Source organism: Nostoc sp., from assembly GCF_036919675.1.
Taxonomy (GTDB): domain Bacteria; phylum Cyanobacteriota; class Cyanobacteriia; order Cyanobacteriales; family Nostocaceae; genus Nostoc.
On record NZ_JBALCP010000123.1, the window covers coordinates 1 to 56,099 of the forward strand.

General features: G+C 42.5%; 50 protein-coding genes, 1 other RNA gene and 2 pseudogenes. 25 read left to right on the forward strand and 28 right to left on the reverse strand.

What is annotated here, in order from left to right; genetic code table 11:
• Positions 1-193: 193 nt before the first annotated feature.
• The 4 genes from rnpB to groL all read right to left on the reverse strand — a co-directional run bounded on the left by rnpB (position 194) and on the right by groL (position 4,433).
• Positions 194-617: RNase P RNA component class A (gene rnpB / locus V7K49_RS27210), an RNA gene on the reverse strand.
• 49 nt (positions 618-666) lie between these two features.
• Positions 667-1,362, reverse strand: coding sequence for a hypothetical protein (locus V7K49_RS27215; RefSeq protein ID WP_335208413.1), 696 nt, complete (start codon positions 1,360-1,362; stop codon positions 667-669).
• 65 nt (positions 1,363-1,427) lie between these two features.
• Positions 1,428-2,570, reverse strand: a complete 1,143-nt coding sequence (gene corA, locus V7K49_RS27220; protein ID WP_335208414.1) for a magnesium/cobalt transporter CorA — start codon at positions 2,568-2,570, stop codon at positions 1,428-1,430.
• A 177-nt stretch (positions 2,571-2,747) separates the two neighbouring features.
• A complete protein-coding gene (gene groL, locus V7K49_RS27225) occupies positions 2,748-4,433 on the reverse strand; it encodes a chaperonin GroEL (RefSeq protein WP_335071229.1) in 1,686 nt (561 codons plus the stop codon).
• Between the two features lie 158 nt (positions 4,434-4,591).
• On the opposite strand from groL, the gene V7K49_RS27230 reads away from it, so the two are divergent.
• Positions 4,592-5,674: an MraY family glycosyltransferase gene (locus V7K49_RS27230; RefSeq protein ID WP_273769685.1), complete on the forward strand. Its 1,083-nt coding sequence runs from the start codon at positions 4,592-4,594 to the stop codon at positions 5,672-5,674.
• A 713-nt stretch (positions 5,675-6,387) separates the two neighbouring features.
• Here V7K49_RS27230 and fabG read toward each other — a convergent pair.
• A complete protein-coding gene (gene fabG / locus V7K49_RS27235) occupies positions 6,388-7,134 on the reverse strand; it encodes a 3-oxoacyl-[acyl-carrier-protein] reductase (protein WP_335208415.1) in 747 nt (248 codons plus the stop codon).
• 854 nt (positions 7,135-7,988) lie between these two features.
• Here fabG and trxA point away from each other — a divergent pair.
• The gene (gene trxA, locus V7K49_RS27240; RefSeq protein ID WP_298912205.1) at positions 7,989-8,306 is read left to right on the forward strand and encodes a thioredoxin; all 318 of its coding nucleotides are present in this window, start codon (positions 7,989-7,991) and stop codon (positions 8,304-8,306) included.
• A gap of 250 nt (positions 8,307-8,556) precedes the next feature.
• A complete protein-coding gene (locus V7K49_RS27245) occupies positions 8,557-8,721 on the forward strand; it encodes a hypothetical protein (RefSeq protein ID WP_334865279.1) in 165 nt (54 codons plus the stop codon).
• A gap of 329 nt (positions 8,722-9,050) precedes the next feature.
• Here the strand turns inward: V7K49_RS27245 and V7K49_RS27250 are convergent.
• Positions 9,051-9,296: pseudogene (locus V7K49_RS27250) on the reverse strand (undecaprenyl diphosphate synthase family protein); the annotation flags it as partial.
• 26 nt (positions 9,297-9,322) lie between these two features.
• Here V7K49_RS27250 and V7K49_RS27255 point away from each other — a divergent pair.
• A complete protein-coding gene (locus tag V7K49_RS27255; RefSeq protein ID WP_335208416.1) occupies positions 9,323-10,195 on the forward strand; it encodes a GNAT family N-acetyltransferase in 873 nt (290 codons plus the stop codon).
• A 30-nt stretch (positions 10,196-10,225) separates the two neighbouring features.
• On the opposite strand, the gene V7K49_RS27260 is transcribed toward V7K49_RS27255, so the two are convergent.
• Both V7K49_RS27260 and V7K49_RS27265 read right to left on the reverse strand, forming a co-directional pair.
• Positions 10,226-10,459: a hypothetical protein gene (locus V7K49_RS27260; protein ID WP_442948699.1), complete on the reverse strand. Its 234-nt coding sequence runs from the start codon at positions 10,457-10,459 to the stop codon at positions 10,226-10,228.
• Between the two features lie 212 nt (positions 10,460-10,671).
• Positions 10,672-11,706 (reverse strand): DUF1350 family protein, encoded by a 1,035-nt coding sequence (locus tag V7K49_RS27265; protein ID WP_335208417.1) that lies wholly within the window; start codon positions 11,704-11,706, stop codon positions 10,672-10,674.
• A 1,017-nt stretch (positions 11,707-12,723) separates the two neighbouring features.
• Between V7K49_RS27265 and V7K49_RS27270 the strand changes: the two genes are divergently transcribed.
• A complete protein-coding gene (locus V7K49_RS27270; RefSeq protein ID WP_334865271.1) occupies positions 12,724-13,365 on the forward strand; it encodes a hypothetical protein in 642 nt (213 codons plus the stop codon).
• 10 nt (positions 13,366-13,375) lie between these two features.
• Positions 13,376-14,197: a pentapeptide repeat-containing protein gene (locus tag V7K49_RS27275; RefSeq protein ID WP_335208419.1), complete on the forward strand. Its 822-nt coding sequence runs from the start codon at positions 13,376-13,378 to the stop codon at positions 14,195-14,197.
• Here the strand turns inward: V7K49_RS27275 and V7K49_RS27280 are convergent.
• The 7 genes from V7K49_RS27280 to V7K49_RS27310 all read right to left on the reverse strand — a co-directional run bounded on the left by V7K49_RS27280 (position 14,179) and on the right by V7K49_RS27310 (position 22,534).
• Entirely contained in the window at positions 14,179-14,433 is a 255-nt protein-coding gene (locus tag V7K49_RS27280; RefSeq protein ID WP_335208420.1) for a hypothetical protein, read from the reverse strand. The two genes, V7K49_RS27275 and V7K49_RS27280, sit on opposite strands and share 19 nt — an antisense overlap.
• A 368-nt stretch (positions 14,434-14,801) precedes the next feature.
• The gene (locus tag V7K49_RS27285; protein WP_335208421.1) at positions 14,802-15,260 is read right to left on the reverse strand and encodes a cupin domain-containing protein; all 459 of its coding nucleotides are present in this window, start codon (positions 15,258-15,260) and stop codon (positions 14,802-14,804) included.
• A gap of 101 nt (positions 15,261-15,361) precedes the next feature.
• Positions 15,362-15,979: a DUF4232 domain-containing protein gene (locus V7K49_RS27290; protein ID WP_335208422.1), complete on the reverse strand. Its 618-nt coding sequence runs from the start codon at positions 15,977-15,979 to the stop codon at positions 15,362-15,364.
• Positions 15,980-16,087: 108 nt separating this feature from the next.
• Entirely contained in the window at positions 16,088-18,484 is a 2,397-nt protein-coding gene (locus tag V7K49_RS27295; RefSeq protein ID WP_335208423.1) for a glycoside hydrolase family 15 protein, read from the reverse strand.
• Between the two features lie 58 nt (positions 18,485-18,542).
• Positions 18,543-19,481 carry a cation diffusion facilitator family transporter gene (locus V7K49_RS27300; RefSeq protein ID WP_335208425.1) on the reverse strand — a complete coding sequence of 313 codons (939 nt, stop codon included), beginning with the start codon at positions 19,479-19,481 and terminating at the stop codon, positions 18,543-18,545.
• A gap of 579 nt (positions 19,482-20,060) precedes the next feature.
• Positions 20,061-20,336 carry a hypothetical protein gene (locus V7K49_RS27305; RefSeq protein ID WP_335208427.1) on the reverse strand — a complete coding sequence of 92 codons (276 nt, stop codon included), beginning with the start codon at positions 20,334-20,336 and terminating at the stop codon, positions 20,061-20,063.
• 68 nt (positions 20,337-20,404) lie between these two features.
• The gene (locus V7K49_RS27310) at positions 20,405-22,534 is read right to left on the reverse strand and encodes an amylo-alpha-1,6-glucosidase (RefSeq protein ID WP_335208428.1); all 2,130 of its coding nucleotides are present in this window, start codon (positions 22,532-22,534) and stop codon (positions 20,405-20,407) included.
• A 41-nt stretch (positions 22,535-22,575) separates the two neighbouring features.
• Between V7K49_RS27310 and V7K49_RS27315 the strand changes: the two genes are divergently transcribed.
• Complete coding sequence (locus V7K49_RS27315) at positions 22,576-22,728, forward strand: hypothetical protein (protein WP_335208430.1); 153 nt, start codon at positions 22,576-22,578, stop codon at positions 22,726-22,728.
• A gap of 183 nt (positions 22,729-22,911) precedes the next feature.
• On the opposite strand, the gene V7K49_RS27320 is transcribed toward V7K49_RS27315, so the two are convergent.
• Positions 22,912-23,724 carry an SDR family oxidoreductase gene (locus tag V7K49_RS27320; protein WP_334865251.1) on the reverse strand — a complete coding sequence of 271 codons (813 nt, stop codon included), beginning with the start codon at positions 23,722-23,724 and terminating at the stop codon, positions 22,912-22,914.
• Between the two features lie 961 nt (positions 23,725-24,685).
• Here V7K49_RS27320 and V7K49_RS27325 point away from each other — a divergent pair.
• The 11 genes from V7K49_RS27325 (at position 24,686) to V7K49_RS27375 (ending at position 36,410) form a co-directional block, all read left to right on the forward strand.
• A complete protein-coding gene (locus tag V7K49_RS27325) occupies positions 24,686-25,180 on the forward strand; it encodes a DUF2231 domain-containing protein (protein ID WP_334865249.1) in 495 nt (164 codons plus the stop codon).
• Positions 25,177-25,770, forward strand: coding sequence for a DUF2231 domain-containing protein (locus V7K49_RS27330; RefSeq protein ID WP_335208431.1), 594 nt, complete (start codon positions 25,177-25,179; stop codon positions 25,768-25,770). The genes V7K49_RS27325 and V7K49_RS27330 overlap by 4 nt, the downstream gene beginning before the upstream one ends.
• A 24-nt stretch (positions 25,771-25,794) precedes the next feature.
• The gene (locus V7K49_RS27335) at positions 25,795-26,715 is read left to right on the forward strand and encodes a cytochrome c oxidase subunit II (protein ID WP_335208433.1); all 921 of its coding nucleotides are present in this window, start codon (positions 25,795-25,797) and stop codon (positions 26,713-26,715) included.
• The gene (locus tag V7K49_RS27340) at positions 26,705-28,381 is read left to right on the forward strand and encodes a cytochrome c oxidase subunit I (protein WP_335208435.1); all 1,677 of its coding nucleotides are present in this window, start codon (positions 26,705-26,707) and stop codon (positions 28,379-28,381) included. Before V7K49_RS27335 ends, V7K49_RS27340 begins: the two co-directional genes overlap by 11 nt.
• A gap of 227 nt (positions 28,382-28,608) precedes the next feature.
• On the forward strand, positions 28,609-29,274 hold the full coding sequence (locus V7K49_RS27345; RefSeq protein ID WP_335208437.1) for a cytochrome c oxidase subunit 3: 666 nt from the start codon (positions 28,609-28,611) through the stop codon (positions 29,272-29,274).
• A 39-nt stretch (positions 29,275-29,313) separates the two neighbouring features.
• Positions 29,314-29,559: a hypothetical protein gene (locus V7K49_RS27350; RefSeq protein WP_334865239.1), complete on the forward strand. Its 246-nt coding sequence runs from the start codon at positions 29,314-29,316 to the stop codon at positions 29,557-29,559.
• 54 nt (positions 29,560-29,613) lie between these two features.
• On the forward strand, positions 29,614-30,981 hold the full coding sequence (locus V7K49_RS27355) for an NAD(P)/FAD-dependent oxidoreductase (protein WP_334865237.1): 1,368 nt from the start codon (positions 29,614-29,616) through the stop codon (positions 30,979-30,981).
• Between the two features lie 238 nt (positions 30,982-31,219).
• On the forward strand, positions 31,220-32,179 hold the full coding sequence (locus tag V7K49_RS27360; protein WP_335208438.1) for a VOC family protein: 960 nt from the start codon (positions 31,220-31,222) through the stop codon (positions 32,177-32,179).
• Between the two features lie 610 nt (positions 32,180-32,789).
• Positions 32,790-33,212 (forward strand): peptidoglycan-binding domain-containing protein, encoded by a 423-nt coding sequence (locus V7K49_RS27365; RefSeq protein ID WP_334865233.1) that lies wholly within the window; start codon positions 32,790-32,792, stop codon positions 33,210-33,212.
• Between the two features lie 243 nt (positions 33,213-33,455).
• Positions 33,456-35,522, forward strand: coding sequence for an NACHT domain-containing protein (locus tag V7K49_RS27370; protein ID WP_335208439.1), 2,067 nt, complete (start codon positions 33,456-33,458; stop codon positions 35,520-35,522).
• Between the two features lie 198 nt (positions 35,523-35,720).
• A complete protein-coding gene (locus tag V7K49_RS27375; protein WP_335208440.1) occupies positions 35,721-36,410 on the forward strand; it encodes a transposase in 690 nt (229 codons plus the stop codon).
• 118 nt (positions 36,411-36,528) lie between these two features.
• Here the strand turns inward: V7K49_RS27375 and V7K49_RS27380 are convergent, their stop codons facing one another.
• The 3 genes from V7K49_RS27380 to V7K49_RS27390 form a co-directional block, all read right to left on the reverse strand.
• Positions 36,529-38,814, reverse strand: a complete 2,286-nt coding sequence (locus V7K49_RS27380; protein ID WP_335208441.1) for an FUSC family protein — start codon at positions 38,812-38,814, stop codon at positions 36,529-36,531.
• A gap of 323 nt (positions 38,815-39,137) precedes the next feature.
• Entirely contained in the window at positions 39,138-39,680 is a 543-nt protein-coding gene (locus V7K49_RS27385) for a DoxX family protein (protein ID WP_335208442.1), read from the reverse strand.
• A complete protein-coding gene (locus V7K49_RS27390; protein ID WP_335208443.1) occupies positions 39,677-40,582 on the reverse strand; it encodes an SMP-30/gluconolactonase/LRE family protein in 906 nt (301 codons plus the stop codon). Before V7K49_RS27390 ends, V7K49_RS27385 begins: the two co-directional genes overlap by 4 nt.
• A 618-nt stretch (positions 40,583-41,200) precedes the next feature.
• Between V7K49_RS27390 and V7K49_RS27395 the strand changes: the two genes are divergently transcribed.
• Genes V7K49_RS27395 through V7K49_RS27405 form a run of 3 tightly spaced genes read left to right on the forward strand, consistent with a single transcriptional unit; the run spans position 41,201 to position 44,805 of the window.
• On the forward strand, positions 41,201-42,799 hold the full coding sequence (locus V7K49_RS27395; RefSeq protein ID WP_335208444.1) for an FAD-dependent oxidoreductase: 1,599 nt from the start codon (positions 41,201-41,203) through the stop codon (positions 42,797-42,799).
• Between the two features lie 36 nt (positions 42,800-42,835).
• Entirely contained in the window at positions 42,836-44,425 is a 1,590-nt protein-coding gene (locus V7K49_RS27400) for a GMC family oxidoreductase (RefSeq protein WP_335208445.1), read from the forward strand.
• On the forward strand, positions 44,422-44,805 hold the full coding sequence (locus tag V7K49_RS27405; RefSeq protein ID WP_335208446.1) for a hypothetical protein: 384 nt from the start codon (positions 44,422-44,424) through the stop codon (positions 44,803-44,805). Before V7K49_RS27400 ends, V7K49_RS27405 begins: the two co-directional genes overlap by 4 nt.
• Positions 44,806-44,907: 102 nt before the next feature.
• On the opposite strand, the gene V7K49_RS27410 is transcribed toward V7K49_RS27405, so the two are convergent.
• Positions 44,908-45,090: a hypothetical protein gene (locus tag V7K49_RS27410; RefSeq protein ID WP_334864540.1), complete on the reverse strand. Its 183-nt coding sequence runs from the start codon at positions 45,088-45,090 to the stop codon at positions 44,908-44,910.
• Between the two features lie 173 nt (positions 45,091-45,263).
• Entirely contained in the window at positions 45,264-47,390 is a 2,127-nt protein-coding gene (gene glgX, locus V7K49_RS27415) for a glycogen debranching protein GlgX (protein ID WP_335208447.1), read from the reverse strand.
• Positions 47,391-48,031: 641 nt separating this feature from the next.
• Here glgX and V7K49_RS27420 point away from each other — a divergent pair.
• Together V7K49_RS27420 and V7K49_RS27425 are read left to right on the forward strand one after the other, a co-directional pair.
• Positions 48,032-49,372, forward strand: a complete 1,341-nt coding sequence (locus V7K49_RS27420; RefSeq protein WP_335208448.1) for a hemolysin family protein — start codon at positions 48,032-48,034, stop codon at positions 49,370-49,372.
• 131 nt (positions 49,373-49,503) lie between these two features.
• Complete coding sequence (locus V7K49_RS27425; RefSeq protein WP_334864546.1) at positions 49,504-49,656, forward strand: lmo0937 family membrane protein; 153 nt, start codon at positions 49,504-49,506, stop codon at positions 49,654-49,656.
• A 34-nt stretch (positions 49,657-49,690) separates the two neighbouring features.
• Here the strand turns inward: V7K49_RS27425 and V7K49_RS27430 are convergent, their stop codons facing one another.
• Positions 49,691-49,852, reverse strand: a complete 162-nt coding sequence (locus V7K49_RS27430; protein WP_334864548.1) for a hypothetical protein — start codon at positions 49,850-49,852, stop codon at positions 49,691-49,693.
• A gap of 33 nt (positions 49,853-49,885) precedes the next feature.
• On the opposite strand from V7K49_RS27430, the gene V7K49_RS27435 reads away from it, so the two are divergent.
• Positions 49,886-50,095: a hypothetical protein gene (locus V7K49_RS27435; protein WP_335208449.1), complete on the forward strand. Its 210-nt coding sequence runs from the start codon at positions 49,886-49,888 to the stop codon at positions 50,093-50,095.
• Between the two features lie 10 nt (positions 50,096-50,105).
• Positions 50,106-50,342, forward strand: a pseudogene (locus V7K49_RS34805) (GNAT family N-acetyltransferase); the annotation flags it as partial.
• Positions 50,343-50,352: 10 nt separating this feature from the next.
• Here the strand turns inward: V7K49_RS34805 and V7K49_RS27440 are convergent.
• The 6 genes from V7K49_RS27440 to V7K49_RS27465 all read right to left on the reverse strand — a co-directional run bounded on the left by V7K49_RS27440 (position 50,353) and on the right by V7K49_RS27465 (position 55,938).
• Positions 50,353-50,577, reverse strand: coding sequence for a hypothetical protein (locus tag V7K49_RS27440; protein WP_335208451.1), 225 nt, complete (start codon positions 50,575-50,577; stop codon positions 50,353-50,355).
• Positions 50,578-50,679: 102 nt separating this feature from the next.
• Positions 50,680-51,273, reverse strand: a complete 594-nt coding sequence (locus V7K49_RS27445) for an HD domain-containing protein (protein ID WP_335208452.1) — start codon at positions 51,271-51,273, stop codon at positions 50,680-50,682.
• Positions 51,274-51,642: 369 nt separating this feature from the next.
• Positions 51,643-52,284 carry an HAD family hydrolase gene (locus V7K49_RS27450; protein ID WP_335208453.1) on the reverse strand — a complete coding sequence of 214 codons (642 nt, stop codon included), beginning with the start codon at positions 52,282-52,284 and terminating at the stop codon, positions 51,643-51,645.
• A 394-nt stretch (positions 52,285-52,678) separates the two neighbouring features.
• Positions 52,679-53,689, reverse strand: a complete 1,011-nt coding sequence (locus V7K49_RS27455) for an aldo/keto reductase (RefSeq protein WP_335208454.1) — start codon at positions 53,687-53,689, stop codon at positions 52,679-52,681.
• Entirely contained in the window at positions 53,686-55,083 is a 1,398-nt protein-coding gene (locus V7K49_RS27460; protein WP_335208455.1) for a tetratricopeptide repeat protein, read from the reverse strand. Before V7K49_RS27460 ends, V7K49_RS27455 begins: the two co-directional genes overlap by 4 nt.
• Positions 55,084-55,299: 216 nt before the next feature.
• Positions 55,300-55,938 (reverse strand): c-type cytochrome, encoded by a 639-nt coding sequence (locus tag V7K49_RS27465; RefSeq protein WP_335208456.1) that lies wholly within the window; start codon positions 55,936-55,938, stop codon positions 55,300-55,302.
• Positions 55,939-56,099: the final 161 nt, after the last annotated feature.

The following is a 56,099-nucleotide window of genomic DNA, read 5'->3' on the forward strand; positions in this document are numbered from 1 at the left end:
AGGTGAGGAATGATCTTAATCCGAGTCCGAGGCATCACTGTACACCAATTTTACTTCCATTAAATAATACTATCTATTGCAACTTGGTATTAGAGATACTGGGAATGCTCTAAATGATGAATTAAACATCGCACAAAATCCGTACAAAAAATAATAGAGTACAAACCGTGAAAGGTTCATACTCCATTGCAGAGGAGAGAGCAGGACATAAGCCGGGTTCTGTTCTCTTGCGAGGGCAGTTATCTATCTGGGACGCTTGTTACCAAACGCCTCTAGCGGCTCTCATTGAGCGGAACTGGTAAAAGACCAACCGTAGTTCCTATCGCCTTGCTCCCAACCGGGGTTTACCGAGCCAGCACCTCTCGATACTGCTGGTGCGCTCTTACCGCACCTTTGCACCCTTACCAGATCAATTAAAAATGTAAAATTAAAAATTAAAAATTACTCATTTTACATTTTTAATTTTTAATTTTTAATTGTCCTGGCGGTATCTTTCTGTGGCACTATCCTCACGATCGCTCGCACTGGACGTTATCCAGCAAGTTTGGTCTTTCGGGAGTCCGGACTTTCCTCAAACCAGTGACTATGACTGATCTGCAACCGCCTGCGCCTACTCTCTCCCTAGATCCAGTGTAATCTTGGATGGCATAGTGTGTCTGGTTAGTATTACTTCTTTTTATTCCAAGGTAGAGCGTAAGTCCAAGGTAGTTTTCTGACTGTGAAAGGACAATTGATAATACTAATGGCAGGAAAATCACGACCTGGGGCTAGACCTAAACGCACCTCAGATATCCGTAGCACCAGTTGTAGGGAAAAATCCAACTCTTTTCTTCCGTTAATAAAGTCGTTGTACAATTTTTTTTGCCCTTTTTGCAGCCCGTTAATATCAATTAGTGGTTTTTTTGCTGAATAAGTTCCAGCTACTTGGTCGCGCTCAAAAACATCTTCTGCTGTCACCGTTTCAGAAAGTGTTTTTTTGGGGGCAATCAGGCTAGGACTTTGAGGCACAGCTAAGTCACGGGTTAAGTCTGGTGATTTCCGAATCACACGGCGCGATTGCTTACTATGTTCAACTACCAAAGAACTATTGTCCCAGTCAACGTATACGGCAACATTATCAGATTTATTTTCAATGCTAATTCCTAAATCTTTTAGTTCATCAATTGGGTATGAGGATTTGAGTTTAAAGGAAATCCCAATTTTATCGTCGAGATTGTGTTCTTTGAGTTGCTCCTCAACGGTTCCTTTCTTAAACTCAAATTTAACTTGGTCGTCGATGGATTCAACCATGCGGTTAAAAACATAGGAAACACCGATAATATAAATCGTCAAAACTACTAAATTTTGGTCGTTACTCCTCATAACTCAAAAATCTCAACTCTCGGTGCTAATAAATGTATATTTGACTCATCGTCCATCTGCAATTATTAATTACGCTTCATTGTTACAGAATTTTGCAGCCAACCCCGTTGCCAAAAAAAGAATAGCAAACCTAGTGCGATCGCAGCCATTACTCCCAAGCAAAGTGGATAGCCCCAATACCAATTCAATTCAGGCATATTATATGGCGATTTTTCAGTACTGAAATTCATCCCATATACTCCGGCAATAAAAGTCAGTGGAATAAAAATTGTTGAAACTATCGTTAGTACCTTCATGATTTCATTCATTTTATTACTCACTGCCGAAAGGTACACATCCATTAATCCAGATGCTAGTTCTCGGTAAGTTTCCACCATGTCCATCACTTGCACTGTATGGTCATAACAGTCTCGCAAGTAGATTCGCACTTCCTCACCAATCAAATCACTGCCATCTCGAATCAAAGAATTAATTGCATCTCGCTGGGGCCAGATAGCACGACGCAGTTGCAATAATTCTCGCCTAATTTGATAAATATGTTGTAGTGTTTGTGGGGTAGGTCTGACTATCACCTCCTCTTCTAACTCTTCGATTCGCTCACCATAAAGCTCTAGCACTGGGAAAAAACCATCAATAATCGCATCTAACACGGCGTAAGTTAAATAATCGGCTCCCTGTTTGCGGATGGTACCTTTGTTTTTTTCAATTCGCGATCGCACTCCTTCAAAACAATCATGTTCTGGTTCTTCTTGTACTGTCAGCAAATAATTTTTCCCTAATATCAAACTCACTTGCTCGCTGTAAAAACCACATGTTTTTTCCTTTGCTACTACCATGCGGGAAATAAATAGTAATTGGTCTTCATAATCCTCTGTTTTCGGACGCTCCGGTACATTAACTATATCTTCTAAAACTAGAGGAGGTAACTCAAAAACCTTACCCAATCGTTGTAATATATCTTGACTGCCTAAACCTTGTACGTCTACCCAAGAAATAGATTCCATCTCTAAATATGGCACACACTCCTCTGGGGTTGCTATTTGCTCACGGATGAAATTGGTTTGGTTATAGTCAATCAAGAAAATTATTGGTGGCGGAGCATCCGCATCAATAAAAATAGTTCCAGGTAGAGTCCCTGGTTCATGATAGAACTCATCTTCATATCGTCTATTTACTATTTTGGGAGGGCGGCGCAGTTTTCGTGCCATTAGATATTACCTAATAGTTATTAGTCATTTGTCAGTCGTAAAAACAACGTTTATTTACGTTCAGCGACTTCCCAGCAATACAGATAACATATCGCCTCTAAATCAGCAATGCTATAAAAAACAGTTTGCCTTAATAAGACAAACTGCTTAAAAAATATTTATCTGAGTGAGCAGAAGTTAGAACATGCCGCCCATGCCGCCCATGCCACCCATGCCGCCCATGCCGCCCATGCCACCCATGCCGCCCATGCCGCCCATATCAGGGGCAGGACCAGCGGATTTCTTCTCCGGCTTTTCAACAACGATCGCTTCGGTAGTTAAGACCAAACCAGCAATGGAACCAGCGTTTTGCAAAGCTGAACGCACGACTTTGGCAGGGTCGATAATACCAGCAGCAATCAAGTCTTCAAATTCGCCGGTAGCAGCGTTGTAGCCAATGTTGAAGTCGCTATCTCGGACTTTAGAGACGATCACAGAACCTTCAGCACCAGCGTTCTCTGCTATTTGGCGCAAAGGAGCTTCTAGCGCTCGACCAACTATATCAGCCCCAATCTTTTCTTCTTCATCTTGCAGGCTGTTTTTAATCGCTTCTACCGTCTTAGCTAAGTGAATTAGGGTCGTTCCACCACCAGGAACAATACCTTCTTCCACGGCGGCTTTAGTAGCGTTCAGCGCGTCTTCAATCCGCAGTTTACGGTCTTTGAGTTCGGTTTCGGTTGCCGCACCCACTTTAATCACTGCCACACCGCCAGCGAGTTTGGCGATCCGTTCTTGCAGTTTTTCTTGATCGTAGTCAGAATCGGTTTCTTCCAACTGCCTGCGAATTTGACCAATCCGCTTTTGCACCTCTGGCTTGGTGACACTGCCAGCTACAATCGTGGTGCTTTCTTTGTCAATGGTGATTTTGCGAGCAGTTCCCAGCGCTTCTAAAGAAGCGGTATCCAAACTTAAGCCGATTTCTTCAGAAATCAACTGTCCATCGGTGAGAATAGCAATATCTTCTAACAAAGCTTTGCGGCGATCGCCAAACCCAGGTGCTTTGATCGCAGCTACGGCAAGTACACCCCGCGCTTTGTTCACCACCAAAGTTGCCAAAGCGTCCCCTTCCACATCTTCAGCGATGATCAGCAAGGGCTGACCAGAACGGGCGACTTTTTCCAACACCGGCACTAAATCCTGGATGCTGCTGATTTTTTTGTCAGTAACCAAGATTCGGGCGTTTTCAAATTCCACGATTTGCCGCTCGTTGTTGGTGACGAAGTAGGGAGAAATATAGCCTCTGTCAATCTGCATCCCCTCAACTACTTCTAGTTCAGTTGTGAGGGATTTAGATTCTTCAACGGTAATTACACCATCTTTGGTGACTTTTTCCATTGCTTGGGCTAGCATTTGGCCAACTTCTTCATCATTACCAGCAGAGACAGTGGCAACTTGAGCGATCGCACTTCCTTCTACTGGCTTGGCTATCTTGGCAATTTCTTTTACCAGTGCTTCAATAGTTTTGTCAATCCCGCGCTTCAAGCTAACTGGGTTACTACCCGCCGCGACGTTCTTCAAACCTTCCCGAATCAAGGCTTGGGCCAAAACTGTGGCAGTGGTGGTGCCATCCCCAGCGACATCTTTAGTTTTTGAGGCTACTTCCTGGATGAGTCTTGCACCAGTATTTTCCAAAGGATCTTCTAATTCAATTTCCTTCGCAACAGTGATACCATCATTGACAATTTGGGGTGCGCCAAATTTTTTCTCTAAAAGGACATTGCGACCTTTGGGCCCCAAGGTGATTTTTACGGCATCCGCAAGGGCGTTAACACCCCTTTCTAGAGCTCGCCGAGATTCCTCGTCAAATGCAATAATTTTCGCCATGTTTTATTTTTTTAGCGCTTCCATTAGACAATTTAGCACTCACAGCGCAAGAGTGCTAATCTCTCAACTGGCTCAAGTTACAAATGGAAATAAAAAAAATTGATTAATATACAGGTGATGCTCATATTAGATACTGGCACTAATGCTTGAATTGGGAGATGAATCTAGACAACTCCCTTAAGTCCCTTGGTATTGCCGACCCTAGCGGCACCGGCTGGTTGGCGGTAGTATTTACGTTCCTCTTGGCTTGTCTTGTAACTTGGCGTTTAATTCCGACAATCCGCAAATTCGCCTTGCGCGTAGGTTGGGCTGACCAACCCAACGCCCGGCGACTCAACCGAGAACCTTTACCCAATGCAGGGGGGCTGGCTATCTACGCGGGTGTGATTGCCGCGCTGGTATTAGCTAGCCTTTTACGACCTATCGAACTCCAAAACGTATTGGCTCAGGTGCTGACTATTCTGCTGGGGGGTTCGATATTAGTCCTTGTGGGCTTTATCGATGATCAGTTCGGCTTACCGCCCTCTGTTCGATTGTGGGCGCAAATTGTCACGGCCCTGTTGCTAGTCGCTAATGGGATCAGTGTCAAAGTTCTCTTTGGCACACCCATCGACTCGCTCCTGTCCATGTCGCTAACAGTACTATGGGTAGTAGGAATTACTAACGCCATCAACTTGATGGATGGTATGGATGGCTTGGCAGGAGGAATCAGCTTTATTACCGCCATGAGTTTGTTGGGGGTTGCAGCCCAATTTAATAATCGGGCGGCGGCAATCTTGGTACTCGCAGCCTTGGGGGGTGCAGCACTAGGCTTTTTACGCCATAACTTCTATCCATCACGAATTATTATGGGTGATGCCGGAGCATACTTTTTCGGCTATGTGCTGGCAGCAACTAGTATTTTGGGCAAACTGCAACAAAACACAGTTTATGCGCTGATTCCTACAGTTTTATTTCTGTTATTACCAGTGCTAGACACCACTCAAGTATTTGTGCGGCGGCTACTAGCAGGAAATAACCCTCTAAGTACTCCTGGCAAAGACCACCTGCACCACAGCTTACTTGCTTGGGGACTTTCCCAGCGTCATGCTGCGTTCACGCTTTGGTCAATTACCTTAGTTTTCAACTTGCTGGCGATGAGAATACAAGGTATGAGTTTGGCTGTGATCCTGACTACCGCCAGTAGTATTATCATTCTTTTAGGCTTTACTGTCTGGCAAAGGATACGTCAACAGCCCTAGTTGCTTGTAGGGTGGGCATTGCAGTGCTAGCCCTACTCTGGTTTCTTCTGTGCTTGGTCAAGATATTTTACCAATGGAAAGCTCTCCGTATTCGGTCAGGATGATAGTAAAACTGAAGGTTGGCTCGAATCATTGATCGCGATTAAATCAGTCTAAATCAGCGATCGCCATCTAAAATTGATACCTTATACCATTTTGGATTGGGAATCGTCCTCTGTAACCAGGTTTTCAGAATCTATCTGTCACATTCTTTTTTAAAATTGGTATTAGTCTTCGGCGTCAGACATCCTACGAAAATTACTTCGTTGCTATCCCACTTCTAGATAATCAGCAGATGCATGAGTTAGACGAAAGCTACACAAGCTTTAAAGTATTAGGATTAGCCTAGAGGATAAATACGGGTATATTTGCTAAAATTCTTTGAGAATAACAGCTTTATTAGCTGTGAAGTTAATTTAGAACTTCAAAACTTGATTTAGAACTTCAAAACTTGATTTAGAAGTTCAAAACTCGATTTAGAAGTTCAAAACTCGATTTAGAAGTTCAAAACTCGATTTAGAAGTTCAAAACTTAATTTAGAAGTTCAAAACTTAATTTAGAAGTTCAAAACTCGATTTACGAGACTGAACTACCTAAAATCAAATCGGTGCGTTACCCGAAAGCGTAACACACCCTACGAAAATTGCTGTAGACGCGATGAATCGCGTCTCTACTTAGGCCATGACCATGCCGCCATCGACGTTAAAGACTTGTCCAGTGATGTAGGCGGCTGCGGGATCGGCAGCGAGGAAGCGCACCATCCCAGCAACTTCTTCGGGCTGACCGAAGCGACCGAGTGGAATGTATTTCAGAATATCTTCGGAGTTATTGAGATTACTGGTCATGTCGGTGGTGATGAATCCAGGAGCGACGGCGTTAACGGTAATGCCGCGAGTAGCGAGTTCTTTGGCAACGCTTTTGGTAAAACCGATTACACCTGCTTTGGCGGCACTATAGTTTGACTGACCTGGGTTGCCAATTTGCCCAGCAACGGAGGTAATATTAATAATCCGCCCCGATCGCTGCTTAAGCATGATTTTACTGACGGTGCGTGTACATAAGAAAACACCAGTTAGGTTAAGGTCTATCACAGCTTGCCAATCTTCTGGCTTCAAACGCAACAGCAGGGTGTCGCGCGTAATACCTGCGTTGTTGACTAAGATATCCACGCGCCTGAACTTTTCGATAACGGCGTTAACTAGTGCGTCTACTTGCTCGATTTTAGAAACGTCAGCTTGGATAGCGATCGCCTGACCTCCCGCATCTGTAATTTCTGTAACAACTGCGTCGGCGGCGGCACTCGAACTGGCATAATTGACAACTGCGATCGCTCCCTGTCTGGCTAATTCAATTGCGATCGCTCGGCCAATTCCTCGTGAAGCACCTGTGACAATTGCGACTTTATCTTGTAATAGTGTCATTTAATGTTCCTCAATCTTAGAAATACCGCGCTAATTATCTTATGGTGATTTGGGGAACATCAAAATATTGTCTAGATAAAATCTAACTCTTGCGGGGTGACAATCTTGCTGGCATGACGCAATTGAGATAGTTAATAGATAATAAATAGATAAAGTTGTATGTCGTTTTTAGCTAAACCGCGTCCATCTTGAAAACTGTTGTTCTTTCCGTATGAAAAGAAAAAAACCCTCATCCCCCAGCCGCTTCTCCCAATATTGCCAGAAGGGGAGCCAAAAAGAAGTCCCTCTCCCAAGTAGGGAGAGGGATTTAGGGTGAGGGCAAAAACTACGGTTCTCAAGATAGATGAGGTTTAGATATAACTTGATTAACACGAATTAACGTTTTACTATCATTAAATATCTATAGTTATTTCTCTGTTAATGGATGAATAACTTAAAGCCATATATTGTTGATTTAATTATAGCTGCGACGCCGAATAGCCCGCACTTCTCTACCAGACGCTCTTGCTAGCTTGCTTCCCCGTAGGGGTACGACAAAGCTCAGTGACCATCGTAGACATCGCCTGATCGGATAAACTAGGAAGTGTTGCAGCTACACCCGTCGTAAACATCACTCTGGTGAACGTCTGTATAATTATTTGGTTGGTCAGGATAAATTTAAATATATATCTAATGCATATTCACAAACGCATACAATATGTGAATTTTATTATAATTATTTAAGATTTTTAGCTGGCAAATCAGTCTATATTGATTAATCTAATCCTTTCCCAACAAAAACCCATGAATCTATACCGATTTTATTTTCTAAGAATTACCATTGAAACAAACAATTGAAAATCGGTGTGTGTCATATGGCAACTAAAAAGCAATTTAACAGTTTTGAAGAGATGCTGTCTGCTTCTGATGTACCTGTATTAGTAGATTTTTACGCTGACTGGTGTGGTCCATGTCAAATGATGGTGCCAATTTTAGAGCAAGTCAATGCCCAACTCAAGGATCGCTTGCAGATTGTCAAAATAGATACAGAAAAATACACAGATTTGGCCAGTAAGTATGAAATTGCCGCTCTACCAACTCTAGTACTATTTAAGCAGGGTCAGCCTGTAGAGCGGATAGAAGGAGTGATGCAAGCACCACAGTTGGTGCAATATCTACAAACAAAGATTTAAGCTAAGACTTAGAATTGGGATTTTGGTTCTTAGAGGCGCAAAATGTTGCGTCTGTTTCAGTAGATATTAATCCGGTGTAGGGGCGTACAGCTAGCTGTGCGCCCCTACACTGTTTGATTGAACTGCTAGCAGATAAAACCTTAAGGAAATATTAAGCATATTTACTTATCCCTCTAGAGAAAGTAGTTTAGAAATTAATATGGCTATATTGTATGGATATAAAAAAATATCTTGACAAGAAAAGCAATTCATGAATGATAAGCAAGAAAGACTTGACAAAGCCTATATCTGGGCGAATATTGATTTTGATAAAGTTAAACATAGAATAAATGCGGTGACTAGCCAGGTTGAGCGGGTTATACAAAAGTACCAACTTTCAAATCCAACTGGTAACTCAGGCAACAAAAACAATTAGGTTATCTGTAGGGCGATGTTTACGATGGGCTATTTGGTGTCGCACTTTCTGAATCGCACCAGTTTTGCATAGCACATTTTAGCAAAATCAACAATATCTTACAGTAAGTAGTATTTTTAACAAAACATTTGTAACTACCCTTGCAGTTTATTTACCCACGGCCTGTTATTCTTATAGTTACTTCGGTCTGTCATAGCAGATAGATTATCCTCAATAATGTTTTAATTTATTAGCGCTCATATACCATCCTGGTAATGTGGGTGCTTTTACTTTATCCCTCATGGCAAAAATCCAGTTTAATTTTGAGGGGATGTTTGGTGTTTGGTACACTAAGCTGACAGTGAAGCTTTAACTTGACCAAAACGGCGATCGCATCCTTGGTAGCTCAACAAAGCCTGATAAAATGCTTCTCTATTAAAATCTGGCCAAAAAATATCGGTGAAATACATCTGTGTATACACTATTTGCCACAATATAAAATTACTCAACTGGATCTCACCCCTGGTACGAATCAGCAAATCTGGTTCTGGAGTATCTGCTGTGTAGAGGTGTTGTTCTACAAAACTTTCATTAACGTGAGTTCATTTAAGGAATAAGTAAAATGAGTCAATTAAATGCTGTTGTTCATTCAGTTACTGACAATAATTTCATTATTCGTCAAATGACAATAGACGATTTAAAAATCGCCTTAAGTTGGGCGGAAGCCGAAGGGTGGAATCCAGGAGTTGATGATGCCAATAACTTTTATGTTGCGGATGCAGGTAGTTTTTTGATAGGAGAATTAAATGGGAATCCTATTAGTTCTATATTGGTGGCTAGATATAGTGAAAGGTTTAATTTTATCGGGCTTTATATTGTTAAGCCAGAATATCGTAAACAAGGATATGGCTTAAAAACTTGGCATGAAGCTTTGAAGTTAATTTCTCATCAATCTGCGGCTTTAGATACAGTTTTAGAACAACTTAATAATTACGAAAAATTTGGATTTAAATCTGCTCATTCTCATCTTCGTTATCAAGGTATAATTAACGGAAAAATAGCTGAAGATGTGATTGATTTAAAAACAGTTAATTTTGACCAACTTTGTCGTTATGATAGTCAATATTTTCCGAGTTTTCGTCCTCTATTTCTTAAAACATGGATTAATCAACCAAGTGGTCAAGGCTATGCTGTAGTTAATAATGGGGAATTATTGGGTTATGGAGTCATTAGAAAAGCTAGTGAGGGATTTAAAATAGGTCCTTTATTTGCAGAAAATAAAGAAATAGCAGAAAAGTTATTTGTTGCTTTGTCAACTTATGCTAATGGAAGTCAGATTTATCTAGATGTTCCTGATATTAATCACCAGGCAATTTCTTTAGTTGAAAGTTATAAAATGCAATTGGTGTTTGAATGTGTGCGAATGTACACTGCCAATGAACCTAGTCTTGATTGGACACATATTTTTGGTGTTACTACTCTTGAAATAGGCTAATTTGGGGTACAGAGCAAGCTTATAGGCAGCTTATTTGCCGATAATTTGATTGCGATTAATTGTTTGCCAGTCGATGGGTTTCCAGGGACGCGGTTGGGGATTAGCAAACTGTATCAGTAAATCTTGCAGACGAGTATGTAGTTTTTCAACTGTAATATATTTGTCTATGAGGATACGAATGCGATGTTGTGTTTGAAGGTAGTTAAAAATGGTATAGCTTTTACCTGCTAAGTCTTCTGCAACTGGGCTGAGAATATTAAGCATGTTTTTATACTTTAATTTTTATCTTTATGCCCAATAGCCTAAGCGATCGCACTTTGTTTTGTCAGTCGGCTAAAGTCGGCAGTTTTGGATAATAGAGTTGGAAGAGTCTGAGAAAATGTTTGAAAACTATGCTTTTAAGGCTGACAAAGCATAGCTTTAGCAGGGTGGGGTTCTTGGCTGTGGTTAGTATAACTAATTATGCTAACCTGACACTATTTAATAAGTGATTCTGATACTTTCAGTACTTTTTTTAGTGATTCTTGTTTCACTTCCTTAAGTAATTGAATTACATGATGCTCAAATCTTCTATTTCGCTCCTGCAGTGATTCAATCAAAGGTTTATCAAATAAATTAACAACATACTTGCCTAGTTGAATACCTAAAGGTTTTAAGTGTCCACCCTCTAAAGTTTTCAAGAACTTTTTTGGTGGTTTTCCAAGAGTCTTAGTAAACCATTGACAGGTTGATTTAGCAATATTGTCAGACTGAAAACAGACTAAACCCATGATATTAAATAGCTCACTATCCTTGATTAAGTTATGGGTTTCTTCAGGGGTTGGTTTTACACCCCAGCCAAGTTTGTCGATGATATCCGCTAAAAATTGAGGACGAATGGCGCTGGCTGTATCACTAATATCAGGTGCTAAGAGGATAGAAACTTGCCCCTTAATAAAGACACTGTGAATTGTAATTTTTCGACCTACATAAGTGCAAATTAGGTTCTGAACTTCTACGATTTTTTGTTTAAGCTGCTCAAAGAGAATGTCAATGTCTGCAATGACACTTTCTATCTGTGACTCATCCGAAGTATGAGATAGCAGATTCCGAATAAACTTTTGCCTATCTTGAGGATCATCTGGCAAAGCAGTAAATCCTTCTAACAGGGAAATATATTTACAGCCAAGGCTATGTCCAATCCAAGAAAAGTTTTTATCATCTAGATAGGCTTCATAATCATATCCCTCGACACTTGCCATCCTCACAAGCTCTGGCAGAATTTCATACTGCTCTCTCATCAGAAAACCAGCTTCTAGATAATGGTTAAAACTAAAATTAAACGGCAGAAGAATAATTGTATATCCCTGCTCGAATAGAGATTGAAGGAGATAGCGATAGAAAAGCATGGGGCCAAATGTACCAAAAAAAGCCCCTGCAATAAATTGAATTACCCCTTTAGGCTGTGGATGGAGAGCAACCCAACTGTGAGAAACGGGTTTAAATCTCAATTTTAAATTTGTATTTACCATGACTTAGCAATGAGTGCATCTCATTTTGGTATGTGTATACTTAATCTCCAAACTGAAGTTGCTGCTTTTCGGATTTTTTAAAAGAGATTTTTACAAAACTGAGATGCTTGCCTTAGTAAGATAGTAAAGATATAGCAGTCCTAAATCATTTGTAAAAATAAATTAACCGCAGAGGCAATAGAGTTGCCAGTGCGTTGGGCGGGTTCCCCGACTTGAAGCAACTGGCGCAACGCAGAGAGAGGAATCGGAGATTTTCAGGACTAATTTAGGATTGCTATAGGTGGTTCTCAAAGTATTTATGAAAGGGGGTGGGGAGTAGGGAATAGTGTAGTTCGATAGTGAGATTGAATTGGCACTAAACTTCTAATAGACTCTTTAACAAGCTGCGAGCGCTCGTCAAATTGTGGTAGAAAAATATGGTGAAGCCGCAGTTAACTCAACCTCATCTCAAGAGACTGAGTTTGTGATTACCCTGCCAGTCAATGAATAGCCTGTTATTTCCTTGTTTCCAGCTAAGGGACTGACAAAAAATAAATTATCCAAAATTATTTGTACATTTGTAGGGGATCTTGGCCTTGCGCCCCTACGATGGGATGTTTTTTTAACTGGAAGTCCCTAAATCATTTCTTGCCTACCTTGTCAATGTGTAAATCTTAGTGCTGTCACTTTAATTAGCTGCGGTTTTGGCAGCATTTTGAAGATACTGGCACAAGTCCAGTGAACTTTTCCCGCTTCAGTTTAGCTAAAGACTTTTTTTGTCACATCAACTTTATCAGTAAATCAAGACCAGTATTGCTCGATTTTGGCATTGCAGGCAGCAATTTGTGCGTAATAAAGCTTGTACAATTGTCAAGGCGGTTTCCACTGCCAGAATACTTCTCAGGTGTAAAATTTATCGACAGCAAAATTTTTCTACTTTGTATTTTTCCATGCTTCACTTGTGGCTAAAATGACCCAAGCTAGGCGTTTCTATCTTGCAATAGATAACTTTTACCCTTATGACTGGAGAGCAAAATCTTGGGAATAGAACTACGCAGTTTCGTATTTCTCGACAGCCTGCAACCTCAACATGCAGCATATATGGGAACAGTAGCCCAAGGCTTCTTACCATTACCAGGGGATACATCACTGTGGATTGAAATCTCTCCTGGTATCGAAATTAATAAGATTACGGATATAGCCCTGAAATCTGCCTCTGTCCGTCCGGGACTACAGATAGTTGAACGACTATACGGACTATTGGAAGTTCATTCTGGTTCCCAAGGCGAAACGCGAGCTGCCGGTCAAGCCATTTTGGCGGCATTGGGAGTCCGAAGAGAGGAATGTCTCAAACCGCGGGTTATTTCTAGCCAGATTATCCGCAACATCGATGCTTACCAAACACAACTGATTAATCGCACGCGACGCGGACAGCTACTACTAGCAGGGCAAACGCTGTATGTATTAGAAGTTGAGCCTGCTGCTTACGCCGCACTGGCTGCGAATGAAGCTGAGAAAGCAGCGTCGATTAACATTCTTGAGGTTCTAGCTGTAGGTAGTTTTGGACGGCTTTACTTAGGTGGACAAGAACAAGATATTTTAGCAGGTGCGGCGGGAGCGTTAGCGGCGATTGAAGGTGTAGCTGGTCGGGCAAATCCTCTGGGTGGGCGTCAGGAGTAAAAAAGAGAAAATGGCAAATCGAGAGCATCTAGCTTTACTGAAAGCAGGTGCAGTTACATGGATTGAGTGGAGAAAGAAAAATCCTCAAATTGAACCAGACCTGAGCGCCGCAAACCTGCAAGGGGATAACCTCAGAGGCGCAAACCTCCAAGGGGTAAACTTGAGAAAAGCGGATTTGGGTAATGCTTTACTCGTGCGAGCAAACCTCAGTGGTGCTGACCTCAGTAGTGCCAACCTCTACAAAGCCTTCCTCGTTGAAGCTAACCTGAGTGATGCTAATTTCAGTGTTGCTAACTTGAGTGGTGCTATACTTACGCAGGCAAATTTGAGTCATGCTAATTTGATTGGAGCTGACTTGAGTGAGGCGAATCTTGGAGGCGCTGCGATCGCTGATGCTAATCTAATTGGAACTGACTTAAGAGGCGCTAACTTGAGAGATGCCGATTTAGGTGCAGCGAAGTTAATCCGAACTAATCTCTCTTTTGCCAACCTGATTGAAGCTAACTTGATTGCGGCTGACCTCAGCGAGGCAAGTTTGTACGACGCGGAAATGTTGGGGACTTATCTTTATAAAACTAACTTATACAAAGCTAATCTGACTAAGGCTCACCTCAGTGGTGCTTATTTGTTGCGGGCTAATTTAAGTGAAGCTGATTTGAGTGAAGCTGATTTGAGTTGGACTAACCTTAGAGGTGCGAATTTGACAGGGGCAAATCTCAGGGGAACTAATCTCAGAGGATCTGACCTTAGGGGAGCTAACCTCAGCGGCGTAAATCTTCAGGAGGCAATTATGCCTAACTCTTCAAGGGACAATTACTTTAGAAGAGAATAATTGATATTTCGCTGAAGCCCGTTGTTGAGAATCAGTCCATCTACCAGTCCTTCCCGGTTGAGCAACCGCTGGTGTGGGAACAGATTGAGCGATCCTAATACCAATTCTGTATGAACATGCACCAAACTATAGCGGTTCTTGTTTACGTAAGCTACACCCGTAGGGGCACGGCATTGCCCATTGGTGTCAACTATACAGCTATTTTCAGGTAAATAGACCACGCGGTAGGGGCGCAAGGCCTTGCGCCCCTATGACAGATGTGGTTTAAATACTTGAATTCTGCTGTAAGCGCAAACCCCTTTAAAACCTCGTTTCCAGCCAGAGGCTGGAAATGCTCTTCAATTGCGGCTCTGCCGCGACTCTTGAGGCGGAGCCTCCAATTAGGCATTCCCAGTCAGAGACTGGGAACGAGACAAACGAGACAAGATACACCCGTAGGGGCACGGCATTGCCGTGCCCCTACACCTGGCGATATGTTGTACCGCATCTGAATGGGAACCGCTATATATGACAATACTGTTCAGTTAAGCATTTCTTCCTTAGTAATAGATATGATGTCTGGCATTGGGACAGTAGAATAAATGCTGGTCGTTTTGAATAAGTCTTACTTAAAGCGACAAGATTGCTCGAAAGTTGGAGTCTCTTCAAGTTGCACCATTATTAGAACAGCTGGCTCATCGCCTACTGTTCCAGATAAGTGACCTTTATTACCTTGCGCGTTCGATTTTGTGCCCTGGTCTTCTCCAAATGAAATCTCGCCAGGGCCCATCTCTACTCGCTGCCCGTCCATAGTCTCTACAAACCAGCGTCCCGATAAAGGGATGATCCACTGGGGCTTAGGGTTCTCATGCCAGTTTCCAACCCATCCCACAGGTAGCACACTAAAAATAATTGTGGCACCGGACTGCTTCAAATTAGAAAGCCACTGCGGCGATGTATCCGGGGCTATGCCTTTCTCGATGAAGTCCTCAATTTGGCAACGGGACTGGTGACTTATACCGTCGTGGTCAATCCAAACATGCCAGTAGTCTATTGTCGGCTTGGGCGATTCGTTATTCTGCATAAAAATGGCTCTCTTTAATTGTGTGGTTATCTTAGAAAAATCTCTAATAAGTCAATCGAAACAGGTTTTTCTTCATCGGAAGCGATCGCTACTAATCGCTACTATTGGATAATGCCTGCTCGTACTGGCGTAACTCTGACTTTACCTGTGCAAGCGTCAATTTTTGCAGGCAGGGTAAAGTGGTGGTAGGCGTTTGGGGGCGTAATTTGAACCTTCACAGATGTGGGGCACGATTGACCAGTAGTTCTGGTGTGGTTGTAAGCAATCTCAAATGAGGCTTGCCCACCTGGGGCTAGAGTTACCCTTTGTGGAGACTGCTTAGATAAGAAATATGTGCTTTGGGAACGGATGACGTTAACCCCCTTTAGAGGCTGATTTTTGGAGTTTAGCAACGCGAATCCAGGATATCCATAAAGATTACAGGGCGATGAGCCTTTATTAGTGAAAGCATAAATAATTGCGACATTTCCCACACCTGCATCTCCAGACACCCTACGGACTGATAATTGTTCAGTTTGGCAACGTGGAGGATTAGAGGCGACGTTGGTTTGTGGGCTAGAACGCTCTGTAGTTGCTGGCTTTGGTTGTTGCTGTCCCGTGGCTAAAGAGGAATTTGCACAGCCAATAGTCAGTGCGATAAAAATCAGGAATGTACTGCCACTAAATGTACTGACACTAGAAGTAGTTAAAAATCTGTGAACTTTGGGAAAAGATTTCATTTTATGCCTCAAAAATTAGATCGCCCGTTTCATTTCATCTTATTAACTACCGCATACACTGTACCAATTCCTAATTTTCTCTAATGAAAAGATGAAAGCTAATTACTGCTACTCAACTAAAACCGTATAATTGCGCTGTTCCCATTTACTGCTTTCAATCCAGAAAAAGGTAAAGTTGATTGGCTGTTCCTGGTTATCACAAACAGAGATGTCTGCAAAATTCACTCCTAACTTTGTAGAAGTAGAAGGTCTATCTTCTCCAGTTTGCCAATTATCCTGTGACCAGTGCAACTGAAAAGATGCTAAAGCGTGAATTCGCAGTGTATAACCCTTTTTAACTTTGTCTATTTGACGGTTAAACTTCCAAATTTCCAATAATTTACACTCTTGTCTTTCGCCTAGATATCGATTCGCCACCTCTGGAATCAAATCAAATACCTGACCGTCATGATTTGACCGTAGCAGCTTAATATACTCTGCGTGCGCCCACATCAAAGGCATTGCAGAACCTGTTGGTTTTCCTAAACACATATGGATTTCTGGTCTATCTGCTTCATCCCAAACCTGTTCTGGTAACAAACAAGTGTTTGAAGCAAATCCTTCCATCACCTTAATATATGTTTTGACATCACCGCCCGCAGCTAGTTCATAATGTCCTCGTTCTGCCGTTAAGAGAGGCCAAGCACGTCCTTTACCCGAACCTGTGTACGCATTACCATCTTCTTGCTGTCCGTAGCCGTCGTGGTTGTAACGATGCCAACAAGGCCCAACGGGTGTATCTACTTTCAAGACTGCATCAATTACTTTCACAGAATCAACAATAATCGGGTCATCAGGTTTACGAATTCCATAGCGCACCAATTGTAAAAACCCGCCATCGACAATTTCCTTTGCCAGAAATTCTGCTGGTTCACCAGGCGGTTGACTGCTGATGAAAAGAGTTCCTTGGTTAGGATTTTCGTTGGGTTGAGGATTATCAATATTTGAAGGAGTAATCCTGATATAATGCCGTTTGATGCCAGGAACTAAGGTTCCTTCAGTGGTAACTGTCCAAGCTTCAATGTGAGATTCTAAAAAATCGGCGTATTCTTCGATAAATTGTGCTGTTGCTTCATCCCCACGTTCACGGGCAAATTGGGCAGCACAGATTAAGGCGGCAATATTGGATGCTAGTGTTGATGGTGAATAACCGCTGTTTTCTTCCCAGCGTTCTTGTTGCGTAGCAGGGCCGTGACGAATTAAATAACCCGCCGCCCGCTGAACCATCGGATAGATATCGAAGTTTGAGCAAGCATTTTTCTGGTGCAATAGCCATCCCAGGAGAATGGGAAACGCTACTTCATCCAACTGGATGCCCTTCCAGTAAGGTTCGCCATCAACCCAGAAATTTTGGGCAAAACCTCCGTCTTCCTGTTGGCTGGTGGCAAGATAAATGAGCGATCGCACTGCTGTTTGAGTTTCGCCAGCAGCCACCAAACCTGTTACACTGCTGACCAGATCCCGCGTCCAGACTAGATGATATCCTCCTTGATCTTGGTCATCTTTGGCTTCACCCCAAGGGATGGCAAGGGATGCGATTAAAGCACCTGGATAAACTTTGTCTTCATGAGCTAAAAGTAGACTAATGCTGTTGTGATACAACTTCCCATCATCATAGGAAGCATTTTCTAATGGTTTGATGTCCTGGCGCGATCGCTCCCACTGTTCGATATAATGTTGCTTCTGCTCTTGGAAAGGAATATTTAGCGACTGAAACAGTGTGGAAACTGCATTATGCAAAGTTGTGCCAAATGCCAGTCCTAAAGTAAACTCATTACTACCATCTAGATTTAGTTTTCCAGTCAAAGCAATATTGCCATCCACAGCACTGCCAAACTCCCAATCCATCTGGAAATTGTCAGCTAAATCTCTCCAGCCATCACTTTCACCGACATAACCACAAGAAAGATGCGTAAAGGGAACTGTTGCACCCAGCGCCAGCCATGTTCCTCCTTTATGCGCCGTTAGAATCCGATGCCCAGCAACTTCGGTAACGTAACCATTGTTATCTCTGCCACTAACTTCTAGATGTGGCGCACACAAGGCGTATAGCTGGAGTTGAGAGATAAATTCAGGTTCTCCTGTTAATTTTGTATGTTGTAAAATACAGGATAAATGCGGGTCAGCAATCACTTCTTTGATCACAGCATAACGCCCTTGTGGATCGGAATTAGTGATCCGGTATCCTAAACCATGAGTCCACATCGATTCTACTTTTGATTCGAGATCGGATTGCTCCTCGTGGAAAAAGCTTTTCCCGTCAGAAATGAGATACTGCAAATCCCGAATTTGGGGTTTATCTACTGTGGGGTGGTAGACTTCTGTCACAATACCGTTCCAGATAGTAAACCAAACGTGACTTGCGGTAGAGTAGGCTGTTCCTACTCCATCTTTATTGGCATGAGTCCATCGGGGATCAATGCCTGGTGAGCCAAAAGCCTGGCCTTGACCAATAATTTTTACCATAATTTATTGTTTTGAGTGCATTTTGGAAAGGCTGTATTTCATATTATCTAATTAAATTTTATTCAAAAGGTTGAGGATATTTGCGAGTAGCAGCTAAAGACTTTGCTTCAATAAAAATCTGTTTTATTTCTGGATGTTTTTGGCTAATTTTTGCTTCTAAACTCTCCACAGTCAAGGCTATTTGCTCACCTGTGAGGTTTTTAGCAAACTGAATTTCCAAGTTGAGTAATACTTCTTGTGGTGCAAGCTGCATTGTTAGTATTCGGATGACTTCTTGTACCCCTAACTCTGTTTTTGACAAAGAACGAATGCTAGCTATAGTTTGAGGATTAGCACTTTCACCAACTAATAATCCTTTACTTTCCCTAGCTAGTAATATTGCTACTATAGCCAAGATAATCCCAATAATAATCGAGGCGATACCATCAAAATAAACATCATTAAATAAATGTCCTAAGAATATTCCGATCAAAGCAACGAATAAACCTAAAACTGCGGCAGTATCCTCTAATAATATTGTAAATACTGTCGGGTCTTTACTGTTTTTGATTGCTTCCCAAAAATTTTGCTTACCTTTGGTCGGCAAAAACTCTCTTAAAGCCACAGTCCAAGAATACCCCTCTAAGAATATTGCTATAGTCAATACAATATAATTCCACATCGGGTCTTCTAAAGGGCTGGGCTTAATTAAATGAGTAATTCCTTCATAAATTGACATCCCGCCACCAATGGCAAATATAAGAATAGCAACGATTAAAGTCCAGAAGTAAAGTTCTTGACCGTAACCAAACGGATGGCTATCATCTGCTGGTTTTTGGCTCATGCGAATTCCCAGCAAAAGTACCAGTTGGTCGCCAGTATCCACCACCGAATGAATACCTTCAGATATCATGGCAGAACTGCCAGTAATGGCGGCAGCGATAAATTTAGTAATAGCGATCGCTAAGTTAGCCCCCATCGCTGCAAAAATTGTTTTATTAGATGAATCAGTTGCCATGATTGTAAAGAAGTAGCTATCCAAAAACTTGTTAGGACTTAGGCAGGAGATTTATTCGTTAAGAGCGGGCATAATGCATAGGGTTGGAGAGGCTCTAGGGGTAGAGAAGAGTTCCGAAATATAGCGCTTTTCGTTTGTATGCAATACAGTTTGACCTCTCTCCAAACCTCTCTCCTAAAAGGAGCTACGGTGTATACACAAGTCTGAAATAGCTTACTCACCTGGTTTTTCGCGTCAGTTTTACCCCACCCTAACCCTCCCCGATGGATTGGGGAGGGAATAAGATTTCTTATTTTCCGCCTTTATAAAAGGGATTACAAGATTTCTTATTTTCCCCCTTTATAAGGCTACGGTGTACACACAAGTTATCGAATCACTACCAGTCCTCGAATTACCCCACCCTAACCCTCCCCGTATGTATTGGGGAGGGAACACGATTCTCTTGTTTCCCCCCTTTCCAAGGGGGGATTAAGGGGGGTAATTCGACTTGTGTATACACGGTAGCCTAAAAAAGAGAGGCTTTGAATTTACTCCCCTTCCTTTGTAGGGAAGGGGCTGGGGGTTAGGTCTGTATTCGAGTCAATAGAGAAGTGCTATAGCTTTTGTAGTCTCCGAAATAGCTTTTGCGATCTCCGAAGTAACTTTTGTAGTCTCCGAAGTAGCTTTTGTAGTCTCCAAAACAGCTTTTGTAGTCTCCAAAACAGCTTTTGCAATCTCCAAAATAGCTTTTGTTGTCTCCGAAACAGCTTTTGTTGTCTCCAGAATAGCTTTTGTAGTCTCCAGACTAGCTTTTGCAATCTCCAAAACAGTTTTTGTTGTCTCCGAAACGAATTTACCCCTCTCTAGAACCTCCAAGTATCCCTTTGCTCTTGAAACCTCTTCAACCCGATGACCAATACCCAGCCCAAACCCTTGATTTTTCGTTACTGATGCATAAGTCCTACTTCTAATTCGCCTGTCTTATTGGTAACTTCCCATTGAGTTTGTTTCCCTTCCCGCCAAAAGCGCAATCCAACTGTAGCGTTTCCTACACTTAGATTTGTCAGTTCCAAATCTGATAAGCACTCTGGTAGTGAAGGCTGTACCTTTAACTTTCGCTGTGGTGCATCGGCTTCAAGTCCTAAAATGGTGCGAATCAGTAAAAGAATCGAGCCAGCAGCCCAAGCTTGGGGAATATTGGCATCGGGATAAGGCACGGGAAAGTTATTCTCTTGGCGTTCAATTCCGGCAAACAATTCTGGCATCCGCCCAGATTGAAAATAATTAGCAGCAGCAAAAATCCCCTCAGCGATGCGGTTTGCTTCTTCGTGGTAGCCGTAACGCTTTAATCCGGCGGCAATGATCGAGTTATCGTGCGGCCAAACACTTCCTCTTTGATAACTAATTGGGTTATAAGCTGGATTTTGAGATGAAAGAGTCCGCACACCCCAACCGCACCACATATCTGGTTTAAAAAGTCGCTCAACCAGCTTTTTCGCTCGTTCTTGAGGAACGATACCAGACCAAAGTAGATGCCCAGGATTTGAGGTAATCGATTGGATTTGCTGCTTGTTGCTATCTAAGCCAAGACAGTAAAAGCCTTCTGATTCCATCCAAAATTGTTCATTGAATCGTTGATAAAGTGCTTCTGCTTTTTGACGCAGGTTTTGCGATCGCTCTTTTTCTCCCCACACCTCATAAATTAAAGCTGCTTTTAGCCAAGCATCGTAGACGTAACCTTGAACTTCACACAAAGCTATTGGGGGATCAACTAACTTGCCATTCGGGTAAACCATTGATTCACCTGAATCTTTCCAACCTTGATTGCGTAATCCCTTTTTTGAATGAGTTAAGTACTCAACAAATCCATCGCCATCAAAATCGCCGTATTTATCAATCCAAGTCAGTGCCTTATCTAATGGCGATCGGCACTCATCCAGCATCCCAAGGTCAGCATTCCAAGAATAGGTTTCGGCTAAAGTAATAATCCAGAGAATGGTAGTATCTACCGTTCCGTAGTAGGGATTGTATGGGAGTTGATTGATTTTAGTTAACTCGTCTTCACGCAGTTCATGCAGCATCTTGCCTGGTTGGGCATCATGCCAGTCATCTAACTCAGTCGCTTGTAGTTGAGCTAACCTGACAAGCGTACCACGGGCAAAATCGTGGTAAACTGCCATCGTTTGCAAGCTGGTAATTATAGAGTCACGGCCAAAGACAGCCATAAACCAGGGAATACCAGCCGCAGGCATCCAAAACTTATGGCCGTTATCATCTACTTCAATCCGCAAAGCTCCCATATCAACGATCGCCTGCTGATAAAATCCTTGAATATCAGCATTAGACGATCGCAACTTTGTCGCATTAGTCAGAAATTCATCACTGATCTCTCCAGCTTTTGTATTGTGAGACACAGGAGAGTTTTCTTGAGGTTTGAGGATTTCTCCATTGGCTAAGGCTGTAGTGTTGATAGAAGTATGCCATGTTTTACCAGGAGCGATCGCTACATCAAACATCAGACGACCGTTTGCATATCTTGCTGTTGAACTTGCACAAACTGTCTCAGTTACAATGCCTCGGACAAAAGAACCGTTACGGTACTCAGTAGAAAGTATTCCATCTTTCCATGTTGTTGCTGTCTCTCCCCGTGTCAAAATATTCTTTGCTTTCACCTCAAAGATATCTGCAAAGTCTGAACGAATCGCCAACATCAGTTGAAACTCAACTGCTTCTAGGTGATGATTGGTAATCTCGATATCTTCGTGCATCCCTCCGACAATATCGCGCCGGATGGTTACAAGCAAACTACCAGAAGGGAAAATGCCGTTGACAGTGGTAAGTTCCGGGTTAGTGAATTGGTAAAGCGCACTGTGATGCGTGATGTTACTAGAAGCTAGCAGTGAAAGTTGGTAACGATTGAGAGAAATTTCGTAATAAGAAATTAAGCGGGTATCACGAACAAAAAAACCTTGGGCTTGATTGTCATTAATGGAACCATCACTAGCTGTAACTAAAAATGAGGAACCATCGTTAATTGTGATCAGATTAGGATTGACAATAACTTTTGTGGGCATATGAGTAGAAGGCAGAATAGTTTTAGATTTTAGATTTTAGATTGAACAATCTAAAATCCCAAAGACGCTCCTACGGACGCTCCTACGTCGCTAACGCTGCGCTATCGCTACCGCTTCGCTATCAACAAATTCTTGCATTGAAAGGGCAGGAGGCAGAAAGTACAGGTACAGGAGGTAGCTTTATTCTTTATTAGTCCCCAGTGCCTAATCCCTTTTTTAACAAAGTATATTCAGTTTAATTCCCCTGCCTTTACAGGCAGCACGAATTGAATGCTTAATTCAAATCCCCGTTACAAAATATAATTACGAATTGCGAACTTGTACTGAGCGACTTGTACCGAGCGGAGCCGAGGTAAGCCGAAGTATTACGAATTGGTTTAACCATTGTCCTCAAACCCTGGATATAAGGTCATGCCACCATCTACAAACATTGTTATACCGTTAACATAATCAGAGTCATCAGAAGCCAGCCAAACTGCTGCTTTGGCAATATCATCAACATCACCCACCCGTTTTGCTGGAATCAGTTTGAGTAAGTTCGCCTCTGCTTCTGGTGTGTCCCAAGCTGATTTATTGATTGGAGTTTTGATCGCACCAGGGGCAATACTATTGACACGAATTTTGTGGGGAGCAAGTTCTTGAGCAATACTTTGCATCATCATATTTATACCACCCTTACTAGCGGCATAATTAACGTGCCCCGCCCAAGGTATTACTTGATGCACGGAACTCATGCAAATAATCTTACCTGCGGCAGATGAAATATCAGGCTTGACACCTCGACGCAAGAATTCTTTTGCAGCTTCTCGCGCACACAAGAATTGTCCTGTCAGGTTTAGTCCAATGACCATGTTCCAATGGTCAAGGGTCATATCTATAAATGCTGAGTCTTTTTGAATGCCCGAATTACTCACTAAAATATCAATAGTGCCAAATTCTTGGAGCGTTTTGCTGAACATCGCCTTTACTTCGTCTTCTTTGCTGACATCAGCTTGAATGGCAAATGCTTCTCCATTAGCGGCTTTGATATCATCGACAATTTTTTGGGCTTTTTCAGCTTCCGAATGGTAGTTAACAGCTACTGCTGCACCTGATGCCGCCAAATGGCGAGCTATAGCTTCACCAATGCCAGAACTAGCACCTGTCACAAGTGCTTTTTGACCTTTGAGCAGGTTAGGGGAATAGCTCATAATGCTTTCGGTACTTTTAAAATTTGCGTTTGTTGCAAGTAGCTAAAGACTTGCATGATATTTTTGTTTTCTGGGCGTAGTATTAAGTTGGCGATTTAGATTGTCAAATCGATAAAGTTTTGATTTTTTGCTCAAAACTTTTTTTAGTGTAAGAAATACCCAGTATTTTCCTAATCTATCTAAAGAAAGATAAACAGTATATTTTTTGACTGATTAATATTTCAATTATTTATCATTTCTGTGACAACAGTGTGTTTTTATTTTTAAGATTTGTAAAATTGTAATTTTAAAGCTTATCTTAATTAATTTTAATAAAAATTTATGGTATATTCAGAACAACTTGTGTAATTAGTCAAAGTAAAATTTTTAGTTAATCAAGCTAAACCGTATCTACCTTGAAAACTGTAATTCTTTCCGTATGAAAAGAAAAAACCCTCATCCCCCAGCCCCTTCTCCCAATATTGGGAGAAGGGGAGCCAAAAAGAAGTCCCTCTCCCAACTTGGGAGAGGGATTTAGGGTAAGGGCAAAAACTACGGTTATCAATATAGATAACGTTTAAATGACCTAAATAAGAGAACAATATAAGATATTAAGACATTTTTAGCCGCATCTAAAGTGTCTGATTAGATTCGCTATTGTCAAATAGCCGATCTAATCAAAAATATCAATTTGGATATTTTTGATAAATATTCATTTGGATATGATATAAATTAAGATTGTGGTTAATCTAGAGAGTTTTGATAGGGGAAAAAATAATTACTAAAAAATAGTAAATATGGAAAAAGCTATTTATTTAAAAAGTTACTTTCAAAATATAATTGCATCGCAAATGTTCAATGTTTTTTAATAGGTTTAGCTGCGGCGTTAGCAGCAGTATTCTTGACAAGATGAATGGTGCGTTAGGCGGATGAGAATTCCATGCAACGCATCTACATACTTAGATCCATGAAGGAGAAAGCGATGCTTAGTCTGTCTCTGAATAACCAAGATTTACCATACCCTGACCCTCTACACCCGATCATCGTCCACTTCGTAATCGCGATGGTGCTTTTTTCTTTCATCTGCGATGTGCTGGGCTATTTCACCCGCAACGTGCGTTTGTTTGAGGTGAGTTTCTGGAATATGTTTGTTGCTTCGGCAGCCATTTTTGTAGCGGTGATTTTTGGTCAGTTTGAAGCAGGTTTGGCAAACATCTACCAAGCCGTTCAGCCAACGTTGAATTATCATACTATCTTGGGTTGGTCACTGGCGGCTATTGTCGTGGCGATCGCAGCTTGGCGTTTTGTGATTCGCAACCGCAACCCCCGAAAAGTACCGCCTGCTTACTTGGGTGCTGCAACATTTTTAGTCTGCCTAGTGTTTTTGCAAGTGTATTTGGGGAGTAAACTGTTTTGGGTATATGGGTTGCACGTAGAGCCTGTAGTTCAAGCCATGAAACAGGGAGTTTCACCATGAACTGGCAACTGATTGAACAGTTGAGATTGCGGCTGGGTGCTAACGGATTACCCTACGAAATTCCTGTACATCCGCAGTTAGTGCATCTAACGCTGGGTTTGTTGATCATTGCGATCGTTTTTGATATAGCAGGAGCGCTGTTTCCCTTAGAAAAACCAATTTTCAAATTTTTGGGATTGACTGCCATCCGTTCTAGCTTTTTTGATGTCGGCTGGTACAACCTTATAGCAGCAGCAGCTATCACGTTTTTCACGGTTGCTGCTGGTTTTTTTGAGCTACTGTTGGCAAATCCACCAGTTGATCAAAAGAGTGTTTGGGGGTTAAATGCTGGTTGGACGATGCTTTTACATGGTTTGGGTGGCGTTTTGCTATTGGGGATCATTGTAGGTATGACTGTATGGAGAGGTTTGCAACGCTACCGCTGGCGTAAGGATGCTTCCAGACAGGTGCAGTGGAGTTACTTGTTAGCAGGCATTGCGATAATGGGCATATTATTCGTTCACGGAACTTTGGGGGCGCAATTGGGAGAGGAATTTGGGATTCACATTACCGCTGCTAATACCATTTCCAATAATCTTTACAACAAATAATTAAACGAGAATTTATCGAATTTTATGTTTAGTGTTTTTGAATATGTATTAATGGCGTTTTATGTAGCAGTGCTGCTCATCGTCAGTCGGTGGATTGGGCAGCAGGCGTTTTCTTGGATGCCTCCCCAAGCTACAACAGAAGCACAACGCGTAGATGATTTGTTTAGCTTCTTAGTCTCAATTGGAGTATTCATCTTCCTGGGGCTGGTTGGCATTATGGTGTATGCGATCATCTTCCATCGTGCCACTCCAAAAGACTATAGCGAGGGACACCCCTCTAGAGGTGATGCAAGGTTAGAAATATTGTGGACAGCAACCCCGACTTTGTTAGTAGTGTGGATTGCTTTGCAAAGCTTCAATATTTATCAGCAATTAAATATTCTCGGTCTAAACCAAATTGTGCATTTGCACACACCCCTAGAGTCTGCACCTGCCTACGCCGCAACCGTCAGCGATGTCCCCAAACCTGCGTCTGAAACTATTGATGTTTTCGCTAAACAGTGGGATTGGTCTTTTCGTTATCCAAATAATGTTACTAGTAATCAACTGCATCTGCCGATCAATCGCAGCACTCGCTTAAATCTGCAAGCACAGGATGTGATCCACGGTTTCTACGTCCCTGAGTTTCGCTTAAAGCAGGATATTGTTCCAGGGCGCAAGATTAATCTTGTGCTAACACCCATTCGTGAAGGCAAATATCGGCTGAAAGATTCTCAATTCAGTGGTACTTACTTTGCCTTAATGGAAACGGACGTATACGTTGAATCCCTTGATCAATATAACCAGTGGCTCACACAAACTGCTAATAGCGAACAAACTCCAGCAAATCAGGCAGTTGCCGAAAATATCCAACCACCGAAAACATTGTTCAATAGCGGCTGGTACACCGTCGCACCGGCTCAACCTGCCGTTGCCAATAAAAGGAAGCTAAATAATGACACATGATTTGAGTGGAGAGATTACCGGGGATCAAGAACCGAAAAATTACCAGAACAAGTCTGAGAATACTTGGCGGGAATATTTCAGCTTCAACACCGATCATAAGGTGATTGGAGTTCAGTACATGGTGATGACCTTCATTTTCTTCCTGATTGGCGGGCTGTTGGCGATGCTGATTCGGGCTGAGTTACTCACCCCGGAATCAAATTTAGTTGATCGTCCCCTCTACAATGGTTTGTTCACCATGCACGGGACAATCATGATTTTCCTGTGGATTATTCCCTTTAATGCAGGTCTTTCTAACTACTTAGTGCCGCTAATGATTGGAGCGCGGGACATGTCTTTTCCCTTGCTCAACGCCATCTCCTTTTGGATTCTGCCACCAGCTGGTCTTTTACTATTGTCTAGCTTCTTCCTACCAAATGGGACTGCACAAGCTGGCTGGTGGTCTTATCCACCAATTAGTCTGCAAGTTCCAGGGGATCAGTTCATTAACGGTGAATTCATTTGGATAGTTAGCCTAGTACTAATAGGTATCTCTTCAATTATGGGGGCTGTCAACTTTGTAACTACTATCTTTTGGATGCGGGCACCAGGGATGACATTTTTCCGAATGCCCGTCTTTGTGTGGTCAGTTTTTAGCGCCCAGTTGTTGCAGCTGATTAATTTGCCTGCCTTGACGGCTGCATTGATCCTGCTGTTGCTTGACCTCTCGTTCGGTACACAATTCTTTAAACCGGACGCAAATGGCGATCCGATCATTTACCAACACCTATTCTGGTTTTACTCTCACCCAGCAGTTTATATCATGGCACTACCAGCCTTCGGTATTTTTGCTGAGGTTTTGCCTGCATTTTCTCGCAATCCCCTATTTGGTTATCGGTCAGTTGCGATCGCTACCTTAGGTATTGCTGCGGTCAGCATTTTCGTTTGGGTACATCATATGTTCACCAGTGCCACCCCTGGTTGGATGCGGATGACCTTCATGGCTACCTCAATGTTAGTTGCAATACCCACTGGTATTAAAGCCTTTGCTTGGACTGCCACCATCTGGAGGAGTAAGCTGCACCTAGAGACACCAATGCTGTTTGCAATGGGAGGTGCAGCGATGTTTATTTTTGGCGGTGTTACTGGTGTAATGCTTGCTGCCACACCATTTGATATCCATGTTAATAATACTTACTTTGTTGTGGGACACTTCCACTACATCGTTTTTAACACGATCACAATGGCAATCTTCGCAGCAATTTACTACTGGTTTCCGAAGATAACTGGAAGAATGTATGCCGAGGGTTGGGGTAAGCTGCATTTCTGGCTGACCTTTATTCCTGCCAATATCACCTTCTTTTCCATGCACCCATTAGGTTTACAAGGGATGCTCCGCCGAGTTTCCTCATATGACCCACAGTATCAGGGATGGAATGTGATCGCTAGTCTGGGGTCATTCTTGCTAGGAGCATCCACATTGCCTTTTATTGCTAACATGGTAGGCTCTTGGCTTTACGGGCCAAAGGCAGTTAACAATCCTTGGCACGCTACCGGACTGGAATGGACAACCTCTTCACCACCTCCAAAAGAGAACTTTGAGGAGATTCCGGTTGTGACAAAACCTCCTTATGACTACGGCGATCCAAAGTACTCGGTAGTCCTAGATGCTGATAATGGTGAGTGAGGATAAAACACCTTTTACTGAGGACAAAGGGGATGTGGAGGATAAACCATACTTCTCTACGAGAGGCTGCGCCAACGGCTTCTCTACGAGACGCTACGCGTAGCTTGCTTCCCCGTAGGGGTACGCTCAGTACAAGTGCCCCATGCCCACTGCCCAATACTTCGACTCTTTTCGACTTCGCTCAAGGCAAGTCGCTCAGTACAAGTGCCCAATGCCCCAATTGAGTTATGCAACGTCGCCCTATTCATAAAGATGAAAGTCCTATCCGTTTTGATCTGTGGCGGCTACGCTTGCCAAATTGGTTACAGCGTTTCCTACCAAGTGGTGGCGGTACTCATGAAGATCATCATGGTAAGGGAATGTTCGGGTTTACTGTATTCCTGCTATCAGAAAGCATCATCTTTTTGAGTTTTATCTTTACTTATGTTGTTCTACGACTGACTACTAATAACTGGCTACCGCCTGGTATTTCTGGCCCAGAATTGTCTACACCTGTGATTATTAATACGGTAGTATTACTTTCCAGTAGCTTTGTCATTCAACCAGCAGAAAATGCCCTGAAGCGTAATCAACTCAAGAAATTTCGCTGGCTATGGCTGATGACGATCGCAATGGGAACTTACTTCTTAATTGGTCTATTAATTGAGTGGAGAAATCTCGATTTTAAGATTACTACAGGGTTAGTTGGTTCTACATTCTACTTACTAACAGGCTTCCACGGTCTACACGTTCTGGCTGGTGTTGTGCTTCAGATAATTATGCTGATTCGCTCCTTCATTCCAGGCAACTATAATAAAACTCACTTCGGTACAAGTGCAACCACTCTGTTTTGGCACTTTGTTGATGTAGTTTGGGTCTTCCTTTTCTCGCTTATCTACCTTTGGCGGGCATAAAAACATTCACAAATTCCAAGTATTTTAAGGAGTAGTTTCATGAATTTATACTTGCAAGAAATACCAGCATCACAACGTGAGCCAAAAGCAATTCAGGAAACTCCAGCACCAGGTAATGACCCACTAATTGCACGTGGGTTACAAAAAGAGCAATATATTGGCATTATTGGGCTGGCGATCGCTCTAATTACTGCTGTAGGATTTTTTAGTCGCCGAGTTGAATACGCTATTGCATTCGCTGTGATCCTGAGCATTGCTTTGATTGCTTTCTTGTTATTAATATAGGAAAGCGCTAATTAATTGAACATCCTGATTTCATAAGAGTTTGGAGAGTATTTCATGAACAGCCCAGTTTATCAAACTGTGATTATCGGCGGTGGCTTTACAGGACTATTTACAGCCTTACATCTGGCTCACGAACACTATCCTCGCTCTGTTATATTGATTGATAAAAACGAGCGCTTTTGCTTTAAACCGCTATTATATGAATATTTCGATGGCGAAATGGATACCTTTCAGGTAGTCCCGCGCTTTTCGGAACTACTCAAAGGTAGCGGTGTCATCTTTGTTCAAGATGCAGTGCAATCGATAGACTTGCATCAACGGGCAGTGAAATTAGCTTCAGGAAACTCCTACAAATACAGCAACTTAGTATTAGCTTTGGGTAGTGTAACTACCTATCATCAGGTTGAAGGTGCTAAAGAAAATGCCTTTCCTTTCTGGACGCAAGAAGATGCGATCGCTCTTGAACGTCATTTACGCGATCGTTTACAACTAGCAGTGCAAACAGAAGATTCAGAAGAACGCCGGAAACTGCTCACAGTAGGAGTAGTTGGGGGTGGTTCTAGTGGCGTAGAAATTGCAGCAACTTTAGCTGATTTTCTACCACATTGGTATGAGGTTTTGGGAGGTAATTCTAGTGAAATCCGGATAGTATTGCTCAATCATGGCAAAGAAATCCTGAATGACGATATTAACAATCCACTGCGCCCAATTGCTGAGAAAGAATTACAAAAACGCCGGATACCAATTGAAATACTTACGGGAGCAGAAGTCACCACTATTCATCCTAACGCTATTGAATATAAGCACAATAATCAAATTAAGACATTAGCAACACATACCGCAATCTGGACAGCTGGTACTTCTGTCCATCCAGTAATTAAAGATTTACCAATTTCCCAAGAGCATCGGGATCATCATGGTCACCCACTAGTCACTCCCACCATGCAACTGCTTGACTTTCCAGAAGTTTTTGCAGGCGGTGATTGTGCAGGACTTCCGGATAATTCCCTACCGCCTACCGCCCAAGTAGCTTATCAGCAAGGAGCTAATATTGCCCATAATTTGAAAGCGATCGCTTTAGGAGAAGAACTCAAACCTGTTAAGGTTAATACTCGTGGAACCCTTTTGAAATTAGGGGTAAATAATGCTGCTGCTAACTTATTCAATGTTTTTGAAGTTGCAGGCGAACCCGCACATTTAATTCGTCATGCCACTTATTTAACACTTTTGCCAACACCAATTCATGATTTTAAAGCCGCAACTGAATGGGTAAATGAAGAGATTTTTCATCAACACCTCAACTCTCAAGATGTAGGTAAAAAAGTGGTGCAAGCAGTGGAAATAGTCGGTGCAGGAGTTGTGGGTATTCTAGCTGCGAGAAAATTACTGAAAATGTTGGGAGATGAGGATAAAAGGGACTAGGAAAAGGCAGAAAGCAGGGGGAGCATACTTCTCTACGAGAGGCTGCGCCAACGACTCCGCTCAGTAACCAGGGGGAGGCAAGGGAGGATGAAGGCAGAATAAGACGAGCAAAAAAGCTCTTAACTAATGATTAATACTTCGGCTTCTCTACGAGACGCTACGCGAACGCTCAGTACAAGTGCCCAATTCGCAATACCTGTTAACAGAAAGTTAATTGTAAGTTTAGGGGCTGTTAAATATGCCTAGTCAAACCAATGTAGGGGTACAAAAAATTCGAGCTATTGGATTAACGGTGACAAGCTGCGATCGCTCTTTAAATTTCTATAAAGAAGCGCTTGGTTTTGAACTAGTTTCTGACATCACAGTTGAAGGACAGGATTACAGCGACCTGGAAGGCGTAACTGAGGCAAAAATTCGTATTGTCACCTTGCAACTAGGAGATGAACTCATCGAGTTGATGAAGTATCTCAATATTCAGGGTAAACCCATTCCCTGCGATTCTCAAAGTAATGATTTATGGTTTCAACATCTGGCAATTGTAGTGAGTGATATGGAGCGCGCTTATGCACAAGTGCGTTCATTTCCGATTGAACCCATTTCAGTTGCACCGCAGACAATCTTATCTGATAATGAAACATCTGGTGGTGTCGGTGCCTTTAAGTTTAAAGACCCTGATGGTCATGATTTAGAGTTAATTTGGTTTCCTGCCGAGAAAGGACAGGATAAATGGCATCAAAACAGGAATCGCTTGTTTTTGGGAATTGATCATAGTGCGATCGCTATTTCTAACACTGAGCAGAGTCTACACTTTTACCGCGACCTTTTGGGAATGCAAGTCGATAGCCACAGTCTCAACTGGCATCCTACCCAAACTCGCTTGGATGATTTGCCAGAAGCCAAAGTCCGAATTACAGCACTGCGACCTGCTCAAGGCGGCTTAGGGATTGAATTGCTAGACTACCTTGTGCCTGGAAAAGGTCGTCCTATACCTAGTGACTGGAAAAGTTGTGATATTGCCAGGGTGCAAATTGAGCTTGTTGTCAATGATATTGAGCAGACGGTAGAGATACTGCGGCAAAATGGGGTTCAGTTTGTATCATCACGGATTGTGCAGTTTGTAGATAATACAAGTCCTTACCAAAAGGGTTGTGTAGTTAAAGACCCTGATGGACACGCAATTTTACTAATTGCAGAATAATGTAAATGGAATTATTTGACGATACTGTTTATTTTCTTAGTTTCAACAATGAGCAAGTTGCATACAAAACATTTAAACTTTTGACTTCTTCATTAGTAATAAGGGACTGACAAAAAATAAATTATCCAAAATTATTTGTACATTTGTAGGGGCGCAAGGCCTTGCGCCCCTACGATGAGATGTTTTTTTAACTGGAAGTCCATAAGCTTCTATTCATCGCTTATCTTTTGGCGGCAAAAGCTTTATGAAACTTAGTTTACTGATAGTGCAAGTCCTTACCGGCAGGGTTGTCTAGGTAAAGACCCTGATGGACACACATGTTAATTGCAGAAGGTTATTAGAGAAATTATCAGAAATCAAGAGTATGCGCTTGTGCTACATAACCCTTAATAAATTAGTCATGCTTTTGTCACACTTTTATCATATTTTTGCAATAACTCTGTCAATATAACGTGTGATGCTATAGCTCTGGGTTAAAAAATAGGTTCGCTCTAGACCAAATCCACACACCAGAGTTGATCGAGGAGAATCACTATCAGGTACAGATCCTTGTAGCATGACTCTTCAAATCAAAATTGCAAAATTTATCATAATTGGAAGGAACAAGAAAATGAATTGGAAAGTACTTGCTTTGATCCCGGCTCTGACTCTAGCTACTGCTTTGCCTGGTTACTCTTTAACCAATAATAAAAGCCATAATCCGACTACTGCTACCCACCTTGCACAAAATACTCAGCAAGGCAACATGATGAAAAATCCTAATGCTATGCACAAGCCTAATGCTATGCACAAGTCTAATGCTATGCACAGGTCTAATAGTATGGCAAACCATAGTAGTGTACTGACAGTAGGTAGCAGAGGAGAAGCAGTCAAAACTGCTCAGAATGCTTTAAAGCAGCAAGGATTCTATACCGCAAATGTGGATGGTGTCTTTGATAACAAGACACGTTTAGCGGTGATGAAATTTCAAAAGTCTAAAGGATTAAGAGCAGACGGAATACTTGGACGCCGGACTTTAGCATCTCTAAAATAATACCAATTTGAAAAAAGAATACGACAGATAGGTAGGGGCACAACAATGTTGTGCCCTTACGAATAATTGATGTGTTGCAAAATTTATAGTGTGCGACTTATTATTAGGCGACAAGGAAACGAGCAGCGATTGTTGAAACCCCGCTTCCATTCCTCAATGCTTATATCATCAGGTTTTGCGGCTTGGGGAAGCTTGTTTGTTTGGGTAATTACAAATTATTTCAATTTTCTTTATATTTGACTGATGTCAAGAAATATTCGTGGAGATGAATCAGTTTTAGAGAATGTACTCAGTCTGGTAGAAGCATTGCTGCAACTGTCACGAGAGCAAGACTGTGAGTCAAAACTTCCACTTTGCGTTGTCTGGAATGCTGATAAGCTGCGAATTACCGCATATGAAACCAAAAAGACAACAGGAAATAGAACCAAAACAACTGAAGTTGGTACAAAGAAGGAATATTTACTCAATCAGATTAAAGATACTGGCAAACCTTTAAAACTTCCCTCCCAAAAAGCAGAATCTAACGTTTCTCAGAACAAAAGAGAATTAAACGAGCTTCAAACTGCACTTGACTGGTTGAACAATTTGGGAGTGCGAAAAGAGGAACAAGCTAACAAGAATCAAGGTTATTGGAAATTTACCCTGACGCTAAAACATCAGACAGCGACGATAAAAGATAATCTGGAGGTGGTTAAGCAAAAGTGGAAGGAATACCAAAAGACGAATTTAAAAGAAACATTCCAGGTAGAAACAACAGATAATAGTTTGGATTGGCAAGAAATCTGCGGCGCTATGCTGGAAAAGCACAAGCGGCTCACCACAAATGAGTTGCTGTTTGCTGATGAAGAGATGAAATTTGAGTTAAAGGAAATTCATGTCCCTTTAGCATTGGTGGAGCGTAATAAACCGAAGAAGTGCAGCGAGGATATTTCCGCAGAACAAGGTTCACGACTTTACGAACCGAGTTATGAAGAGAAGCAGCGATTTGAACATCAGGCTTTTTTAGAGCAAATTATCGGTGATGGTGTTGGTAAAACTCAAGGACACCGCATCGCTTTAATTGGGGAACCGGGTGCGGGAAAAACTACTCAGTTGCAAACTATAGCTTTTTGGATATTAGACGAAAATCTGCGTTTACCAATTTGGATTTCTTTGGCAGACTTGCAAGGAAAGAGTGTAGAAAATTATCTGCTGCAAGATTGGCTGAAGAATGCTTTAAAAGTGGTGCGTGTAACAGAAGAACAGGAAAACGCTTTTGTAGATTTATTCAACAATAATCGTGTGTGGTTGTTGTTGGATGCAGCAGATGAAATGTCTTCACTCCAACCATTAACTGAGATTTCCCAGCAGTTGACGGGATGGGTGAAAAATGCGCGGGTTGTGCTGACTTGTCGTGTAAATGTTTGGGAATTAAACGCAGCGTTGGGAAGTTTGGCAAAACGGGCAATTGCTCAAGAAACGTCACGGTTTCGGCTACGACATAAATTTGTGCGTGAGGAATTAGGCGATCCAAAACAGCCAAATTCTTTATTTTGGTTAGCGTTAAAGTTGGGATGGCTAAATGAAGTTGGACTAGCTGCGGAATCAGCAACGAAAGAGAAAGTTTACGCTTTTTACCATCCCACATTTGAGGAATATTTTGCAGCGTTGGCGATCGCTGATTGGCAGGAGTTTCTGAATCATGTTCCCGACAACCCCGCGCTAGGCGTTTATTGCATTTTTGCCCCGCAGTGGAAAGAGGTGATTTTGCTGTGGTTGGGACGTGAAGATGTGGAGAGGGAAAAGAAGGAAGAGTTTATTCAGGCGTTCGTGGAATTTGATGATGGATGCGGATTTTACGAGTGCGGATTTTACGAGTTTCGCGCTTATTTTCTTGCTGCTGCGGGGGTTGATGAGTGGAAAAATTCTTGCAACGCAGATGCTATTGTGGCAGAAATAGTTAAATGGGGCTTTGGTGAGTTTAAGGTTGAACAAAACGAGTGGGTACAATTTCTCACACCAATCGCAGAAGGAGCAAAAACAGCACTGCCTCAGACAAATTGTATAAAAGCGATCGATGCCTTGGTGGAGTTAATCGGCAAACCACAACTGGATGATTTAATCCGAAGGCAAGCCGTATATAGCTTAGGGGAAATTATGTTAGAGGAACAGATGCCGAGTGTTGTCACCGTGTTGAAGGATTACTTATCACCTGAAACTTACAAAAAAGACTTTGAGCTATTTGATAATTGCTACGAAGTTATCTGGAAGTGCGCCCAAAGTATGGCCTACCCAGATTTTCATCAAGTTTGCATCAACAAGAGAAAGTGAAAAATCGAAAATAGAAAACAAAAATATCGGTGCAACCCTTGTAGAGACGCGATTCATCGCGTCTTCTTCCTTCCCATCATTTACTTCTTCCTTCCCATCATTTACATCGTGAAAATAATTCCGAGTTTTTTGGGTTGGCAATTACATAAATACAAGGCAATACTTGCATAAGTTTTTGTATCAATCAAAGATGTAATCATGAATAATGATGATCCTCAACCAAAAAACAACAAACCCAAATACAAAGATAAATATCGAATTGATTCAACCCGTTTGACAGCATGGAGTTATGCTAGTAATGCTGGATATTTCGTTACTATTTGCACCGACGGTAAAAAATGCTTTTTTGGTGAGGTTGTGCAGGGTGAAATACAGCTATCAGCAATTGGAGAAATTGCTCAGAAATTGTGGTACGAGATTCCCAATCATTTTTTTAATTGCCAGATAGATTCGTTTTGTGTCATGCCTAATCATATTCATGGGATTCTGATTATTAATCAAACACAAGAGAATCTTGTTGCCGAGGAGATTGTTGGTAAAGAAGATGTGGGTGATTTGACTGGTTTAATGGAAGGAGACGCAATGAATCCGGAAGAAGAAGACGCGATGAATCGCGTCTCTACAAGGGGGGATCGTCAACGGGGTGGGGTTACTGGGTTATTTAACCCGATGTTGTCTAAAAATTCCCTTTCTAAAATTGTTAGGTGGTACAAAGGACGATGTACATTTGAAATTAATCAAATCTATCAAGGTTTTAGATGGCAAGAAAGGTTTCATGACAACATAATTCGTAACGAATTCGCCCGTGATCAAATTAGACAATATATTATCAATAACCCAATCAATTGGAAATGCGATCGCGAACAACCACCCCATCACCCCTTGTAGAGACGCGATTCATCGCGTCTTGTACTTATGCGTTTTGTGCGTTTTGTAAATTTATCCAAATCCAGTTAAGAATATTCGGAGATTGGGTTAAGCCTTTGCGAAACCCTAGTCAAGAAAATTATTCTTGCAGACGAGCAATCACACAGTGCATAACTTTAACTTCATTAACAATTCGATCCAGTTCTGTGGATAGAGGAGTTTGTTCTCGAACAGCTTGTAATGTGGGAGTTGAAGTGTAGGAATTTGTGGCAATCTCTAATAACCGAGCAGTATGTAGCTGTTCAATTTGGTTGTGAATTGCTTCAAGATAACTATCCAGCGCTGGTAACGGTTGGGGTGGCTGTCCTTGCCGAAGGGCATCTGCTAAGTTTTCCAAAACTTGGACAATAGTATCAGTAAGCCGCTTCAGTTCAACAAATTGGTAATCGCCGCTAAATTCCCGCAGATGTTCTGCTAAAGTTGTCACCGAACTGAAAAAGCCCCGAATATATACCATCAGCGTCATTACAGGTTCGATTTCTCCCTGAATGTGACGAGGTTCGCTGAACAATCGTTGAGCGGCGGCATTAGCGTTGGCGTTCTCTAGTGCTGCTTGATGGCGTAGCATATTGATAGAATCAGCAGATGCATTCTGTTCTGGATGCATATAGTTAGCTATTACTTGCTGAAAGTAGGCAAGATTGGCTCTAATTGTTTTTTCCAGTTGTGCAGGAAGTTGCTGTCGTTCCCAACGGGGAAAAAGCAAATAGCTGCCAAGCAGTGCTAAACCACCCCCAGCCAAGCTATCGAAAATCCGCAATGCTCCAACTTTCCAGCCACCTGCACTAATAATGTTGAGTAGCAAGATGATGGCGGGAGTCAGCAGTATGGTGAATATGCTGTAACTTAACGATCGCACCGACATCGCCACAAACACCAGCAGCAAGAAACAGACTGCGATCGCCAATTGACTCTTAACTAGTAAAACCAAAATAATACCAATAATTCCCCCCAAAATAGTACCGATGACGCTTTGTACTGTTGTCTGGGACGTTCCACCAAAGTTGGGCTTGAGTGCGACAAGAGCTGTGAGCGTTATCCAGTAGCCTCTAGGTAGTTGCAATAACGACGCAATCAATTCAGCAAAAGTTGTGATCAGTGCTAGGCGTAACGCATGACGAAAGAGGACTGAATCAAAAGTGAAGTTATTCCGCAGTGTATCAATAAATGCAGTCCGCTCTGGTTGGGCTGGGGGGGAAATGTCTCGCTGGGCAATGCTAGGCTGTTTTCCCTGGATTAAATCTGTAACAATATCTGCATCAGTATGAATTTGCTGTGCCAGCTTTCTAAGACTGGTTGTAATCTTCTCAAGGTTGATTAGATCGGAATAGCTATCTGGCTGAACATTTATCGTTTTATTGAGGACTTGAGAGCGCAAAACTTGCCGGTGGTGTTCCAGTGCTTCAACACTCCGATCCAGATCCCCCAAGTGAGGTGAGTTTTTTCCTTTGGTGATTGCTTGTGACAACATTTGCAGAGCAATTGCCAACTGTTCGATCACTTGCTGAATTTCTTTCTGTAATCGAGAAAATAGTTGATGTTCGGATGCGATCGCTAACAGTTCGCTCAGTGCTACAACAGAATTGACAATTTGATTTACATCCTCGATTAACACCAGTAAGTAATTTCCCCGCAGGTTAGTTCCTTTTTGCCTAGTCCATATAGTTGTCCAGACGCTACGGGCAGCTGTCAAATCCTGGATAATGCTATCCTGAGCTTGCAAAAATTGCTCTGCCCACTGCTGACGAGCATTTGGATTTAATGTTCTTTGGCTTTCCAAATCTACGAATTTGCTCAACGAGAGATAACAGTTAGCGACTATCTGCATTGCAGGTACATCAGGACGCACCACCCACAGTCCTAATGAGAGCGCGGTTGTCCATGTTCCACCAGCCAGACATAGCGCAGATTGCTGGATGAGAGTAGACAAATTGGAATATGAAGCGAATCTAGCAAGCGAAATCACAAACATGATCGAAGTAACTAAGCTGACAGATGCAGCCACGTTGCCATAAAGACTTGCTAAACCTGCTATAAATATCACCAAGAATGTTGTCGGCACAGCTAACCAGAGATGACTGCTAACCAGACTGGCGATCACGAACATCAAAGTTACCCCAATCGTCGCTGCGATCATCGCAGTCGCTCTCTGGCGATAGGCTCCGTCAACATTTACCATGCCAACGAACCAAGCCGCCATAGTGGCGATCGCACTTGCAGCGGCGTGACCAGTAATGATTCCCACTCCAATCGGGACACCCAGTACAAAAAGGCTACGCAATCCTGAGGAAATGGCGGGCTTACCTGGTTTGAGTTGAAACTGCTGAAACAACCAATTGAGAGGACGTTTATCTATAGATTGCATTATTAGGATTGCTATATAACAAAGCAGATCGTCTTTTACAGCATTTTAGCCACATATCCATCTTTAATATCAATTCACGAAAACCCTGATACATATAGATTTCTCGTCGGGGCATGGCAATATCAGTGTCAACTTAAACTAATACTCCAAAATCTCGTTTCCAGCCTCTGGCTGGAAATGCCCTTTCATTGCGGTGCCGCTAATTTTGAGGCGGCAGCCCTCTGATTAGGCATTCCCAGTCAGAGACTGGGAACGAGACACGAGACACAAGACAATTTCTAAAAGCTGATTCTAGACTGGCTTTTATCTTAATCGGATAATTTTCACCGGCTAAAAATCAGAGCATCCAGTGAATATGCTCCAGGGCCTAAAACTGCGATCGCAATCAGCATGACACAATACATAAACGCTTTTTCCCAACTTGGCGGTTCGCCTTTTCCTAAAGGGCCTTTATATTGGTCTTCTGGAATTAAATATGGATCTTGGGCTACAAAAGGTTTACTTCCAGACACTTCTAAATATATTGCAAAAATCATTGAGCCAAGAATGGGCAATGTCGCTAAGAGGGTCAGGAATCCAATAATCAGAAAAATTCCGCCACCTAACATGGATGCAGCTGATAAAAAGCAAAGAAAGACAGGCATTTTCATAGACTCAGCCCACTGTCGAAGATGCGTTATCTTTGGATAGCCGTGGAGGATGAATAACCAGCCAAGGCTAACTCTTAGTAGTAAAAGTGCCAATCCGGGGAATCCGTCAGGATACAGATGATAAAGTGAACTTAATAGGTATGGCCCTAGCTGTGGTAACTTAAATGCTGCTAGAAAAAAGGCGATCGCTACACCACTGGCAAATTTATAAATCATTGCTGTACACCACGGGTATTAAGGTCGATAGCATATAAGGAATGACCGGCTGTGATAAACAAGCAATCGCCTTCCTTCCCACCGAAAGTTAGGTTAGTGGATGTCTCCGGTACGATAATTTTTCCTAACTGAGTCCCGTCAGGGGCGTATATCTGCACGCTATCCTGGGAACTAGTAAAAACATTGCCATGTTCGTCAACCCTAAATCCATCAGGTTGTCCTGGATCGATGACACAGAATACACGGCCATTCTTTACATGGCGATCGTCCACAACCTCATACACGCGAATATGATGAGGCCCCCCAGGTATATTAAACGCGGCTGTATCTGAAACATACAGCAGGCTCTCGTCTGGGCTGAAAGCCAGCCCATTAGGGCGCACCATGTCTGTTACTATAGGAGAAATTTCACCAGTAGCAGGGTCAAAGCGGTACACATAACTTCCAGGTTGTTCTTGTTCGCCGCCATAACCTTGATTTGGCTCGGTGATCCCATAAGGCGGATCGGTGAACCAAATTGTGCCGTCGCTTTTCACTACTAAATCATTTGGACTGTTCAGGCGTTTGTTTTGGTAGCGATCAACTAAAACCTTCCATTCACCATCGTTTTCGCGTCGGATAATGGCACGCAAACCAGATGAACAAGCAACTAGACGACCCTCTAAGTCTCGGTAATTACCGCTTTGGTAATCAGATGGATCTCGGAGGACACTTACGTTTTCAGTAGCACTCCAGCGTAATAAACGGTTGCCGTGAGCATCGCTCCATACAACACTGTCGTCTTCATGGAAGTAAAGAGGACTTTCGCTATGGACTGCACCGTTGGCAAGCTTTTGGAGTGAAGCATCTGGAGGTATAATCGCACGCAGGCGATCGTCATAAATCTCAATGGCTTCAGGCATAGGAATCTCCTGTTATTTAACTTGGTTACTGACAAGAAATGGCAGGTTAAAGTTAATATCAATTTAAAAAGTAATAGGTCAGAAAATTTCTCCGCACTTTTTATAGATATCAAATATGCTTGACTTACATAATATATAAACAAAAATCAAATTAAAATGAAATTTTAGCATCTCTTTAGGCATAAATAAAAATTAAGCCATTGGGTAGAATCTAAAATTTTAGATTGAGAATACCTTTGTTGCTCTGGGTTATGCCAATCCATCTATAGCCAAAAATTTTCCCGATTCTCAGTTACAAATTCTAGTTAAAACAATTTTTTTCACAGTGTTTCTATGTCTAAAGGCTGAATTTATCATTTTAGATATAGACCATTGATGAGTTGAAAAATTCAGACTTTGTGATATAAAGTAAAGCTTGTAAGCAAAATTGCTCGCTGATGAAGGTGCAAAGATTACTAGTTATGCAAGTTCTTTGTTGTTATATCAATTCGTAATTCGTAATGAAGGGGTGTAAGGTCTTGCACTCAGACTCAGATTGCATCTGGTTTTTCGGGTTTGAATCTGTTGCCGGATTTGAAAGAATTGGTATAACTCTTATTCTTAACTTAAGAGTTGATTATGAAACAGATAGAAGCAGTTGTTGCCAATATAAATGATCTAAATGATGGTGAAATGCGACAGGTAGCTGTCGGCGAGACAGAGATTTTACTGACCCGATTAGATGGAAAGTTTCATGCCGTCGGCGCACACTGCTCTCATTATAAAGCGCCACTGGCAGAGGGGGTGCTGAGTGGACATCATGTTGTTTGCCCTTGGCACAATGCCTATTTTGACGTAACGACTGGCGATCAACTAGAACCACCTGGCTTGGATTCTTTAGCCTGTTATCAGGTACGGATTGAAGGTGAAAACGTCATTGTCAGCGTCCCAGAGGAAACAACGGGATTGCGATCGCCTACAATGGCGCAATTTAACCCCGACGCTGATAAACGCACATTTGTGATCTTAGGCGCAGGGGCGGCGGGTGTCCATGCCGCAGAAACTTTGCGAGTAGCTGGATATCAAGGGCGAATCGTCATGATCACTCAGGATGACAAGCTACCCTACGATCGCACCAAGCTGAGTAAAGACTACTTCATTGGTGAAACATCCTCAGAGGAAATGCCCCTGCGATCGCCAGATTTCTACAAAGAACACGCCATTGAAGTACTGTTGAATAAGCGAGTTGAACAGGTGCAAACAACGGCAAAAGCGATCGCCTTTACAAATGGTGATTCGTTGAATTATGATGCCTTGCTGGTAGCAACAGGAGGAAAACCACTCCAGCTAGATATTCCCGGTGCAGACTTGCAAAATATTCTCACATTACGCAGTTTTGATGATACAGATCGCATTTTGACACTGAGCAAGCAAAAAGGACAAGCAGTAGTTATTGGCTCCAGTTTTATCGGCATGGAAACAGCAGCTGGGCTGAGTCAGCACGGCTTACAAGTAACTGTTGTTTCACCGGATTCTGTACCTTTTAAGAAAACCCTTGGTGAGGAAATTGGCAAAATATTTCAGCAAGTTCATGAGGAAAACGGTGTTTCCTTTAAGTTAGGTAGGAAAGCGGTTAAATTTGAAGGTAGTGACAAGGTAGAAGCTGTAATTTTAGATAATGGCGATCGCCTCAAAGCAGATATAGTAATTGTCGGAATTGGTGTACAGCCTGCAACAGACTTTCTTGAGGGGATCGATTTGCATCCCAAAGATGGCAGTGTTGTTGTTGATGAATACTTGCGTGCAGCTGATGGCATCTATGCCGCAGGCGATATCGCCCGTTATCCCGATTGGCGCACAAGTGAATCGCTTCGGGTTGAACATTGGCGAGTTGCAGCACAGCAGGGACGAATTGCAGCTCATAACATGGCAGGGAAAGCAGTTAAATTTAGAGGGCTTCCTTTATTTTGGACGATGCAATTCAAGTTTCCCTTGCGCTACATTGGCCACGCCGAAAGTTGGGATGAGATAATTGTAGATGGGGATTTACAAAAACAGGAATTTATTGCTTTCTATGTCAAAAACAATCAAGTCTTGGCAGTTGCAACTAGCCATAAAGATACGGAAACAGCAGCTATCTCAGAATTGATGCGCTTGAACCAGATGTTAACTGTTGAGGAATTACGGCGTGGTACAGTTGATTTGATTCAAAGACAGCCAGTTAATAACAAGCAATAGGTTTGAGACAAGAGTAATTTTGCATCTCCTGCATATATGACAAACATCACTGAACACTACGACATCATCATTATTGGTACGGGAGCAGGTGGAGGGACACTGGCTCACCGCCTCGCACCCACAGGTAAAAAAATTCTAGTGCTGGAACGAGGCGACTTTTTACCGAGAGAGAAAGCTAACTGGAGTCCAGGGGAGGTTTATCAAAAACATCGCTACCACGCGGATGAGGAATGGTATAACAAGGAAGGCAAAACCTTTAAACCGCAGACAGGCTACTGGGTTGGCGGCAATACCAAACTCTACGGTGCAGCCTTGATTAGATTACGCGAGCGAGATTTTGAAAGGGTAATTCACAAGGGAGGAATTTCTCCAGAATGGCCACTCAAGTACTCAAACTTTGAGCCGTACTATACCCAGGCAGAAAAGCTGTATGATGTGCATGGCAAGCAAGGGGAAGACCCAACTGAACCACCTCGCAGCGAACCATATCCCTATGAGCCAGTGAGTCATGAGCCGGATATGCAGGAATTGGCTGATGGCATCCGCGGACTAGGTTACTACCCATTTCATCTACCACTGGGATTAAAACTCAATGAAAGCGATCGCACTAAAAGTCGCTGTATTCGTTGCGATACCTTTGATGGATACCCTTGTCTGGTAGATGCAAAAGCTGATGCTGATGTTAACGCCATTCGTCCCACCCGCGAAATGTATGCTAATTTCACCCTCTTAACTAATGCCAAAGTCTTACGGCTGCATACCAGTGAGTCGGGGCGAGAGGTTACGAGTGTAGAAACTGAAATTGCCGGAGAGTCACATTGGTTTGCAGGTGATATTGTAGTTGTTGCCTGTGGCTCTATTAACTCGGCTCTGTTGCTTTTACGCTCTGCTAATGACAAACATCCGAATGGATTAGCAAACAGTTCCGATCAGGTGGGGCGGAATTATATGAAACAGTTGGAAACTGCGATCGTCTCCATACATCTAAATGTAAATCGCGCCAACTTTCAGAAAACGATCGCCGTCAACGATTTTTATTGGGGAGAGCCGGATTTTCCTTATCCAATGGGAATGGTACAAAATACTGGCAATGTCCTAGCTGATATGATTCCCGGCGAGGCTCCGCCGCTTATGGCTCCGTTTATTAAACTGATTCCTGAGTATGAGCGCCATTTGCTTGCTGAAAGATCAGTGGGTTGGTGGTTGCAAACAGAAGATTTACCAGACCCGAATAATCGGATTCGGTTAGTGGGTGACAAGACTTACATTGACTATACACTGAACAATACCGAAGCAGGCGATCGCTTAATTCATCGTTGGACATCTGTAATCAAGTCAATTCCTAACTCCGCTAAACACGTCCTACCATTTAGTATTTATCCCCGCACTACTATACCAGAACAAGCAGTTGCCCATCAATGCGGTACTTGTCGATTTGGCACAGATCCTAAAACCTCAGTCCTTGACATCAATTGCCGTACCCATGATGTCGATAATCTCTATGTGGTAGATAGTAGTTTCTTTCCGTCAAATTCAGGTGCTAACCCAACATTAACAATTATGGCGAATGCATTGCGGGTTGGCGACCGCATAGCTGAACGCTTGAAATCAAAAGGAGGAACATGATGACAAACGATGAACAGCAAATTAAACAACAAGACCAACCACAGATTGAATCTCAACAAATCAACTCAGATGCAACGGATTCTCATCCTATAGCTACAAGTTTAGGGGCTGTGGGAGGTGGCGTAGCAGGAGCCGCACTCGGTCGCTCAATTGCGGGTAAACTGGGTGCTGCGATCGGTGGGGTTGCAGGAGCGATCGCCGGTGGCGTTGCAGGTAATCAGCTAGTAGCGTACACTGAGGATTTCATTGAAGAACTCCAGCCGATAATTGGATTGCGATTAGGAGCCGATCACAAACCAATTGAACTACCCCGTCACTACACTTGGGAACAACTACAGGCGCTGTCAAAATCCCAAGGGGGAGAAATCCAAGCTACCTAAGCCAAAATGGTATAAAGCACCGTCCGAAAGCTTTAGTGCGTTTGGCCTAATCTCCATAACGCACCCTACATATATATTGTTATATTTTTTCACACAATCAAATCAGATTGCTACTATAGGACTCATATTTGATTTTTGAAATACACGTAGGGGAGCCAGTGCGTTGCGGTGAGTCCAGCGCTGTAGGCGGGTTTCCCGCCGTAGGTGACTGGCGAACCCGAAGGGAGGTTCCCTCCGTTGTAGCAACTGGCGTTGTGTTATGCCGTAGGCTAACGCACCACCCAAGGGTTTCGGTGCGTTACGTCAGCCGTAACACAACGCCAGTCCGCTCAAGTCGGGAAACCCGCCAACACGGCTGGCTCCCCCACATATACTTAGACTTTTTCACGCAATCAAATCGGATTGCTATATATTGCCCCCAACTGAGAACCGCTATAACTTTTGAGATTTTTGTGCTACTAAGAAACACGACGTAACACCATGAGAGAGCGGTCTGTAACTGGCACAGTTTGCTCACCCATAATCAATTTTCCTGAGTTAAGAAAGCGAGATTCGTTGGTGTCAATAATTATTTCCCATTCCCTGTCCTGGAAAACATTGGGTAAGGCAAACTCAATCGTTTCGTAGTGAGCATTAAAAAATAGCAGAAAGCTCTCATCAATAATACGTTCACCGCGAGGGCCAGGAGTAACAATGCCCTCGCCATTCAAGAAGATTTCCATAGCTTTGGCATAACTAACTAGCCACTGCTTTTGGGTCATTTCACCACCATCGGCATTAAACCAACCAATATCACTAATACCCAAACCGTGAATCGGACGGCCTTGAAACCACTTACGCCGGCGAAATGCTGGATGCTGATGACGAAAATTAATCAGTTGGCGGGTAAAGTCTAATAGTTCAGCGTTAGACTTTTGTAAACTCCAATCACGCCAGGAAAGTTCATTATCTTGGCAGTAGACATTGTTGTTACCCTTCTGACTAAAACCAATTTCATCTCCTCCTAGTAGCATGGGTATGCCTTGAGATAGCATTAAAGTTGCTAAAAAGTTGCGCCGCTGACGTTCCCGTAAGCGAATCACATCTGGTTCAAGGGTTTCTCCTTCTACACCGCAATTCCAAGATCGGTTATGGCTTTCCCCATCCCGGTTATCTTCGCCGTTGGCCTGATTATCCTTTTGGTTGTAGCTAACCAAATCATTGAGTGTGAAGCCATCATGAGCAGTGACGAAATTAATACTGGCACTGGGATTGCGCCCGTTTGCTTGGTAAAGATCAGGGCTACCGGTAAAACAGTAAGCAAATTCTCCGAGGCTATCATCCTCACCACGCCAAAAATCCCGCACAGTATCACGATACCTGCCATTCCATTCAGACCAACGTAAAGGAAAATTGCCAACTTGATAACCGCCTTCTCCTAAATCCCAAGGTTCAGCAATCAGCTTCACATCTGCCAGAACTGGATCTTGATGAATAATATCAAAAAAAGCTGCGAGATTATCTACTTCATATAGTTCTCGCGCTAATGCTGAAGCTAAATCAAAGCGAAAGCCATCAACATGCATTTCTGTTACCCAATAGCGCAGACTATCCATGATTAACTTCAGAACTTGGGCATGACGCACATTCAGAGAGTTGCCGCAACCTGTGAAGTCCATGTGGTAACGAGAGTTATCTTTGATCAAGCGGTAGTACACACTATTATCGATGCCTCGCAACGACAATGTTGGGCCTAAATGATTGCCCTCGCCAGTGTGGTTATAAACTACATCTAAAATTACTTCAATGCCAGCAAAGTGTAAGTCCTTGACCATCTGCTTAAACTCGGTCACTTGTTCTCCGAGTGAGCCACTAGCACTGTAACCGGAGTAGGGTGTGAAATAATTAATGGAATCATAACCCCAATAGTTTTTGAGTCCTTTATTCACCAGAAATCCTGGAGAAGATAAAAAGTGATGTACAGGCATCAATTCCACAGATGTGATTCCTAGTTGTTGGAGATATTGAATTGCCGCTGGATGTCCCAGCCCTGCATAAGTACCACGTAATTCTTCTGGAATTTCTGGGTGTAGCTTAGTAAAACCTTTAACGTGAGTTTCATAAATAATAGTTTCGTGCCACGGTCTACCAAGTGGTTTGTCGTCTCCCCAATCAAAGGACTGATCAACAACAACACACTTTGGTATAATTTGGGCATTATCTAAATCGGAAAAAGCCAGGTCTTCTTCTGGTGCATCTAAAGAATAGCCAAAAATAGCTGAACTCTCATTAATTTCCCCATCAATTGCCTTGGCATAGGGATCAATTAGTAGTTTATTAGGGTTAAAGCGATGACCAGCTTCTGGGGCCCAATGACCATGGACTCTAAACCCATAGCGTTGTCCAGGCCCCACTCCTGGTAAATAAGCGTGCCAAACAAAATTATTCTTTTCTGTTAAAGGTAAGCGAATTTCCTGACTATCAGCATCAAATAAACAAAGTTCTACACCTGTTGCATTTTCGGAAAATAAAGCGAAGTTCGTGCCTTTGCCATCCCAAGTAGCACCCAAGGGATATACATTTCCAGGCCATACAGATACATACATAAGTGAAATACCAAAAGCTAATTTTACTGTTACTAACAAACTTGAAGATGTGTTGAATAGTAATTTCTGTAAGTTAATTTCAACATAAAAGCTAACAAATTTGAATTAAGGAAATCTTACCATAGAGCTTTTATAATTAAAAAGTCTTATCAGCAGATGACAAGGATTGCTTTTCATTTCCAGCTAGAAGATAATTTTTGGTATTGTCAATTGACAATATCAATATTGAGAGCGCCATTATTACTACTTGACTCATAAATTCGCTAACAAGTTTATTTGCCAAATATTTCAATTCTAATAGTTTTATCAAAAATAGCGGCCACCTACATCTACCAAAATGACGTAATTTATCTCAGTCAACATGTAGATTTACTTAAAACATCTTTTGTGCATCTTTCATGTCAATTTTTGGATTGACTTACACAGTATTTTTGCTTAATACATCTGTTAATACTGATAAAAAGGCACATTGAAACGAATGTTGCTAGGTGGTTGTATAGCACTAGGAGTGATAACTATTAAACTAAAGCATGAGTGGCGATTGACGGTAGCAAGTAGTAGAGGCACTACTTTGCCACGCTCAATCTAATTAATTAGAGTTAAATATATTTAATAGTCTGTCAACAGAACTTGAAATTATTATGGACAGCCAACTTAATTTGGTTACAGCAAGCAAGTTACTAGCCCTAATTTTCTTGGTACTAGCCAACGGCTTTTTTGTAGCAGCAGAATTTGCCTTAGTCGTTTTACGTCGTAGTCGTGTCGAGCAGCTAGTTGCTGAAGAACATCCTCAGGCAAAGGCTTTACAACGTGCAGTCAACAACTTGGACTCTTATCTAGCAGCAACTCAACTTGGCGTTACTATGTCTTCTCTGGGCTTAGGTTGGATTGGAGAACCAGCACTAGCTGTACTTGTTGAGCCTGCTTTTCACTGGCTGCCGAAATCCTTGGCTTTGTTGAGCGCCCATACCCTATCAGTGATAGTAGCATTCATAATCATTACCTGTCTTCATATCGTCTTGGGAGAATTAGCTCCTAAGAGTCTGGCACTTCAACGTACAGAAGGCACTGCCTTCGCTGTGATTAATCTGTTAGAACTATACTTAGCTGTATTTCGCCCAGCTGTCCTGGGTTTGAATAATGTCGGAAATTTCGTTCTTAAACTTATCGGCTTGCAACCAGGAAATGCTGAACAATTATTTCATTCTACTGAAGAATTAAAACTTTTAGTCGCAGCTAGTCATGAAGCAGGTCTATTGGGGTCAGCCGAACAAGATGTAGTGGAGCGAGTGTTTAGTATTGGTGATCGACGAGTTAGTGCGTTTATGACACCACGTACAGAGATGGAATGGCTTAACATTGATCAGCCGCTTGAAATAGTCCGCCATCAAGTCATCAAAAGTATGCATTATTTCTTTCCAGTTGGACAGGATAACGTTGATAATTTATTAGGTGTTGTACAAACCAAAGAATTTTTAGCCCATAATCCAACTCAACCCATTGAATTGCAAGCCTTATTAAAACCACTCTTGTATGTGCCAGAAAGCATGAATGCTTTGAAACTCCTGGATTTATTTAAGAAATCTGGGACTCACATTGCCTTAATCGTAGATGAGTATGGTGTAACACAAGGTTTGGTTACACTCACTGATATTATAGAAGCGATTGTGGGTGATATCCCGTCGAGTGAAGAGCTAACTGACCCTGAGATTGTGCAACGCGAGGATGGATCTTGGTTGTTAGATGGACTATTGCCTATTGACGAGTTGAAAGAAATTCTCAACATCAAAAAGTTGCCACCACAGGCAGGAATCAACTATCAAACTTTAGGGGGTTTTATTGTGAACCAGCTTGGGCATATTCCCTCTACTGCTGAATATTTTGAGTGGGTGGGACTACGTTTTGAAGTAATTGATATGGATGGTAACCGAGTTGATAAAGTTCTAGTTGCCCGTGTCAGCGCTCATTCAAAGGCTGTCTGATTTTTAATTGATTTTATTTCCAAAGGAAGATGATTTTAATTCGGATATCTATCTTAAGATAAATAGAATTTAACTGAGGTAACTGTTAGAGTGTCTGAGTTAAAAAAAATCACCTAACTGAGAGCAAAGATATGTTGGGTATACTTTGGGGAATTGTAGTTCTACTATTTGCTTTTTGGGCATTAGGACTCGCACTTCATATCGCTGGAAATTTTATTCATATAGTGTTAATTGTAGCCATAGCCCTTGCTATCTATAATTTTGCCAAAAGCCGTGCTATGTAGATGAATAAATGATCACACGTTCAGGACTTTTAACTCAGTTAGCTACATGAGAAGCTACATAGCCGAATAGTAGTTTTGTTAATAAGGTGATTATTGGTTGTGGAGCATCAGTGATTGCCTTTGATCCAGTCTCGAATGGCGATCGCATATAGACCATCCTGATTGAAATCAGTGTAATTAAACGATCTACAAACATTAAAATAGTACTTTAAAAATAACTTGCCATATTGTGGTAAGGATTCGTCCCTATCAATTAGATAATTTAGAAGATACCGTTCGGCTATGGTATCGAACTTGGCATGAAACATTTTCTCACATTAAACACCCACACCCATATTCTGTATGGAAAGCTCGATTTCGTGATCACCTCGCTGCACACGGGGATATTTGGCTGACTGAAGTTGAAAATCAAATTGTAGGTTTTGTTGTAGTCATCTAAAGAGGAACAATGGTTAAGCCAGCTGTTTGTAGATGCGACATACCAAAATCTGGGTATCGGTTCAGTATTACTTGATAAAGCTAAAGCAATTTGTCCCCAAGGTCTAAGGCTTCACACATTACAAGCGAATATGCGAGCTTGTGCTTTTTACGAACGACACAGTTTCAAAGTGGGCAAACTGTCAATAAACGAAATCAACGGTCAACCTAATGTGCAATATTACTGGATGCCTGAGTGCGATATTTGACTAAATGGCGTCATTTCGTCCAGATACTTTGCTTGGCAATGGAACGCACCTCGATCCGCGTAGGCAGGATTTCGTCCTGGTAGGAACGATCAGCCACGGTTTGCAATGCACGGATATCGTCATCGCTGACCGGGCGTAGCTCTCGCGCTCCGCGCTGGGTAATGGATTTGGAGGTATTCAGTGGCAAGCGCGACAGTTTCGCGTAAACCTGAGCATAGGCGTCTGGATTCGCCATCGCCCGGATCGGCCAGGGCCTTGTCGCTTGCGGTAATTAACGACAATCCACTGTTGATACCCTGACCGTCGCGCAGCACCCGCCCGCCATTTTGCTGCGCCACTAAGATTCCTGTTTTGTATGCTGACCCCAAGGTTCACGAGCGAAGATCCGATGTACCATCGGCTCAAAGAAAGTCAGTGGCAAAGTATCATAGTTTGGATCAAATGATTCTTGATCCCACTTATGGCAGAACTCAGTGGTGCGATCAAAGTAAGGATGACCTCGAAACTTTTCTCTAGCATGGCGATCGAGTCCCATATGATGCCAGAAATAATAGCCTTGGAAAATCCCATGATGTTCAATTATCCAATGGGTAGCTGGACTGACATAAGGTTTGAGGATGCCTGCTGCTAGCTGGGCGTGATTCATGGGTGCTAGTAAATCGCCAATATCATGAAGCAACGCAGCTACCACGACCTCTTCTTGTGCCTCATCCCGAAAAGCCCGTGTTGCTGTTTGTAGCGAATGCTGATAGCGATCAATCAGATTTCCTGGATAACTTTCTTGCAAGCCAACTAAAAGTGTCAGGGCGCGATCGGCTACCTGATTCAAGCGAGGCTTAGAGTGTTCCCATAACAGAAGATAATCTTCTTTTGTTCCATCTGCCATTCGTGTATAGGTGGCAATAGGTCTTTCTATAGATGAGTTTGACATTACATTCCTCCTGGTGTAGACTTCAAAATTCTCTGTTTATCCAATATGAGTTATTTTTTGCAACTTAGTACAGCATTTAATTAATTTGTAGCGAATTAAATTTGGCAATATCTTACAATTATCAATGCATCTTGATACAATGCCAATGCGTCCCTCTACAATGCCAATGCATCTTGATGCAATGCCAATGTGTCCCTCTACAATGCCAATGCATCTTGATGCAATGCCAATGTGTCCCTCTACAATGCCAATGCATCTTGATGCAATGTTAATGTGTCCCCCTGCATTAAAAACGCTACGCTTTTAATGCAAAAATGTACTTAGTTAAGTGATCTGGGTTAGATTATCTGACATTACTCAACCTATAAACTAATGGTGTGACAGCAAACAAGGCAGTTTGCACATAGAGTCAAAGACAGTTACTCCAAATGACTCCAGTAGAGTAGCCTCACTCTGATTGGTATACCCTAAAACTTTCATATTAGCGGCAACACCTGCACGCACACCCAAAACACTATCTTCTACAACAGTGCAAGATGAAGGCTGAACTCCCATATTTTTAGCTGCATATAAGAATAAGTCAGGTGCTGGCTTCCAGCTTCCAATTTCATAGGAGCTAAAGATACGTCCTTCAAATCGAGGTAATAAGTTAGTCACACGTAAAGCTAACTTAATTTTTTCCAGTGGGCCACTAGAGGCAACGCAGATAGGTAGATTGATTTCGTCTAAAGCCGCCTCTATCCCTTCGACAGGAAGCAGTTCCTGCTCGAATGCTTCGGCAGTGCAGGCACGAAGCTGAGTCACAAAATCTTGCGGTAATTTCTGCTCAAGCCTTTGCTCAATGACAGCAACACAATCAGCCATTTTGCAACCCTTGAATAATAAAATGGCTTCTTCAAGCTCCAACGCGAGTCCGAATTCTGCGACAAGTTGGACAAGAACGCGATTGCCCAATGTCTCGCTGTCTACTAATACTCCGTCACAGTCAAAAATAACCAGTTCTGTTGGCACTCGTATTATTGATTTTTGGTCAACTATAGTTATCCTATTTGAGTTAATGAAAATTATCGAACCGCCATTTCTGCGAGATGCCCTGAGCTTGCCGTTCGCGGAGCGTCTCGCAGAGAAGTCGCCAAAAGCGCCAAGGGAGAAACAGAAAAGTTCATAAATCTAGGACTAGCTTTTTCAAGGTGACTTGTAAAATCTCTTTTTTCTCTCTGCGCTCTTTGCGTCTGTGCGGTTAAAAAGTCTTTTATTTAACCACAGAGAACACAGAGAACACAGAGAACACAGAGTCAAGAGGTAAAATATGAGTTTCTTGAGCAAAATTTTTACCCACCTTGAAAGGGCTAGTCCTAAATCTGTCCCCTATCACCTGTTACCTTGTCCCCAGTACCAGATATAGCTATGGGCGACTGGCAGAGGCGGTTGGGTACTGATGTCCTAAGATGGGATGGGGTGTGTAAGGTTCTTCAAGGAACTTGCGTTCTTCATCGGAAAGCTTCAAATCCACAGCTTCCACTGCTTCTTTGAGATGCTCTATCTTACTAGCACCAACAATCGGAGCCGTTACACCCGGTTGATGCAACAACCAAGCCAAGGCAATTTGTGTTGGTTTAACACCGCGTTTTTGGGCTAACTCTACGACGCGATCAACTATTTGGAAATCCGAATCTTGATAGTAGAGATTGTGAGCAAATTCATCAGTTTTAGCCCGCACAGTTTCCCCATAGCTTTGCTTGCTGCGATTTCCCGCCAGAAAGCCTCGTGCTAGAGGACTCCAGGGAATGATCCCAATTCCTTGATCTAGAGATAAAGGTATCACCTCTCTCTCTTCTTCTCGATAAACTAAGTTGTAGTGATTTTGAATAGATATAAAGCGAGTCCAGCCGTGTTTGTCAGCCGTATAAAGGGCTTTGGCGAACTGCCATGCGTAAACACTTGAGATTCCTAAGTAACGAACTTTACCTGATTTGACTACATCATGCAGTGCCTCTAGGGTTTCCTCAATTGGTGTTTCGTAGTCCCAACGGTGAATTTGGTACAAATCGACGTAATCTGTCTGTAGACGCTGTAATGAGGCATCAATGCCATCAAAAATATGTTTGCGAGACAGCCCTTGATCATTGGGGCCATCACCGATTTTATTGAAGACTTTGGTAGCAATGACAACTTGATCTCTTTTGGCAAAATCCTTAAGCGCTCGTCCCAAGATTTCTTCGCTGGCACCTAAAGAGTAAACATCAGCGGTGTCAAAGAAGTTTATCCCCAATTCCAAAGCTAGTTTAATAAATGGGCGACTCTCTTCTTCTTCCAGTACCCATTCTCGCCATTTTCGAGAACCGTAGGTCATAGTACCCAGAGTAAGGCGTGATACTTTCAGTCCACTTTTTCCAAGATTTACGTATGTCGTCATACTGTTTGCTCTACTTTTTGATAACGTTGTGAAAGTTCTAAAGCAAGTTGAGAAGCTTGATTTGCTTCATCGATATGTCCTAGCTGGCTGTAAATATTAGCTAATTCCCGCTGAATCACTGGAATATTGCCACGGGCAGCATTGCGCTTTTCCAGAATATTCAAGGCTTTGTGATCCTGCCGATCGCAAATCAAAGCATCAAGATAAATTTGCTCAAATAAATCTCGTTGAGCATGAGATCCCCCTGTAGAGTATAAATCGGGTAACACCGGTTCTAGTTGAGCGATCGCCCTCTCCCAATCTCCACGAGCATGAGCAATCATCCCCCTAGCAGCTGGTACTCCTACCTCTAACCAAGTACGCCGCATGTAGGGTAAGACTTTCTCTGCATGAGTTTGCATACTCTTTAACATCTGTGCCGCCCAGTCATCTTTACCGCCCCGCACCAGTGCATAGATGTATTGTAAATCTAGGAAGGCGAGGACGTGTTCGTGCAGCCGTGGTTGCAGGTAAGCAGCAAGTTCCTGCCAGCGCGAACCGACATCTACACCGCGTAACTCCAGCCGCAGCAATAATGCGATCGCATTAATCTGCTCGCGTCTATTGTCTTTTTCGGCACGTCCCCAAATGTTTCGGTCATAAATTTCTACTACCTTGGCAAAATTCTCTGCATCCAGGTAGTAAAGGGATGTGTGCCACCAAAGATGTCCGTAAAACACTGGGTTACCATATTCCCAGGTATCGCTGAGACTTTCCATTAAGGCGATCCCTTCATCTAAGCGCCCTTGAGTTTCTAACACATGAGCAAGGGCGTGGTGTGCCCAACGGTTATCCCGTTTCAGGGCGATCGCTTGCCTGGCATATGTTTCTGCTTCTGCTAAACGATGACATTCTTCTAACCCGAAGGCCAACATCCCGTAGATATACGGGTTGTGACGATTGGCGGCGAAAACTTTTTCGGCAATTCGCAGCATCCCTTGACTGTTACCGGAATTTCTATAGTGGTATTGGGCAACATGCAACGAGGCTAAATCGCGGGGATAGCTATCAGCGATCGCTTCATGGTGGGCGATCGCTTGGGCAATATCTCGATTTGCCCATGCTTCAATTGCAGCAACATAAAGTTTTTCGCGATCGTTAGCGTGGGTGAGGTTTGCCTTTGCCGTATTTAGATAAGATGTCGCCTGAGTTAAGGCAACAGAGCCACCAGCAAACAGATAAAAGGCGGCAGCTTGAGCATTGGCGATCGCACAAGCCGGATCAGCCTCAACTGCTTTGAGAATAACTTGGGCATCGTTACCAACACACAGTAATTGATCGACAAAGCTATCGATAGCATTTACCGCTGCTGATGAGTCGGTAGTAATTTCGAGTTCAAATGCATCTTTTACCATTGGTTTTCCAGAGCATTGCACTGCTACAAGCATAACTTTGCAAAAGCTAGGCTAAAAACTACTGTATCTCAATCGTGTTATCGGAGTTAGTAATGATTTGATTAAGAATTTCGTACAAATGCTCATGTGATGGTGATCGCTTTTCTCAAAAATCAGCAGTTTAGGAGTTGCGATCGCTTCTGAAAACGCCAAGACACACAACTACTTTTGTTGGTGTTAGTTTTTTCCAGAAGTTATTTTTTCTCCTTCGTAAGCGAGAGCCTGATCACCTGCTTGGGCAAATGTCTGGGCGAGTTCAATTAGCTGTTGTCGCTCTTGATCATCAAAAATACCAGCTGGAGGAGGCATCCGTTTCTCTTTGATTTGGCGCACAGTTTCGTGCCGTAAAGAGAGTGCCTGATTGGGATAATTCAGGATTAATAAGGGATTTTGCTTGCTGGCGTTGTCAGGACTGTGGCAGACAACACAAGCATTCTGCCGCAGTTTTACTTCAAACGCACGATAAGCAGCATCAACTTTGGCGATATGTGGGTTCGATGGAGAAAATAAACGGGTATAGAGTGTCACAGAGGGCTGCTTGCCATGAACATCGCTCCAAATCCACTTACCGTCCCATGCATGGTTTACCTTCGGGCGTTGTGGATCAACCACAGCCGAGCGCTGCGCTCCTTTAAGCTTTCCCTGTTCTAGAAACAAAAGTAATTCAGTACTTTGCTGGTAGGAATTCCACTTTTTCGATGAGTGCCAGAACGGATAAGGATAATCTCCAATATCCAGTTGATTGCGGAACTGAGTCGGAAGGTGGATGACAACTAGGTTGTTTACCTGTTCAATCTGGGGTTCACCTTTGAACATAAAGGTAGCCAGGTAAATGCGACGCCAGACAAAGGGGTCAAATGCAGTTGTTTGACTATCTTTGATATTATAGAACCCATTTGGGATCTATAAAGTAGCTAATCTTCGGAGCATAAGTCTGACAAAACAGAGATGAATTTTAGTGGTCGCATTTTCTAAAG

Excerpts from the sequence above, each read along its gene's own strand:
- V7K49_RS27215 (WP_335208413.1), bottom strand. The coding sequence starts at position 1,362 with ATGAGGAGTAACGACCAAAATTTAGTAGTTTTGACGATTTATATTATC.
- corA (WP_335208414.1), bottom strand. The coding sequence starts at position 2,570 with ATGGCACGAAAACTGCGCCGCCCTCCCAAAATAGTAAATAGACGATAT.
- groL (WP_335071229.1), bottom strand. The coding sequence starts at position 4,433 with ATGGCGAAAATTATTGCATTTGACGAGGAATCTCGGCGAGCTCTAGAA.
- V7K49_RS27230 (WP_273769685.1), top strand. The coding sequence starts at position 4,592 with ATGAATCTAGACAACTCCCTTAAGTCCCTTGGTATTGCCGACCCTAGC.
- fabG (WP_335208415.1), bottom strand. The coding sequence starts at position 7,134 with ATGACACTATTACAAGATAAAGTCGCAATTGTCACAGGTGCTTCACGA.
- trxA (WP_298912205.1), top strand. The coding sequence starts at position 7,989 with ATGGCAACTAAAAAGCAATTTAACAGTTTTGAAGAGATGCTGTCTGCT.
- V7K49_RS27245 (WP_334865279.1), top strand. The coding sequence starts at position 8,557 with ATGAATGATAAGCAAGAAAGACTTGACAAAGCCTATATCTGGGCGAAT.
- V7K49_RS27255 (WP_335208416.1), top strand. The coding sequence starts at position 9,323 with ATGAGTCAATTAAATGCTGTTGTTCATTCAGTTACTGACAATAATTTC.
- V7K49_RS27260 (WP_442948699.1), bottom strand. The coding sequence starts at position 10,459 with ATGCTTAATATTCTCAGCCCAGTTGCAGAAGACTTAGCAGGTAAAAGC.
- V7K49_RS27265 (WP_335208417.1), bottom strand. The coding sequence starts at position 11,706 with ATGGTAAATACAAATTTAAAATTGAGATTTAAACCCGTTTCTCACAGT.
- V7K49_RS27275 (WP_335208419.1), top strand. The coding sequence starts at position 13,376 with ATGGCAAATCGAGAGCATCTAGCTTTACTGAAAGCAGGTGCAGTTACA.
- V7K49_RS27285 (WP_335208421.1), bottom strand. The coding sequence starts at position 15,260 with ATGCAGAATAACGAATCGCCCAAGCCGACAATAGACTACTGGCATGTT.
- V7K49_RS27290 (WP_335208422.1), bottom strand. The coding sequence starts at position 15,979 with ATGAAATCTTTTCCCAAAGTTCACAGATTTTTAACTACTTCTAGTGTC.
- V7K49_RS27295 (WP_335208423.1), bottom strand. The coding sequence starts at position 18,484 with ATGGTAAAAATTATTGGTCAAGGCCAGGCTTTTGGCTCACCAGGCATT.
- V7K49_RS27300 (WP_335208425.1), bottom strand. The coding sequence starts at position 19,481 with ATGGCAACTGATTCATCTAATAAAACAATTTTTGCAGCGATGGGGGCT.
- V7K49_RS27310 (WP_335208428.1), bottom strand. The coding sequence starts at position 22,534 with ATGCCCACAAAAGTTATTGTCAATCCTAATCTGATCACAATTAACGAT.
- V7K49_RS27320 (WP_334865251.1), bottom strand. The coding sequence starts at position 23,724 with ATGAGCTATTCCCCTAACCTGCTCAAAGGTCAAAAAGCACTTGTGACA.
- V7K49_RS27325 (WP_334865249.1), top strand. The coding sequence starts at position 24,686 with ATGCTTAGTCTGTCTCTGAATAACCAAGATTTACCATACCCTGACCCT.
- V7K49_RS27330 (WP_335208431.1), top strand. The coding sequence starts at position 25,177 with ATGAACTGGCAACTGATTGAACAGTTGAGATTGCGGCTGGGTGCTAAC.
- V7K49_RS27335 (WP_335208433.1), top strand. The coding sequence starts at position 25,795 with ATGTTTAGTGTTTTTGAATATGTATTAATGGCGTTTTATGTAGCAGTG.
- V7K49_RS27340 (WP_335208435.1), top strand. The coding sequence starts at position 26,705 with ATGACACATGATTTGAGTGGAGAGATTACCGGGGATCAAGAACCGAAA.
- V7K49_RS27345 (WP_335208437.1), top strand. The coding sequence starts at position 28,609 with ATGCAACGTCGCCCTATTCATAAAGATGAAAGTCCTATCCGTTTTGAT.
- V7K49_RS27350 (WP_334865239.1), top strand. The coding sequence starts at position 29,314 with ATGAATTTATACTTGCAAGAAATACCAGCATCACAACGTGAGCCAAAA.
- V7K49_RS27355 (WP_334865237.1), top strand. The coding sequence starts at position 29,614 with ATGAACAGCCCAGTTTATCAAACTGTGATTATCGGCGGTGGCTTTACA.
- V7K49_RS27360 (WP_335208438.1), top strand. The coding sequence starts at position 31,220 with ATGCCTAGTCAAACCAATGTAGGGGTACAAAAAATTCGAGCTATTGGA.
- V7K49_RS27365 (WP_334865233.1), top strand. The coding sequence starts at position 32,790 with ATGAATTGGAAAGTACTTGCTTTGATCCCGGCTCTGACTCTAGCTACT.
- V7K49_RS27370 (WP_335208439.1), top strand. The coding sequence starts at position 33,456 with ATGTCAAGAAATATTCGTGGAGATGAATCAGTTTTAGAGAATGTACTC.
- V7K49_RS27375 (WP_335208440.1), top strand. The coding sequence starts at position 35,721 with ATGAATAATGATGATCCTCAACCAAAAAACAACAAACCCAAATACAAA.
- V7K49_RS27380 (WP_335208441.1), bottom strand. The coding sequence starts at position 38,814 with ATGCAATCTATAGATAAACGTCCTCTCAATTGGTTGTTTCAGCAGTTT.
- V7K49_RS27385 (WP_335208442.1), bottom strand. The coding sequence starts at position 39,680 with ATGATTTATAAATTTGCCAGTGGTGTAGCGATCGCCTTTTTTCTAGCA.
- V7K49_RS27390 (WP_335208443.1), bottom strand. The coding sequence starts at position 40,582 with ATGCCTGAAGCCATTGAGATTTATGACGATCGCCTGCGTGCGATTATA.
- V7K49_RS27395 (WP_335208444.1), top strand. The coding sequence starts at position 41,201 with ATGAAACAGATAGAAGCAGTTGTTGCCAATATAAATGATCTAAATGAT.
- V7K49_RS27400 (WP_335208445.1), top strand. The coding sequence starts at position 42,836 with ATGACAAACATCACTGAACACTACGACATCATCATTATTGGTACGGGA.
- V7K49_RS27405 (WP_335208446.1), top strand. The coding sequence starts at position 44,422 with ATGATGACAAACGATGAACAGCAAATTAAACAACAAGACCAACCACAG.
- glgX (WP_335208447.1), bottom strand. The coding sequence starts at position 47,390 with ATGTATGTATCTGTATGGCCTGGAAATGTATATCCCTTGGGTGCTACT.
- V7K49_RS27420 (WP_335208448.1), top strand. The coding sequence starts at position 48,032 with ATGGACAGCCAACTTAATTTGGTTACAGCAAGCAAGTTACTAGCCCTA.
- V7K49_RS27425 (WP_334864546.1), top strand. The coding sequence starts at position 49,504 with ATGTTGGGTATACTTTGGGGAATTGTAGTTCTACTATTTGCTTTTTGG.
- V7K49_RS27430 (WP_334864548.1), bottom strand. The coding sequence starts at position 49,852 with ATGTTTGTAGATCGTTTAATTACACTGATTTCAATCAGGATGGTCTAT.
- V7K49_RS27440 (WP_335208451.1), bottom strand. The coding sequence starts at position 50,577 with ATGGCGAATCCAGACGCCTATGCTCAGGTTTACGCGAAACTGTCGCGC.
- V7K49_RS27445 (WP_335208452.1), bottom strand. The coding sequence starts at position 51,273 with ATGTCAAACTCATCTATAGAAAGACCTATTGCCACCTATACACGAATG.
- V7K49_RS27455 (WP_335208454.1), bottom strand. The coding sequence starts at position 53,689 with ATGACGACATACGTAAATCTTGGAAAAAGTGGACTGAAAGTATCACGC.
- V7K49_RS27460 (WP_335208455.1), bottom strand. The coding sequence starts at position 55,083 with ATGGTAAAAGATGCATTTGAACTCGAAATTACTACCGACTCATCAGCA.
- V7K49_RS27465 (WP_335208456.1), bottom strand. The coding sequence starts at position 55,938 with ATGTTCAAAGGTGAACCCCAGATTGAACAGGTAAACAACCTAGTTGTC.